The sequence below is a fragment of the Xanthomonas vasicola genome, assembly GCF_000772705.2.
GTDB lineage: Bacteria > Pseudomonadota > Gammaproteobacteria > Xanthomonadales > Xanthomonadaceae > Xanthomonas > Xanthomonas vasicola.
In genome coordinates, this window is sequence record NZ_JSBW02000041.1 from 1 (window position 1) to 57,257 (window position 57,257).

Below are 57,257 nucleotides of genomic sequence, written 5' to 3' on the forward strand. Positions count from 1 at the left end.
CGGCGCTCAAACAGCGTCTGCATGCCCGCGGCAAGCACGGCAAGCAGATCGTCTGCGCCGCCATGCGCAAGCTGCTGCATCTGGCCTACGGCGTGCTCAAATCCGGCACTGCATTTGACCCGCACAACGCTCTTGCCAGATAAGGGGCAAGACGGTATCTACGGCATCTGGTGGGTGGGTGGAGGCTCCAGCGCAAGCTGCAGCCGCACCCACACGCCGTAGTGATCCGATGCCCAGCGGCCTTCGGCGTAAGGCGTATCGAACAGGATGCGGGCTTCGCGGGCCAGTAGGCGGTTCTGCTGAAAGAACACGTGGTCGATGCGTGCGGGTTTGTCGAAGACGTGCATGTTCAAGGTGCTAACCGTGTCTTCACTATTGCGATGCACGCTGCCGTAGCTGTCGCCGTAACCCTTGCGTAGCGCTTCCAAATCGAGCGTGTCGGCGGCGGTGTTGAAATCGCCAGCGATCACCACCGGCGCTTGCTCGCTGTTGGAGGCAATGAAGTCGAGTAGATCGGTTACCTGGCGCTTGCGCGTGGCGGTGCCGCGCGCATCGGTGCGTTCGTTGAGATGGGTGACGTAGACGTTGACCGGCTGGCCATCGACGTCCACCTGCAGATGCGCGGCGACGCGGTAATCGTCCAAGGGCTGCAACAAGCGCTGGTGCGTTGCCAACACATTGCGGCGACTCAGCAACGCATTGCCGTAGCGTTTGGGCGCGCCGACCGGATCGACCGAAGCGGAGGTGTAGTCGTAGCCGAGTTTGCGCGCCAGCCAGGCAGCCTGATTTTCCACGCTGCCGCGGCGTTCGATCACTTCCTGCAGCGCAATCACATCCGGCGCCAGTTGCTTGAGCTCTTTGGCGATGTAAGCGCGTCGTGCCGGCCAGTTTTCGCGGTCGTGATGCAGGTTGAGCGTGACCAGGGTCATCTCGCGCGGCGCTGTGCTCGATGGCTTCGCGGCTTGCGCGGCCGGATCGATGGTGCCTCGCTGCACAGCTTCCGAAGGCTGCATGCTCTGAGTGCCCTGCCCGGCCTGCACGCCGGTGGAGCAAAGCAGCAGTGCGAGCAAGGCGACCGGCCATCCCGCACCTCGCCGTGCTGGCGCTGCCCGGGAAAGCCGCCACGCCTGACTCATTGCGTGGCGCGCTCGGCCCGCCGCACCGCGCCAGGCACATCGATTTGCACGTTGGCCGGCAGTTGTTGGATGCGCAGTTCGCCGTTCTGCCACTCGGCCGACTCACCATTGACCGTTGCCTTGCCTGGTGTGCCTTGATACGGCCACGGCAACACCACGCCACCCGGCGGCAGGATCAGCCCAGGCTGCAGCTGCAGCACCAATTGCTTGTCGGTACGTTGCAAGGTGTAGTTGAGGCGCCCGTACGGTGTCCGCAGTTCGGCAATGCCAATCCCCTTGCCCTCGAACCAACGGGTCGGCGTGCCGGCGGCGATGACCAGGCTGGCATCGGATTCGCGGCCGTAGGCGAACATGTCCAGTACCGAGCGCACGAAGTCCGAGGCGACCCAGGCGTGCGGCAGGTCGCCGACGAAAAACGGCGTGCGCGGCGTGCGCGAGACCACTTCGGCCCACTGATTCCACGGCTGCGGTGCGCGGTCCTTGAAGAAGAACGCGGTGGCATCCCAGGCGCGATCGCGCCAGCCCAGGCGCACGAATGCGGCCACGTTGCGCCATTCGTAAGGCGTGTAGTCCTTCCATTCGCGCTTGCCGTCGCGGCGGTCGGTGAACTCTTTCCAGTAGCGCTCGAAGGTGTTGGTCAGCAGATCCTGCGGCAGACGTTGCTGCTCACCGCCCGGGGTCAAGCCAATGGTGGTCGAGGTCGCATCAAAGTCGCCGAGTTCCGCAGAACCCGGCAGGAAATCCAGGTTGTGCTGACGCACGGCCGCACCCAGCGAGGCAATCAGGTCGCCACTGAATTCATCGCGCGCGGTGCTGAACCGTGCGGCGTCTTCTGACTTGTCCAATGCACCGGCCAGCATCACCGCGTCCTTGTAGCCGCGCAGCGCCCAGAAGTTGTCCCAGTACGAATGCACCGGCTTGGCCGAATAGCCTTCGTGGCTGATCGACACCGGCATCATTCCGTAGAAGGCCGGGTTACGCATGAAGTTCTCTTCCGTGCGTTCGCTTGCGCGCAGCTTTTCCATGTAGTCGTAAGCGCCGGTGACATGCGGCCACATCTTTTCCAGGAAGGCCTTGTCGCCGGTGTAGCGGTAGTACTCGGCGATGTTGTAGATCAACTCACCGTGGCTGTCGTTCTCCGGCACCGGGTCACTGCCGCGGTCGTCCACGCAGCACGGCACCATGCCGTCGGCGAATTGATACGGAGCGAACCAGTCCACGTAATCGCGCACCACGTCTTCGCGGCCGAGCCGCAGCAGGCCTTCGGAAATCATGGCGCCGTCGCGGATCCAGCTGCGCGAGTACGAGCGGGTGCCCGGCTGCAAGCGCGGGCCGATACGCGAAATCAACATGTGCGCCAGCGCCGTGCGCAAGGTGTCGACTACCGGCTTGCCTTCGGCCGGCACGCTGATGCGCACGCGATCGAGCTTGCTGCGCCATTGCTGGGCAACCTGCTGCTGCGCTTTGTCGGCATCGAAGCCAGCCGGCAACTGCGCGGTGCCGGTCTGCGGAATGACCAGCGCCACTTCGCGGCGTTGGCCGGGCTCCAGCTTCCAGCGATACAGCAGCACGCCCGAGGCCAGGCCGGTTTCGTCCTTCACCTGTGTCACCGTCGGCGGCGTGGCCGCACTCAGATGGCTGACATCCATGCCGCTGTCGAAGGCACTGGCGAAGCTGGCATCCGGGCGCTGCGCGGCGAACACGCGCGGCTTGCCGTTGACGCTGACCTGGCCGCCATCCATGGCCAGTTGGTCGATGCGGCTGACGCCACCCAGGGTATTGAGGAACTGCGCCGGCGGGTTGACCTGGAACGGACGCACGGCCAACGCCAGGGTGAAATCGCGCGCTTCCTTGCCGGTGTTATGCAGCTGGTAACGCGCGACCAGTTGCGCTTGATCGGGGGTGCCCTGCACGAAGGCAGTGACACGCAGATTCATCAGGTCGTGGTGCCAATCCACGCTGGGAATCGGCAGGTAGTCGTCCTGCAAACTTTGTTCGCTGCTGACATCGGACCAGTGCAGCACCTTGCGGCCGGTGACCACGAACGGTTCGATGCTGAAGCCGCCCTTGCCCACTTCCACCGCGCCATCTTCGCCAATCAGGCCCTGCTCGGTGCCGCCATCCAGACCCAGGATGGTCCAATACGGCTGCTCGCCGGAGAAGCCGCGCGGATAACTGCCACGCGGCAGCTGCGCAGCCAACGACTTGATGAAGTCATTCGGCGTTGCGGCGAATGCCAGCGGCTGCAACTGCACTTCCTTGATGCCGTAGCGCCAGTTGGGGCCGTCCTTGAGATCGAAACGCAGATAGCGCGCTTCGGTATCGGGAAGCGCCAGCCAATCGGTGCCACCGGCGCCGGCAGTGACGGTGCGCAGATCGCGCCAACTGCGTCCGTCGCCGGAAGAGCGCACCACATAGTGCGAAGCCTGCAGACCCGGCACCCACTGCACTATGGCGCCGCCGAATTCGCGCACCTTGCCCAGATCCAGCGTGACCGTCTGTTGCTTGACCGCGCCGCTGAGCCAAAAGGTGTCCGGCTTGCCGTCGGCCAGGCGTTGCTCCAGCGCAGGCGCAGTGTCGGTAATGGCCTTGGCCTGCAGCGGTGAGGTGTCTTCTGGCGGCAGCGGCGTCAGCGTCAGGCGGTCGAAGCACACCGTGCCCTTGCCGCCGACCTTGTTGTAGATGGTGAATTCCACATCCGCGCTGCTGCGCAGCTGCTTGTCCTGGCCCGGTCCCCAGGCTTTTTCGATGTTGCGCTTGCGGTAGCTGAAAGTGGTCCAGTTCTTGGGGAAGGCAAAGCCGGGGCGGTTGACCCACCAAACATTGTCGCCGCTGGCATCGATCAACTTGAGCTGCAGATCGTTGGACGGCGAGTCGCCGCGTAGCGTGAAGCCAAGCCGGTAATTGTCCGGGTACTCGACGGGCAAATTGCGGCGGATGCCCACGTAGCCGGACACGCCGTTGAAGTTGTAATCCAGACACAGCGCATGCCCACCGGAGGGCGTTGCCACCGGGCGCAGCGAACCGCTGACCTGATTGGACACCACCAGGCGCCAGGCGCCGACGTCGTTGAAGCCGTCGAGCACGCGCTCCTGCGCCTGCGCCGCGCCCGCGGCGGCAATGGCGGTCATGGCAAACAGTCGCAGGAACACTCGCCTCACCCCTTCACACTCCCCAGCAGAAGACCTTGGATGTAGTAGCGCTGCAGCGCCAGGAACAATAGCAGCACCGGAATCACCGTCACCACGGCGCCGGCCATCATCAATTCCACGTCCATGATGTGCTCGCGCGACAGCGCCGCCAGCGCCACCGGCAAGGTGTATTGCTCCTGGTCGGTCAGCACGATCAGCGGCCACATGAAGTCGTTCCACGAGCCCATGAAGGTAAAGATGGTCAAGGTAACCAGCACCGGCTTGAGCATCGGCAGCACAATCTGGAAGAAGATGCGCATCTCGCTGGCGCCGTCGATGCGCGCGGCTTCGATCAGTTCATCCGGAATGCTGCGCGCGTACTGACGCACCAGAAAGATGCCGAACACCGTGGCCAACGCCGGCACCACCACCCCGCCGATGTTGTTGACCAGATGCAACTGCTTCATCAGCAGGAACAGCGGCAGCATCGCCACCTGCGCCGGGATCACCAGCGCCGCCATCAGGATCTTGAAGATGCGCTCGCGGCCGACGAACTGCAGTTTGGCAAACGCATAACCGGCCATGGTGTTGATCAGCAACGAACCGAGCGTGATCAACCCGGACACCAGCAGGCTGTTGGCGAAGTTGCGCGCCATGCCGATGCGTGCAAACAACTCGTGGTAGTTGGCCATGGTGAATGCCGAAGGCAGCATCGGCGGCGGGAAGCGACTGGCTTCGCCGGTGGGCATGAACGACACCGACAGCATCCATAGCAGCGGCGCCAGGCTGATCAACGCCAGCACCAGCAGGCCGCCGTTGATCAGCACGGCATTCCAGCGCGATTCGCCAACATCACGGCTCATATCAGGTCCTTCTTGCGGCCAAAGCGCAGCATCACGGTGGTCACCGCCAGAATGATCAGGAACAACAGGAACGCCACTGCCGATGCGCGGCCGAGGTTCCACCACTTGAAGCCTTCTTCGAACATGAAATACAGCACGCTGACGGTGCTTTGCAGCGGGTCGCCGCGGGTCATCACATAGGGCTCGGCGAACAGCTGGAAATAGCCGGAAATGGTGATGACACCGACCACCATCAGCACCGGGCCAAGCATCGGCAGGGTGATATGCAGGAACTGCTTCCAACGCGAAGCGCCGTCGATGCGCGCGGCCTCATACAAATCTTGCGGGATCGCCTGCAGCCCGGCCAGGAAGATCACCATGTTGTAGCCGAAGTTCTTCCATACCGCGAACAGCATGATGGTGGGCATCGCCCAGCGCGGATCGCCCAGCCAGTCGATCGGGGCGATCCCCAAGTGGCTCAGGCCGAAGTTCACCAGGCCGTATTTGATATGGAACAGGTAGCGCCAGATCACCGCCACTGCCACTAGCGTGGTCACCACCGGTGCGAACAAGGCGGTGCGGAACAGCGCCTTGAAGCGTGAGGCCTTGGCGTTGAGCAGCAGGGCCGCGCCCAGCGACACGCCGATCGACATCGGCACGCCCAGCAACACGAAGTAGGTGGTATTCCACAGCGACTTCCAGAACAGCGGCGTCTGCAGCAGGTCGATGTAGTTGCCCAGGCCGACAAAGCGCAGATGGCTGCTGTCGGCCAGTGCGTAGAGGTCGAAGTCGGTGACGCTGAGCACCAGCGCGGCGAACACCGGCACGCCGAAGAACATGCCCAGCACCATGATCGACGGCGCGGCGAACACCCAGCCGGCGACGGAATTACGCTTCATCATCGTGCGGCTCCCTGGTCCGCGGCAGCGGCAGGCGCGGCGGTGTTTGCAGCAGCCGGCTTGGTTGCCGGCGTGGCCGTCTCAGCGGCCGGGCCAACATGCCCGCCCTCCTGCTCGAAGATCCAGCGGCGCTTGGCCAAAATTTCGTCCACACGTTTATCCAGTTCCTGCACGGCGGCTTCGTGCGATTGGCCACCACGCACCACGCGCTCGGTCACCAGACGCATTTCCTGCACGATGCGCTCCCACTCCAACACCTTGGGCGTGGCCTTGACCCGCTCCAGCTGGTCGCCGAAGGCATGCGCCAATTCGTCGTTGGCCAGCGAAGGCAACTTCCAGGTACTGCGACGCGGCGGCAGGTCGCCGATGATGGCGTGGAAACGCGCCTGCACCTGCGGCTGCGAGAGATATTCGATCAGCTTCCAGCTGGCGTCCTTCTGCTGCGACGACTTGAAGATCACCAGGCTGGAGCCACCGGCAATGCCGGCACCCAGGCCATTGGGGCCCGGCAACGGCGCGGTGCCCCACTTGCCTTCCATGCCCGGCGGCTGGCGCAGCTTGAACTCGCGCACGTTCCAGGGGCCGGACAGATAGAACGCGTAATAGCCGTTGAAGAATTCGTACCAGACATTGGACACCTGGGTTTCGGAGACCTTCGGCGCCCAGCCCTTTTGATACATGTTGTCGTAGAAGCCCAGTGCCTTGCGGAAGCCAGCGCCACGGAAGTTGCCGTAGTTGTCGTGGTCGCGCAGCAGGCGGTCGTCCTGCTGCAGCGCGAACGACAGTTGCTGCTCGAATTCGTTGAGCGGCATCAAGATAGCGAATCGGTCCGGGCCGACCTTGCGCTTGATCGCGGCCATCACCCGTTCCATCTCGGCCCAGGTTTTGGGCATTTCGCTGTAGCCGGCCTCGCGCAGTAAGTCCTTGCGATAGAACAGCAGGCGCGTGTCCACATACCACGGCACGCCGTACAGCGTGCCATCGACTAGATTGGTGTCCCACACGCCGGGGAAATAATCGGCCTGGTCGACGATCCTGGAGCGCGCCACATATGGCTGCATCGGCTCCAGCGTGTCCAACAACGCGAATTCCGGCAGCCAGGTGTTACCGAGCTGGCACACATCCGGCAGGCCATCGGCGGCGAAGGCGGTGAGCAGTTTTTCGTGCGCGGCGGTCATCGGGATGTTTTGCACATCCACGTGGATGGTGGGGTTCTGCTTTTCGAAGTCGGCCACCAGCTCGGAGACCACTTCGGCCTCCTTGCCCATCGCCCAGAAACGCACGGTGGTCTTGCCCGGATCGGAGCGTTCGCATCCCGCCACACCTGCACACAGGGCGGCGGCCAATATCAACAGTTTCAAAAGGCGCACGGATTACTCGGGTTTTTGGCGTTGCGAGGGGTCTTGTTGGGCCTGGGCGGCGGCGGCACGCGACTCGGCCATGCCCAGCGAGCGCGCAGCGGCCTTCTGCTCATCCTTCTGCGGCGCCGGCTGCGGCTCGCCTTCCGGGGTGAGCCAGCCGCCGGTGAAGCCGGCGCGTTCCAGACCGGCGCGGATGTAGGGGTTCTTCTTCATGACGTTCCAGACGAATTCGTTCTGGTAGTTAGCAATCATCGCCAGGATCGGGCCCTGGTCGATGGCGATGTAGTCGCTGGCCACCCAGCCACGGTCCGGCACCATGCGCCCGGTCTTGAGCGGGATGTCGTAGTTGAAGCTGGGGTTGAACGAATCCAGGAAGCCATAGCTGGAATACAGGAAATCGCCGTAGCGCTTGTGCATTTCCTCGGTGGCCGGGATGACTACTTCCGGGGCGAACACGATCGAGGAGATGGCCGCCGACGGCACGATGGTGCCGTCGTCGAAGTTCTCGCGCAGGCCGGCGCCGCGTGAGGAGTAATGGCGGAACTGGCGCTGCTCGCCCCGGTATTCCTGGCTGGTGTTCTGCGGACCGTCGCCGGCGGTGAGTCCCCAGACGTTTTCGCCGTAGTCCTTCCACTTCATCGGGTTGTCGATGGCGTAGTCGCGCTGCGCCAACGTAGCGCGGCGGCTGTTGAGGAAGTAGTCGATGCCGCGTTCGCGCATGTACTGGTCCTGGATGTCGCGAAAATCGATCCAGACATGGCTGTATTGGTGGCCGAACAACGGGCCGAACGATAGGTATTCCTGGCCTTGGTAAACGCCCCAGTCGTTGTTGTAGGTGCGGGTCCAGCTGGTCCAGGCGTCCGGGTCGACGCCATGGGTGGGCGAGCCCAGCGCGAGGAGGTACAGCATCATCGCCTCGTTGTAGCCCATCCAGTCGTGGTTGATGAAGCCGCTTTCGGGGAACCAGCCCATCGAGATCAGCGGCGCACGCTGTTGCAGCCAGCGCCAGTCCACGCGCTTGTACAGCGTGTCGGCGATCTGGCGGATCTCCTTTTCGCGCGGGTCATCGCCGTCGTAATACGACTGGGTGAACAGCACGCCCATCATCAGCAGTGCGGTGTCCACGCTCGACAGCTCAACCCAGCTGTCGTAACGGTTGCCCTTCTGCATGTCCAGAAAATGGTAGTAGAAGCCTTTGTAGCCGGCTCGACCGGTCTTCTGCGGGCCCATCGGCGCATCGCGGAAGAATTTCAGTGTGGTCAAGGTGCGGTCGATCGCCTGATTGCGACTGACCCACCCGTTTTCGATGCCGATCGGATACGCGGTGAGCGCAAATCCAACCGACGCAATGCTGGCGAACGGGCGCGACGGAAACCGATCCGGCGCCAGTCCGTTGAGTTCGTTGGTGGTGTCCCAGAAAAACTGGAACGTGCGGCGTTCAATATCCGAAAACAGCGGCGGCAGCGGCGGTTTGACCGGCTTGGGGGGCAGCTGCGCCTCGACCAGGATGACTTTTACCGGCGCCTTCTTTTCGGCCACCTTGGGTTCCTCGGCTTGCTTGCACGACGCCAACACCAGCGCGCCCAGCAAGAGTGGAATCGTCAACCATCGCGACGTGTTACCCCTGTCCATCCGCCCCCCACTTGTGTAATCGATTACATCTCGCACGCAAACCTACCCTATCCAGGCGCCGAGTACGACCGCCCGGGCATGGCAGCCAGGGCGGTCGTGCACCTCACCAGTTCAGGCCAAAGGCCAGACGGAAGGTGCGCATCGGCGACGCCAGCACACCGGTCGGTGTGCCGTAAGCCGTATTCAAGTCCTGCAACGTTCCGGTATCGCCATTGAAGGTGGCGTAATTCACCCAATTGAACACGTTGAGGATATCCGCACGCACATTGAATTTGACACCACCGCCGGTGTCCCATTCTTTATTCGCGGCAATGCTGAATTCCTTGTAGCCAAGCGTGCCATCCGGCTTGAACTGGATGATCTCGCACTGGTCGTTGCCGGCAAGGCAATTCTGGCCGTAGCGTGCGGTCTGGCTGGCCAGCGACAGCTTGCCGGACAGCTTGATCTCGTACGGCAGCTCGTAGATGCCGGTGACCACCAGGCGGTTCTTCGGAATGCCGCCAGCCTCACGCCAGCCGTAGTCCTGGATGCGTTCGCGGTCCAGGGCGTAGTGCTCGCCGAACTGGCGGTTTTCCTTTGCATCGGAATAGGTATAGGCCACGGTCAGGCCCCAGCCGGATTCTTCGTCGAAGGGTTTTTCCACCTGCAACGCGAGCTGGTTGTTGCGGGTCTCTACACCGTTGGTGCCCAGCACGATGGCGCTGTAGCCGTCCGGGCCGTCGGTCGGCGCGCCGGAGGTGGTGCCCGGCTGGAAGAACGACCCGTCCGGCAAGCGGTTGCCGCGCACGAAGGCAAAACCGTCATGGCTCTCGATGCGGCTCAGGGTCACATCGGTAAACCAGTCCTGGCCCCACAACGGCACCATGTTGCGCATGCCGATGCTGAATTGATCGGAGTACGGGGTCTTGAGGTTGTTATCGATCAGGTAGACCTCACGTCCGCCACCGCCCGTGCTGTTGGCGGTAAGCGTGTTCAGGCCCTCCTGGCTGTTGTAAGCCGGATTCCAGGCCGTGCATGGGTCGCCGAGGCAGGCACCGTTGTTGGCGCTGGTGAAGTAGTAGCTATACGACTTGAAGGAGTTGTTGAGCTGCTCCAGTGCCAGGTAATCGAAGATGTTGCGGTCGTACGCACGGCCGGCGCCACCATAGATCACGTGCGCCTGATCGCCGAACAGGTCGTACGAAGCGCCCAGACGCGGCTGCCAGGCATTCTTGAACGCCTTGCGGTTGTTGCCGGTGCTGATGAAGTCGTTGATGTTGTAGTTGGCGTTGCGCAGGTTGGGCCAGTTCTGCAGCGCGCTGGCGACATCCGAGGGGGTGACGAAATCCAGGAAAGCCGGGGTTTCTTCGTAGTCGTAGCGCACGCCCAGGTTCAAGGTCCAGTGCTCGTTGACCTCCCAATCGTCCTGCAGGTAGATGCCGTACTGCTTGTTCTTGGACACAACCGAGCCGCCACCTTCCACCAGCGGCGCACCGAAGCGCACGCGGTACGGCGTTTCGACGTCGGTGAGGATGTTGTAGTAGTACTGCGGGTTGGCCGGGTTGAACTGGGTCGAATCCAGGTCGATGCTCTTGAACTTCACGCCCATCTTGACGGTGTGCGCGCCATGCCATTCCAGGCTGTTCAAGGTGAGGTCGTCCTGGAACGTCCAGCCCTTCTGCCCCTTGCGCTGAAAGCTGCTGCCGGCGCCCGCCGCCAGGATGTCGGTTTCGTTGCCGCGCACCGGTGCGTAGCTGAGGATGTAGCCATTGCCGTTGTTGATCGGCGCCTGGTTCCAGAACGCGCTTTCGTAGCTCAGGTTGGCTTCGTTGAGGAAGCTGGCGCCGCTGTACTGCCAACGCAGGTTGGCGCGCTTTTCTTCCTGGCCGTTGATGCTGCCGTGCTCGTAGGTCGAGGTCTGGCCGACGTCGTTGAGCTCGTCTTCCTTGCGGTACTTGCCGGTCAGCTCGAACAGGCTGTTCTCGCCAATGGTCCAGTCGATCTTGCCGAAATACAGGTCTTCCTTGAATGGCGTGCTGGAGGTCACCACCAGCGGCTGCAACTGCGCCGGCAGTTGGTCGACGCGGTCGGAGTAGATTGAGCCGGGAATCACCACGTTCGGGGTGGTGTATTCCTTTGCTTCATAGGCAATGAAGAAGTGTGCCTTGTCCTTGAGGATCGGGCCGCTGAAGGTGGCGCCGTACTGGGTTTCTTCGAAGTCGTCGCGCACGCCGGCCTTCTTCTCCAGCGGGCTTTCTTCGCGCCAGCTGTCGTTGCTGGTGTCCCAGAAGAAGCTGCCGTGGAAGTCGTTGGTGCCGGACTTGGACGAGGCCACGATGGCCGCGCCGCTGACCTGGTCGAACTCGGCCTTGTAGTTGGAGGTGATGACCTTGTATTCGCCGATCGCCGACTGCGGGAACGGGTTGCCGCGGCTGGAATCCTGGCCGCTCACGCCGCCGGTCAGCACGTAGTTCTTCTGGCTCACGCCGTCGATGTAGACGTTGGTGCCTTCGGCCGAGGTGGCGCCGGTGCGCACCTTGGTGGTGCCGTTGGCCTCGCGGGTGAACTGCACGTTCGGCACGGTGTCGGCCAGTTCCAGGAAGTTGCGCGTGGCACGCGGCAGGTTCTGGATCTGCACGTTGGAAATGTAGGTGGCGTTCTCGGAGGTGCGCGTCTCGACCAGCACCGGCGGCGCCTTCACCTGCACCGCGTCCAGCGTGGTGGCGTTACCACCCGCGGCCGTGGCCGGCTCGCCGCCGACGCCCAGGTTCAAGGTCGCCGTCTGGCCGACCTGCACGGTGACGTTCTGCGAGCTGGTCTGGCCATTAGCGGTGACATCGATACGGTAGGAACCCGGCGGCAGACCGCCCACCGAATAGCCGCCGTTGCTGACCTGCACGGTGCGGGTCAGGCCGGTGGCCAGATTGGTGGCGGTGACCTGCGCCTGGGCGGCAGGTGCGGCATCGACGGTGACCTGGCCGCGGATGGTCGCAGCGGTGCTCTGTGCGAAAGCAGGTGCGGCGCCGAGCAGCAGGCAGCTGGCAAGCGCACAGCTGAGCAGCTTGCGCGCCGGACGGGCGGAATGGGGGTGGTGGTGGCGCATGGTCGTCCCTCCAGGGATCGGTACAGATTGTTGTTGTGTTAGTGCAGTGGTGCGGGAACAGCCGCTGCGGGGGCAGCGGGAGCGGACAGAACGTCCGCGAAAGGGTCGGCAGCCTGAAAACGTAGGGCCGGAGAAGTTATTGACCAGCTTCGCCAGCAGCGCAGGAGGCGCGGATCACCAGCTCGGGCGTAAGCAATTGACGGACGCCGTCGTCGCGGTCGGGCGTTTCAACCAGGCGCATCAGCCGGGTCATCGCCTGCTCGCCCAGCCGCGCGATGCTCACGCGCATGGTGGTCAGCGCCGGGTGGACGAACCGGGCCAGCGGAATGTCGTCGAACCCGGCCAGCGCCACGTCGCCGGGCACCGAGACATCGGCCTGGGCGAACGCGTACAGGCAACCCAGCGCGGCCATGTCGTTGGCGGCGAAGACCGCATCCGGCAATGCACCGTCAGCCAGCATCGCCAGCCCGGCGCGGTGGCCGGAGGCTTCATCGAAGTCGCCCGGGTACTCCACGCCCTGCGCCTGCGCGCCAAACGCAGCGAGCGCATCGCGGAAGCCGCGCAGGCGTTCGCGCGCATCGAAGTTCAACGCCGGGCCACCGATAAAGGCGATGCGGCGGTGCCCGGCCCGCAGCAGATGCTCGGTCATGGCCATGGCACCGGCGTGGTCGTCGATGCTCAGTACCGGGTAGTCGGCACCGGGCAGGTGTGCATTGATCAGCACCGTTGGCAGCGACTGCGGCAGGTTGTCGGTGAGAAATCCCGGCTGCTCGGCATACGGCGACAGCACCAGCAGGCCATCGACGCGCCCGCGCATTGAGCGCAGCGCCCTGCCCTGAGCTTCCGGATCGCCGTGATAGCTGGAAACCAGCAAGTGCTGGCCGGCCGCACGCGCTGCGCCATCGATGCCCCGAATCAATTCGGAAAAGAACTCGCCGTACAGATCCGGCAGCACCACGCCAAGGGTCTGGGAGCGCCGGCTGCTCAGGCTGCGCGCGGCCGCATGCGGGCTGTAACGCAAACGCTCGGCCACTTCCAGCACCTGCTGGCGTACCGGCGCGGCGACGTTGTCGTGCCCATTGAGCGCACGCGACACCGTTGCCACGGAGACCTGTGCTTCCCGAGCGACATCTTTGATGGTGACCGCACCCTTGGCCATTCGTGTCGCCCTCCGCGACCGACTTCCCAAAACTGGCGCGGACTGTAAGCGTTTTCATACAGAGGCGTAAACCCCTATCTTCACACCCATGAAAACGCTTACAGATCAAGCAACTACAAGTGATCAACTTGTGAAAGAATGTGTTGCGACGCAACAAATATACCCCAACGAGTCCACAAATGAAGAAAGACGCGGGTCACGGTTGTGTACGGCGCGCTTGGCACGCTGCTGGATGCGCCACCTGATGTGCTTGGTCAAGAGGCTCAACTGACGGTCCTCGGCCGAACTACGGCGCGTGCTCAGACGACACCGCTGCATTACCCCTATTCAGAAAGCTTGCTCGATGCCCGCGTGCTTTGGCTGCGACGAGGCTTGTCAGCGCGAGCACATCCAACTTGATCGAGTCAGCGTGTGATCCTCTTGACCCTGCCCACTTCAGAGCGGCCGCCAGCCTGACGACGCAAAACATGCTCCATGGACGTCGGGCCTTGTCGCTCAACGCAGTGTTCGCGTGCAAGAGCGGCCACGGGCGCGAAAGGCCTAATCGTGCATCCCGCCGCGCGCAGGAGCGCTCTTGGCAACAGCAGGCGATAAAGCGAAAGCGCCTGCTCCGCGCCTGCCTACCCAGCCTCGCCCGGCGCCAAAGCCTCGATCGACAACGCATGGATATCGGTCTGCATCATCTCGCCCACCGCTGCGTAGACCGCGCGGTGCCGAGCCAATGGCGGCTTGCCGGCAAAGGCGGTGCTGACCACGCGCACATTGAAATGCCCACGCCCGTCGCGCGCGCCGGCATGGCCGGCATGCCGGGCGCTGTCGTCCACCACATCGAGTTCGGTCGGTGCCAGCGCGGCCTGCAATGCCGCACGGATCTGCTCGACCCGGCTCATGGCAGCACCCGGCGGAACGGCCGGACCTCGGTGCGCGTATACACGCCAGCTTCCACATACGGATCGGCATCGGCCCAGGCACGCGCGTCTTCCAGTGCGTCGAATTCGGCAATCACCACGCTGCCGCTGAAACCGGCCGGGCCCGGATCTTCGGCATCGATGGCCGGGCATGGGCCAGCCACCAGCAACCGCCCCGCGGCCGTGAGCGCCTGCAAACGGGCCAGATGGGCCGGCCGCGCCTGCTGCCGTGCGGCCAATGCGTCCGCCCGGTCATACCCTTCGATTATGTACCACACACGCCACCTCGCCTCAGACTGGAAGATCAACCCGCAGATTCTAGCCGCGTCGGCGCTGGACACCGCCCCCGCGCACGCATTACCCTTGGCAGCACTGCACACGCAACCGGACGCAGCGGCCCGTCGGCCCAGGCTCAACGCTCTTCTCGACGGCCGATTCGCTGCCCACCGCCGGCTCGCGTAGACGACCTCCTCAGCTGTTCCGTCGCCGCATGCCACGCGGCGCCCCTGCTTGCATGTCGATTGGCGTATGTAAATTTGTGGGATCGTGCCTGCACAAGCACGATATTGATCGCAATAACTCAAGGCAAAGCCCTGCAGGCGCGGCTCAGACCGCGGCCGGCGACCGTAAGACCCGATGTCGACCTGATGAATTCCGAACTCGCGCACGTCGCGACTCCGCCAGCCACGAGCGCGCCGCCACAGCAGCAGGAAATGCCGCTGGCGGTGGTGCATGGGCAACCGGTGCTGCAGATCCCGCAGGATCTGTATATCCCGCCGGACGCTCTGGAAGTCATCCTGGATGCCTTCGAAGGTCCGCTGGACTTGCTGCTGTACCTGATACGCCGTCAGAACCTGGACATCCTGGATATTCCCGTCGCCGAGATCACCCGGCAGTACGTGGACTACATTAATGTGATGCAGGAGCTGCGCTTCGAACTGGCCGCCGAATACCTGGTGATGGCCGCGATCCTGGCCGAGATCAAATCGCGCATGCTGTTACCGCGCCCGCCGAGCCAGGATGGCGAAGAAGACGATCCGCGTGCCGAACTGGTCCGCCGGCTGCAGGAATACGAACGCTTCAAGCAGGCCGCCGAGGATCTGGACACCCTGCCCCGCATGGGCCGCGACAGCGCGCCGGTGCAGGCGCATCTGCCCGAGCGCGCGGCGGTCAAGCTGCCGCCGCCGGTGGAATTGAAAGAAATGCTGATGGCACTGTACGACGTGCTCAAGCGCGCCGAGCTGTTTACCGGCCATGCGATCAAGCGCGAGGCACTGAGTGTGCGTCAGCGCATGGGCGATGTGCTGAGCCGCCTGGACGATGGCAAGTTCTACCGTTTCGAATCGCTGTTCACTGCCGAAGAAGGCAAGCTCGGCGTACTGGTCACCTTCCTGGCGCTGCTTGAATTGGCCAAGGAGCAGCTGCTGGATATTGTGCAGGAAGCGCCGCTGGCGCCGATCTACGTGAAGTCGCTGGCGTTGGGCAATACCAATGCGCCGTTGCAATTCTCCAGCGAATTCGACGACAGCGATGCCGCCAACGAACCCCTCTGAAGCCGATCACCGAATGGATCAAGCGCTGATCACCCGCATTATCGAAGCAGCCCTGCTGGCGAGCAGCCAGCCGTTGACGCTGGCGCAGCTGCAGGGCTTGTTTCCGGAAGAAGAACCGGCGCCGCCCGGCAGCGTGGAGCGCGCACTGGAATTGCTGCGCGAGGCCTGCGCCGAGCGTGGCGTGGAACTGGTCGAGGTGGCCTCCGGTTTCCGCTTTCAGGTCAAGGCCGACGTGCATGGCTGGGTCGCCCGGCTGTGGACCGAGCGCCGCACCAAGTACACCCGCGCCACGCTGGAGACCCTGGCGCTGATCGCTTACCGCCAGCCGATCACCCGCGGCGAGATCGAGCAGGTGCGCGGCGTGGCGGTCAGCAGCAACATCATCCAGGCGCTGGAAGAACGCGAGTGGATCCGCGTGGTGGGCCACCGCGACGTGCCCGGCAAGCCGGCCCTGTTCGGTACCACCAAAGGCTTTCTGGATTACTTCGGGCTCAAGCGATTGGATGAGCTGCCGCCATTGTCTGAATTGAAGGACATCGCCGAGCTGGAACCGCAGCTGCCGCTAGACCGCGATGGGCAGCTGGATTGCGCAGTGCCGGCCTCGGCGGCGATGGATGCGGCGCAGGGTCAAGCCGATGCGGCTGATGCTGAAGGCGCTGGTACGGCTGCAGCGGCTGACGAAGCAGGTGCTGATACTGCGAGCGCCGATGCAGACGCCAACGCTGGCGCCAAGGCCGAGCCCGACGACAGCAACAGCGGCAGCAGCGATTCGCAAGATGGTTCGGAAGCGGACGAGGCCGATGCCTCGGCGACTCCGGCCGGCAACATCGACCCAGCGAGCGGTCACCAGAACAACGCCGAACCCGATCCTGAAAGTGAAACCGACATCGACACCGATGCCGACCAGCACACGCAGGAACCCGCCAGCGATGCCGGGTTAGACCAGCAAGACCACGATCTGGACAATGCAATCGACACTGAAGCGGCCGACGCAGTGAGCGAGCAGACACCGCAGCACCCCGAGCATGGCTCGGCGCACGACCAGAACACGCAATACCCAGATGACGCCCGTGAGGGCGACCCCGACACCGCGCCGGGAACGCGCGCGGATGCAGTGAACGAAGACGAAGACAACGCCGTCGCGACGACGACCGTGGCTGTTGACGAAGCCGATTCCGACCCAGAGGCCGACCCAAAACGCGTCGGCCGGAGCCAGACACATGAGTGACACCCCCCGCAAGCTGTCGTTGAACAAGCTTTCCCTCAAGCGCGACAGCGCGACAGAAGCCCCCAAGCTGGAAGAGCGCCTGCACAAGGTGCTGGCTCAGGCCGGCCTGGGTTCGCGCCGCGCGCTGGAACAGCGCATTGCCGATGGCCTGATCAAGGTCAATGGCGCTGTTGCGCAGACCGGCATGTCGGTGCGCAGCGGCGACAAGATCGAGCTGGACGGCCGCAGCTTCGTGGCCAGCGCACTGACCGAACCCTCGCGCGTGCTGATCTATAACAAGCCCGAAGGCGAAGTGACCACACGCGAAGATCCCGAAGGCCGCCCGACCGTGTTCGAGTCGCTGCCGGCATTGAAGGGCTCGCGCTGGATCGCGATCGGCCGCCTGGACATCAACACCACCGGCCTGTTGCTGTTAACCACCGACGGTGAGTTGGCCAACGCGATGATGCACCCCTCCTACGAGGTCGAACGCGAATACGTGGTGCGCGTGCGCGCCCCGGAAGGCGAAGAAAAGGTCTCAGACGCCATCATCGAGCGCCTGTCGCGCGGCGTGCTGCTGGAAGACGGCGGCGCCAAGTTCGACGAGATCGAACGCATCGGCGGCACCGATTCGCACGACTGGTTCCGCGTGGTGGTCAAGGAAGGCCGCAACCGCGAAGTACGCCGCCTGTGGGAATCGCAGGGTTGCCAGGTCAGCCGCCTCAAGCGCAGCCGCTACGGCAAGATTTCGCTGCCGCGCGAACTACTGCGTGGGCAGTCGGTGGAAGTGGCGCAGGAAAAGGTCGACGCCTTGCGCGCCGAACTCAAGCTGGAAGAAGGCGCACCTTCGGCGCTGACGCTGCAGCCGGTGATCGGCCAGCGCCGCGCCGCCAAGTCCACCGTGCACGTCTCGCGCGATGGCCGCAGCAATGCCTACGTCAACGGCCACACCTCCGGCGCCGATGAAGGCCGCGAGCTGCGTCGTTTCGACAACCTGCGCGAAGATCGCGGCCGCGGCGGTCGCGGCAAGCCGGGCGGTTTCAAGGGTGGCCTGACGGTCAGCGGCGAAGCAGCGGCCCGGCAGTCGCAGCAGCGCCCGTTCAAGCAGCGTGGCCCGGCCAAGGGCGACCGCGGCGCCTTGCCGGACGGCAACCCCGCCGCGTTCCGCAGCTGGTATGTGCCCGATGGCGTGAGCACCGGCCCGAGCGGTCACCGCAATGCCGGGCCGAGCGGCCCGGGCACCGGCCAGGCACGCCCGTATGCGAAGAAAGGTCCGGGCGGCGCGCGTCCGGGGACTGGCGGTCCTGGTGGCGCCCGCTCGGGTGGTGCGGGGCGCAGCGGTGCCGGTGGTGGCGGGCAAGGTCAGTCGCAGGGTCAAGGCCAGGGGCAGCGCAAGCACCCGTATGGTCACCCGGGCAATGCACCGAGCTTCCCCTCGGATCACGCCAACCCGGGTTTCAGCCCGTACGGCGCGGTCCCTCCTGCTGGCCGCCCAAGCGGCGGCCGTCCGGGTCCGGGTGGTAACCGCGGTCCGGCATCTGCCAACCGTGGCCCCGGTGGTCCGGGTGGTGGCGCACGCGGCCCAGGTGGCGCACCGCGCGGCCCGGGCGGTCGCCCGCCGGGCGGCGGCAATCGTCGTCCCCCCGGTGGCGGTAATCGCGGTCGCTGAGTTGCGACGCGCGCATTTAAAAAAACGGCCCTGCGAAGGGCCGTTTTTGTGGTGCTGGGGGCGGATTGCAGATCTAGGAGATGGCCCAGCATCGCCATTGCGTCTTGCGAGGCCGACGTGCACCAACTTCAAATACCTCTTCAGCCAGCCGCTCATCCCGTCCTGCAGTGCTCGATCACTGAGCGCTGCTGCCGGATCACACGCTTACTTACGACGTTCGATCACGAAATTGCCGACCGCAACGCCCAGATCCACGCCCTCGCCCGTGCCTGCCAGCGCCAACGAGATATCGCCCTTGGTCACGACCTGGGCGGTGCTGGATTTGACCACGCCGGCATGCGCTTCGGCCGCGGCGTAGGTACCGAACAGATCGTTGAGGCTGTAGGCGCCGGAGAACGTGCCACGGCCGCCGACGATCTTGGACTTGCCGACGGTCAGGCCGCCGCCCTTGCTGGAAATCTTGACCGGGATGACCGCACCGTTATCGCACTTGATGGTGCCGGTGCCGCTGGCGGTCTTGTAGAACACCGACCAGCCGGACAAGTTGAATGACAGCTGGCAATCGATGTTGCCGGCGGCCTGCGCCTGCGGAGCCAGCGTGGCGGCGCCAAGCAGCGCCAACAGCGAAAGTGACTTGATCATATGAGCAGTGCCAGTGGTGGACATGGCGCGAGACTAGCAGCGCCGATGTGGCAGCCGCGACAAGGTCCAAGCGCGGCGCACGCGTTTGTTCAGCGAAGCCTTACCTGGCTTTGACATGGCGGCAGCGCTGCCACCTGCAGCCACGACGTGGGATGATCGCGACATGCCACTCACCAATTACATCCTGCTCTTCAGCGCCCTGCTGCTGCCCTCGCTCGCCCACTGCGGCGAGACGATTCCCACCCAGGGCTATACCGTCGTCAGGAGCTATCCACACGACACCGCCGCCTTTACCGAAGGCCTGTTCTATCTCGACGGGCATCTATACGAGAGCACCGGCGAGTTGGGCCAGTCCAGTGTGCGCAAGGTCGACCTGGACACCGGCAAGGTCCTGCAGCAGGCCAACACGCCGCCGCCGTTCTATGGCGAAGGCATCGTTGCCTGGAAGGACCGCCTGATCCAACTGACCTGGCGCAATCAGCGCGGCTTCGTTTACGACCTGGCCACGCTGGCACCGCGCACGCAGTTCAGCTATTCCGGCGAGGGCTGGGCGCTCACCAGCGACAACCGCCAGCTCTACATGAGCGATGGCACCGCCAGCATCCGCCGGCTGGATCCACAAAGCCTGAAACAAATCGGCAGCATCAAGGTCACCGCCCGCGGCAAGCCGCTGGACAACCTCAACGAGCTGGAATGGGTGAAGGGCGAGCTGCTGGCGAACGTCTGGCTGACCACGCGCATCGCACGGATCGACCCGGCCAGCGGCAAAGTTATCGCCTGGATCGACCTCAAGGCACTGGTGCCAGATCCCGACACGTTGACCGACCCCACCAACGACGTGCTCAACGGCATCGCCTACGACGCCGAGCACGATCGCTTGTTCGTTACAGGCAAGCGCTGGCCGAAGATCTACCAGATCAAGTTGGCTCAGTAGCCGGGATTGGGGATTGGGGATGAGTAACAGCGGATGGGCTGGCGTTTGCGCGGCAGTGGCGTGTACCAATCCCGAATCACTACTCCCTAATCTCGAACTGATCGGCATCCAGCATTGCCGGGAAGCGGGCGCGGTGTTCGGCCAGTGCAGTGGCGCTGATAGTGGTGGTGACAACCTGCTCGCGTTCGCGGATTTCCACCTGCGGCTGGCCAAGGAAATCGATCACTGCGCTGTCGCCGGCGTAATGCAGCTGATTGCCGTCCACGCCAATCCGGTTGACTGCGGCCACGAAGCACAGGTTTTCGATCGCGCGTGCGCGCAGCAGCGTCTTCCACGCATAGGCGCGTGCGGACGGCCAGTTGGCCACGAAGAGTTGCAGATCGAAATCCAGCTGCCCCGGGCGTTCCACATCGAAGCGGTTGCGGCAGAACACCGGAAAACGCAGGTCGTAGCAAACCTGCGGATTGATCCACCAGCCCTTCCATTCCACCGTCAGCCGCTCGCGCCCGGCCGCGTAGCGCAGATGCTCGTTGCCGAAGCGGAACAGGTGGCGCTTGTCGTAATACTGCAGTGCCCCGTCGGGCGTGGCCCAGAGCAGCCGATTGAACACACCTTCCTCAGCGCGCAACTGCACGCTACCGGTGACCGCCGCACCCAGGCGTGCGGCTTGCGCGCGCACCCACTCCACGGTCGGCCCGTCCATGCCTTCGGCCTTGTCGATGGCGTCGTTGGAGAACCCGCTGGTAAAGGTCTCCGGCAGGATCACCAGATCGGTCTGCCCGGCCAATGGCTCCAGCAGCGCACCGTAATACGCGCGGTTAGCGGCCGGGTCGTGCCAGCGGGTATTGCCTTGGATCAGCGAAACTCTCAAATCCTGCGTGACGTGTGTCATGCCCAACGTACTCCGATGCAAAGCGTGCCAACCAGGCACAGCAACCATAATGTGGGTGTCACTCAGGGCAGATGGCGAACCAAGCGATTGGCGGTGGTAAGCCGCTCCTCGGATACAGCCAGATAGCGTGCCACATAGCGATCTCTTCGGAACGGCACCACGCCGAAATCCATCCCCACGCGCTGACCTCGGTCAACGAGTCCAGTCATGTCATGACATGGCAATAAAAAAGCGCGCTGTCGACGACACCGCTGGCGAACGCCAATCCGAACGTAATCCCAAAGTAGGTTGCGGTGATTGACATCAACGTGATCCTTTGTGCGCGACGGCTGCAGCTTGCGAACCGTCATTTATCGATTCAATCGCATTACAACCGCTGCAACCGCTCGATCGCGGCATCCAATGTCGCATCGTTCTTGGCAAAGCACAGCCGCGCCAGACGCTGACCAGCCGGTGCATTTTCATAGAACGGCGACAACGGGATCGCCGCTACGCCCTTCTCCACCGTCAGCCATTTCACGAATTCGGTATCCGGCAGATCGCTGATGGCTGAGTAGTCCACTAGCTGGAAGTACCCGCCGGGCACGGGTAGCGGCTTCAACCGGGTGGTCAGCAACTGTTCGCGGAAACGGTCGCGCTTGGCCTGGTAGAACGTGCAGAGTTGCTCGTCGTGCTGGGGTTCGTCGCGGATCATCGCGGCGAAGGCGTGCTGAGCCGGGCCGAAGCTGGTGAAGGTGTTGTACTGATGTACTTTGCGGAATTCGGCCGTGAGCGCGGGCGGCGCGATGGCGTAGCCAATCTTCCAGCCGGTGCAGTGGTAGGTCTTGCCGAAGCTGGAAATCACGAACGCGCGTTCGCGCAGTTCTGGCCAGCGCAATACCGATTCGTGCCGGCGACCGTCGAATACGATGTGCTCGTACACCTCATCCGACAGCAGAAAGATCTCGGTGCCGCGTAGCAGTTCGGTCAGCATCTGCATGTCGTCGGCCGAGAGCATCGCGCCGGACGGGTTATGCGGCGAGTTGATCATCAACAGCCGCGTTTCCGGCGTGATCGCGGCGCGCAGCGCATCCCAGTCGACTGCGAAGGTCTGAGGGTGCAGCGCCACGTGCACCGCACGTGCGCCGGCCAGATCGATCGCCGGCTCGTAGCAGTCGTAGGCCGGGTCCAGCACGATGACCTCTTCGCCGGCGCGCACGACCGCGTGGATGGCGTTGAAGATCGCCTCGGTGGCACCGCTGGTGACGGTGATTTCGGTGTCGACATCGACCTGCGCGCCATAGCAGCGCTGCGCCTTGCCGCCGATGGCCTGGCGCAATGTCGCCACGCCGGTCATCGGTGGGTACTGGTTGTGACCGGCCGCCATGGCCTTGGTCAGTTCGTCGACCAGCCGCTGCGGCACCGCGAAATCGGGAAAGCCCTGGCCCAGATTGACCGCGCCGTGCTCGGCCGCCAGCTGCGACATGACGGTGAAGATGGTGGTGCCCACCTTGGGCAGCTTGGTCGTGAGGGGCATGGCGCCTGTCCGGACAAGAAACGAGGGACCGCGAGTGTACGCAAAGCCGCCAGGCGGTTGCGCCGGGACACTGCAAAACAGCGTTCCCGACCCATCACGGTGCCCGCCACGCTGCCGCGCACGTCCCCGACATGCCACCATCGTCGCTACAATGCGCGCCCGGTCCGGTGCGTCCCCCTGCCCCGGTTCTTCCCCATGCCGTCCTGTGACGTGAGCCTGCTGCACCGATGATCGAACCGCTGCACACCGCGCCGCCGCTGCTGGCAGCGCACGCCCTGGCTTTCAGCCGCAACGAGGAGCCGGTGTTCGGCCCGCTGGATTTCCACGTCGATGCCGGCGAAGCGTTGTTGGTGCAAGGCGACAACGGCGCCGGCAAGACCACGCTGCTGCGCGTATTGGCCGGCTTGTTACATGTGGAGCGCGGGCAGATCCAGATCGACGGCAAGACCGCCAAGCGCAGCGACCGCAGCCGCTTCATGGCCTACCTGGGCCACCTGCCCGGCCTGAAGGCCGACCTCAGCACGCTGGAGAACCTGCATTTTCTGTGCGGTCTGCATGGCCGCCGCGCCAAGCAGATGCCCGGCAGTGCGCTGGCCATCGTCGGCCTGGCCGGTTACGAGGATGCGTTGGTGCGGCAGTTGTCGGCCGGCCAACGCAAGCGGCTGGCGCTGGCACGGCTGTGGCTGTCGCCAGCGCCGCTGTGGTTGCTGGACGAGCCCTACGCCAATCTGGATCTGGACGGCATCACCCTGGTCAACCGGATGATCTCCGCGCATCTGCGCGGCGGTGGTGCGGCGCTGGTCACCACTCACGGCGCCTATGCGGCGCCACCGGTGCGCACCCGCATGCTGACGCTGGAGGCTGCCGCATGAGCGCGCATTCGCCCCAACCGTCGCTATGGCAGGCAGCCCGCGCGTTGCTGGCGCGCGACCTGCAACTGCTGTGGCGTCGCCGCAGCGATGCCTTGCAGCCGGCGCTGTTTGCGCTGCTGATCGTCGTGCTATTTGCGTTGGGCCTGGGCGGACGCCCGGACCTGCTGGCACAGGCCGCGCCAGCGGTGTTGTGGCTGTCGGTGTTGCTTGCCGGCCTGCTGTCGCTGGACGCCCTGTTCCGCAGCGATGTCGAAGACGGCTCGATGGAGCAATGGCTGCTCGCGCCGGTGCCGTTGGCCTGGTTGATCGCAGTGCGCGTGCTGCTGCATTGGGCAACCAGTGCGTTGCCACTGATTGCAGTCACGCCGCTGCTGGGCGAATTGCTGCACCTGCCGCATGACCAATTGCCGGTGCTGCTGGCATCGTTGGCACTGGGAACACCGCTTCTGAGTCTGCTCGGCGCCGTGGTCGCGGCACTGACGGTGACGATGAAACGCTCTGGTATTCTCGTGGCGTTGCTGGCGTTGCCGCTGTACGTGCCGGTGCTGGTGTTCGGTGCCGGCAGTGTGGCGGCCAGCGGGCAAGGACAGGATGCAGTGGGTGCGTTGTTGTTGTTGGGCGCCGGACTGGTGATCGGCGTGGTCCTGGCACCGCTGGCTGCAGCGGCCGCGATCCGCATTTCGTTGAGTTGAGCGCTGCAGTCGATGCATTGTCGATAGCACGCCCCGCACAACGCGTTGTTGCTGTTTCGAGAGCCAATGCCATTCCAAAGGCTACTGCCATCGCATGAACGTCGTCGTCCGCTGGTTCCACCAACTCGCATCGCCCCCGATCTTCGACCGTTTTACTGCGCGCTGGGCGCCTTGGTGCTATGCGCTGGCCGCGTTGTTGCTGGGTGTGGGCATCTGGCAAGCCTTGTTTGCGGTACCGGCGGATTACCAGCAAGGCGACAGCTTCCGCATTCTCTACATCCATGTGCCGAGTGCGTGGATGAGCCTGTTCGTGTTCGGGCTGATGGCGCTGTATGCGGCCATCGCGCTGATCTGGCGCATTAAAATCTGCGAAATACTGGCGATGGCATGCGCGCCGATCGGTGCGGCATTCACCGTGATCACCCTGCTGACCGGAAGCATCTGGGGCAAGCCAATGTGGGGCGCCTGGTGGGATTGGGACCCGCGCCTGACCACCGAATTGATTCTGCTGTTTCTGTATCTGGGCGTGATCGGCCTGTATCACGCCATCGACGATCGTCGTCAGGCCGCACGCGCGGCGTCATTGCTGGCCATCGTCGGGGTGGCGCTGCTGCCGGTGATCCGCTATTCGGTGGTGTGGTGGAATTCGCTGCATCAGGGCCAGAGCATTCGCTTGCTCGGCCCGTCGACGATCGATGCCAGCATGCTGCTGCCGCTTTGGTTGATGGTGATCGGCACCAAGTTCTGGTTTGCCGGTTCGCTGCTGACGCGCGCACGCGCCGACAACCTGCGTCGCGAAGCCGGCAAGGCCTGGATCGTGCGCGACGCGCCGGAGGGAGCGACATGAGCTACCTGCCCTACGTCATCGCCGCCTATGCGGTGTTCGTGCTGGTGCTGCTGTGGGACCTGATCGCCGGCCGTTGGCAGGTGCGTCGCGCATTGAAGACCGCCAAGGCGCGCCGCCTACGTGAGCGCAAGCGCGCGGTGCCCAGCAATGCGGAGTTGATCCGGTGAACCCGCAACGTCGCCGCCGCCTGTGGCTGGTGCTGGCGTTGGTGCTGGCCGGCGGGCTGGCAACCACGCTGGTGGCGATGGCCTTGCAGCGCAATGTAGCCTATCTCTACACGCCGTCGGAAGTGCTGCGTGGCGACGCCGGCGAGCATTCCCGTTTCCGGCTCGGCGGCATGGTCGAAAAAGGCTCGTTCAAACGCGCGTCCGGCTCGTTGGAAGCGCACTTCCGCGTCACCGATGGCGATGCCCAGTTGCCCGTGAGTTACGACCGCATCCTGCCGGACCTGTTTCGCGAGGGGCAGGCGGTGGTGGCCACTGGCCGCATGCAGCACGGTGTCTTCGTCGCCGAAGATGTGCTGGCCAAGCACGACGAAACCTACATGCCAAAGGAAGTTGCCGACAAGATGGGCAGCGCGCATCGCAAGCACGATGTCCCGGCCGCAGCGGACCAAGCTGGAGAGCTGCATTGATGGCGTGTGTCAGGACGTCGGCATTCCTTCAGAAGGCTGGCTTGCGCGGTGGCTGCATGACTGACAACGTCATTGTGCCTACGCAAGCCCGTACAAATGCTGCAGGGATGAAGCCTCTGCAGTGCGCCCGCCATCGTGGCGCCCCTGCACGTTCACCAACGCGCCAACCCGATGCTTCCTGAGCTCGGCACGTTCCTGCTGGTACTTGCCCTGCTGGTTGCACTGGTGCAGGCGGTGGTGCCGCTGGCCGGCGCACAGCGCGGACGCAGCAGCTGGATGGCCGTGGCGCGACCGGCTGCGCTGGTGCAGTTGGCGTTGATCGCATCGGCCTTCGCCGTGTTGACGCACGCCTTCCTGGTGCAGGATTTTTCGGTGCACTACGTTGCTGAAAATTCCAACAGCCTGCTGCCGGTGATGTATCGCTATTCGGCGGTGTGGGGCGCACACGAAGGCTCGCTGCTGCTGTGGACGCTGGTGCTGGCGTTGTGGACCGGCGCGGTGGCGATCTGGTCGCGGCAACTGCCGGCGCATGTGATCGCGCGCGTCCTCGGCGTCATGGCGCTGGTGAGTATTGGGTTTCTGGCATTTTTGCTGTTCATCTCCAACCCGTTTGCGCGGCTGTTTCCGGTGCCGCTGGAAGGTGGCGACCTCAATCCGCTGCTGCAAGACCCGGGGCTGATCGTCCATCCGCCGATGCTGTATTGCGGTTACGTCGGCTTTGCGGTGCCGTTCGCGTTCGCCATCGCTGCGCTGCTGGAAGGCCGCATGGATGCGCGCTGGCTGCGCTGGACGCGGCCGTGGACCAACGTCGCCTGGTCGATGCTTACCGTCGGCATCGCGCTGGGTAGCTGGTGGGCGTATTACGAGCTGGGCTGGGGCGGCTGGTGGTTCTGGGACCCGGTGGAAAACGCCAGTTTCATGCCGTGGCTGGTGGGCACCGCGTTGCTGCATTCGCAGGCGGTGACCGAAAAGCGCGGCAGCCTCGCCAGTTGGACCTTGCTGCTAGCAATCGCCGCCTTTGCGCTATCGCTGCTGGGCACCTTCCTGGTGCGCTCGGGCGTGCTGACCAGCGTGCATTCGTTCGCCGCCGACCCGTCGCGCGGGCTGTTCATTCTGGTGTTCCTGTTACTCGTGGTCGGTGGTTCGTTGCTGTTATATGCGCTGCGCGCGCCGCGGTTGTCGCTGGTGGATGATCCGCGCCGCGCATTTGCCGGCAGCTCGCGCGAAACCTTGTTGCTGTTGAACAACCTGCTACTCACCTGCGCCTGCGCAATGGTGTTGCTGGGCACCTTGTATCCGCTGCTGGCCGATGCGTTGGGGCTAGGCAAACTGTCGGTCGGGCCGCCCTACTTCGGCACCTTGTTCGTGGTGTTGATGGCGCCGCTGGTGGCGCTGCTGCCGTTCGGCCCGCTCACGCGCTGGCAGCGCGAACAAGCCTCGCGGCCGTTGGCGATGCTGGCGCCGTGGGCAGGTCTGGCGTTGGCGGCAGGCATGCTGGCCTGGTTCACCGCGCCGCAGGGGCAATTGAAAGCCGCCTTCGGTGTGGTCGGTGCAGCCTGGGTGCTGTTCGGCACCTTGCGTTTTATGTGGACGCGGCGCGCGGCCAAGGGGCGCAAATTCACCGCCGAAATGCTGGGCATGGTGCTGGCGCATCTGGGCGTTGCGGTGTTCCTGTCCGGCGCCTTGCTGGTAGAGGGATTGAGCCTGCAGCGCGAAGTGGCGTTGGCGCCCGGACAACAGGTGCAGATCGGCCGCTACGCGTTGCACTTCGATGGGCTGGAAGAGCTGCGCGGGCCTAATTACGTGTCCGACCGTGCCAACCTGCAGGTCTTCAAGGACGATGCGCCGGTGGGCATGCTGCATGCGGAAAAACGCCGCTACGCCAGCGGCGGGCAGACCTTGACCGAGGCGGCGATCCGTCCTGGCCCGCTTGGCGACCTGTATCTCGCTCTTGGCGAACCGCTGGGCAATCAGGCCTGGGCGGTACGCGTGCACCTCAAACCGTTCGTCCGCTGGATCTGGCTGGGAGCGCTGCTGATGGCGCTCGGCGGCCTGGTCACCGCGGCCGACCGGCGTTTTCGTCGTTCTCCGGAGATCCAAGATGGTTGAGTCACGTTCACCCCGCCTGCCCACTGCGGTCCTGGTGGGCGCCAGCGTGCTGCTGCTCGCCCTGGCAGCACTGTTGGTTTACGCGGTGGTGCGCTCCGGTCAGGACGACCGCGATGCACTGCCCTCTGCCCTGATCGGCAAACCGGCTCCGGAATTCGCGCTGCCGCTGCTGCACGATCCCAACATCGTGGTGCATGCGCGCGAGCTACGCGGCGCGCCTTACATCATCAACGTGTGGGGCAGTTGGTGCCCGGCCTGCCGCGAAGAACATCCGGTGCTGAGCCGCTTCGCGCTGACCAAGCGCGTGCGCGTGATCGGCTACAACTGGAAGGACGAGCGCGCCGATGCGCTGCGCTGGCTGGAACAACTCGGCAATCCGTATCTGCTGGTGGTTGCCGACAAAGACGGCCGCACCGCGATCGATTTCGGCATCGCCGCCGCACCGGAAACCTTTTTGGTCGACGGGCGTGGTGTGGTGCGCTGGAAGTACAGCGGCATGCTCACTCAATCCATCATCGACACCCAACTGATTCCAGCGCTGAGCAAGATCGAACGCTCGCCCACCGCCGCACCGGACCTGCACGCCAAACAATGACGCGCGCCTGGCTGCTCCTGCTGCTGTTGTTGCCCTGGCTGGCCTTCGCCCAGCCGGTCGGCGACCCGGCGCCGCTGCACTACGCATCGGCCGAAGAGGAGGCGCGTTTCCACGCGCTTACCGCCGAGTTGCGCTGCGTGCAGTGCCAGAACCAGTCGCTGGCCGACTCCAACGCGCAGATTGCCCAGGATCTGCGCAGCGAAGTGTTGGCGCTGATGCACGAAGGCCGCAGCGATGCGCAGATCCGCCAGTTCCTTGTCGCACGTTACGGCGAATTCGTGCTGTACCGTCCACGCGTGGAATCGCGCACCTGGCTGCTGTGGTTCGGCCCGCTGCTGGTGTTGCTGCTGGGCCTGGGCGCAGTGGTGCTGGTGGTGCGCAAACGCAGCATGGCGGCGCCTGCCTTGCCCGCCGATGAGCAGGAGTGGTGATGGCCGGCTTTGTCATCGCGGTACTTGTGATTGCGCTGCTGGCCTTCGGCCTGGTGTTGCGCCCGCTGTGGCGCGAGGCACGCGGCCTGGCCGCAAGCGTGGCGATATTGCTGCTGGCCGCAAGTGCGGCGTTGTATTGGTTGGTCGGCACGCCAGGCGCGATCGAGCAGCCAGCCAATCGCCCGGCCGCGCCACGCTCGCTGGATGAAGCAATCATGCAACTGCGCGCGGCGCTGGCGAGCAATCCCGAACAGGCCGAAGGCTGGGTGTTGCTAGGGCGCTCACTCTCCAGCCAGCAAAAATTTGCCGAAGCGCGCGATGCATTCGCACGCGCGGTTGCGCTCCGCCCGGACGAGCCGGACGTGCTGGTCGCCGCGGCGCAATCGCGCATGCTTGCCGATGACAGCGGCCGCCCGGATCCGGAAGCCACGCGCATGCTCGAACACGCGCTGGCGGCGCAGCCAGACCATCAACGCGCACGCTGGTTTCTGGGGGTGGTACAGCGCCAATCCGGTGAGCCGGCCAAAGCCAGCGCTACCTGGGAGCCGCTGCTAAGTGTGGTCGATGCGAAGACCCGCCCCGGCCTGCTTGAACAGATCAACGCCGCACGACAGGAAGCCAAGCTCGCGCCGATCCAGGCAACGGCTGCGTCTGCCGCCGAGGCAGCGAAGGGCAAACAGATCCAGGTGCGGGTGACACTGGATGCCGAATTCGCCAAGCGCGCCGGCTTGCCCGGCGACACCAGCGTCTTCGTGATTGCGCGCGCCGCCGACACGCCGATGCCGGTGGCGGTGGAAAAACACGCGTTGGGCGAGCTGCCATTGACCATCACACTGGATGATGGCGACAGCCCGATGCCGACGCGCACGCTGTCGTCGCTCGACAAGGTGCAAGTGTTGGCACGGCTGTCGCGCAGCGGCAATGCCATGCGCCAGGCCGATGACGTTGAGAGCGCACCGGTGATGGTCGAGCTGCCTGCCGCCGCGCCGGTGGAGCTGGTGATCGGGCGCTGATTGCTTGCTGCGTCGCATTGCTGCGTTTCGGACCAGTGGTAGACGAGAATTCCGGGCACCATGCGCGCCCGCCTGGCGGCTGCGCAGTCGTTTGGTTAGCTGCTCTTAGTCAGATGCGTTGTTGAAAACCATGTACACCGACCATCTCGACTGGCCCTTGCCCGCTCAACGTCGCGGGACCTTATGCGGCATGGATGCCGCGTAAGACGTACTTGCGGCGTGTCCCGCAATGGTGGGCGGGCAAGGGCCCTGCAGCCAAGCCGTAGATCCACCGCTCTGCAGAGTGGCATCACACAGCGCATGGCCTCAAATGGCCCCAAACCGATTTTCCATTTCCCATTCCCATACTGCACACCGGCGCATGCCGTGGCAGATAGAATTGCGACATGACTGAATTCATCCCTGCCGGCACGCTGTACCACGCACTGCCTTCGCCTTTTCCGATGAAACGCGGTGGTGTGCTGCATCAGGCACGCGTGGCATACGAAACCTGGGGCACGCTCGCCGCAGATCGCAGCAACGCGATCCTGATCGTCACCGGCCTGTCACCGAATGCGCACGCGGCGGCCAACCAGGCCAACCCCGAGCCTGGCTGGTGGGAAGCGATGCTCGGGCCGGGTAAGCCGATCGATACCGCGCGCTGGTTTGTGGTTTGCGTCAACTCCCTGGGCAGTTGCAAGGGCTCGACCGGGCCGGCCTCGGTGAACCCGGCCACCGGCGCGCTGTATCGCCTCAGCTTTCCGGACCTGTCGATCGAAGATGTGGCCGATGCCGCAGCCGATGTGGTGCGTGCGCTGGGCATCCAGCAATTGGCCTGCTTGATCGGCAATTCGATGGGCGGCATGACCGCACTGGCGCTGTTACTGCGTCATCCCGGCATCGCGCGCAGCCACATCAATATCTCCGGCAGCGCGCAGGCATTGCCGTTTTCCATCGCCATTCGCTCGCTGCAGCGCGAGGCGATCCGGCTGGATCCGCACTGGAATGGCGGCCACTACGACGATACGCACTACCCGGAATCAGGCATGCGTATGGCGCGCAAACTCGGCGTAATCACGTATCGCTCGGCGCTGGAATGGGACGGCCGTTTCGGCCGTGTGCGGCTGGATTCCGAGCAGGCGGCCGATGATCCGTTTGGCCTGGAATTTCAGGTCGAAAGCTATCTGGAAGGCCATGCGCGCCGCTTCGTGCGCTTCTTCGACCCCAACTGCTATCTGTATCTGAGCCGTTCGATGGACTGGTTCGATCTTGCCGACTATGTCGATGACAAACCGGCCGACGACACTGGTATCGATAGTCCCAATGCCGATGCCCTGCTCGCCTCCAACAAGGCGGAGGCCGGCATTTCGACCGCCGACACGGTGCTTGCTGGTCTAGCGCGAATTCGCATCGCACGTGCGCTGGCCATCGGCGCCAACACCGACATCCTGTTCCCGGTGCAGCAGCAGGAACAGATTGCAGACGGCCTGCGTGCCGGCGGTGCCAACGCACAGTTCATTGGCCTGGATTCGCCGCAAGGCCACGACGCGTTCCTGGTCGACTTTGCCCGGTTCGGCCCAGCGGTGCGCGATTTTCTGCAAGGTTGTTGAGTTCGTTCGGCGACTAGCGTTTGGCCCCTGCTATCGGCCAATTCCGCCGGAACATGCGGGTAATCACCGCGATCTTGCGCACTGATGCAATCGATGTGCACGCCTCAAGACCGCACCAGCAATCCGCACCACCTAACAGAAGACTGCGAATGCGCTATCAAGGACGCCTCAGCGACTGGAATGATCACAAGGGTTTTGGCTTCGTCACGCCCAACGGAGGCGGCGACCGCGCGTTCGTGCATATCAGCGCGTTTGCACAGCAGTCGCGCCGCCCGCGCGATGGCGAGATCATCACTTACGCGATCGAGCGCGATGCGCAAAAACGCTTGAACGCCACGCAGGTGCGGTGGGCAGACCGTACCACCGCTGCCAGGACCGAGCAGCGTCGCAGTGGGTTGCCACGCAAGACGCTGGCCGCGTTGTCGATGTTGGCGTTGGCGGCTGCCACGTGGATGCACGTGGTGCCGGTGATCGTGCCGCTCTGGTACGCAGCAGCTAGCCTGATCACGCTGCTGATCTATGCGATGGACAAATCTGCCGCGCAACGCAACCAACGGCGCACACCCGAAGCCAGCTTGCATCTGTTGGCTCTGATCGGTGGCTGGCCGGGTGCGTTGCTGGCGCAGGAAATCTTCCGCCACAAATGCAGCAAAGCGGCGTTTCAGATGAAATTCTGGGTCACAGTCGCATTGAATGTCAGCGCATTGGTGCTGGCGGTAACCGAGACCGATATGATGGCCTCGCTTCCGGTGTTGTTCGATTAAGAGCGCTGATCAAACCGCTGCGCAGCCGCCAACGGGCGCAGTCCGTTCCCGGTGTGGCATGTACCAACTCGCACACTGCAGTTGCTGCGCGCCGGCCACACCTAACTGACAGGTGCTCGCTACGTTGTGTTAGCCCGCTCCAAGCGCGCTAACAACGCATCGACGCGCTAACGTCGCATGCCCGCTTTCGATAAACGCAGCGGCTCGCTACGCACTCTGGTCCAACAACTCCAACCTTCCCTCACGCATCCGGTAATGCCGCTGCACCACGCCCGGCGGGAGTACGTCGTGGGTGATCATCACCAGGCTGCGCTCGCCAAGCGCTGTGGCTAAGTCGAGTAGCAGCGCGTGTGCAGTGTCCACATCCAGGCCATCGGTGGGCTCGTCAAGCAGCAGAATCGGCGCATCGCGCAGCAGTGCACGTGCAAGTGCGAGGCGGCGCGCCTGGCCGGCAGACAGCGTGCCGCCGTTTTCGCCGATCCAGGTGTCCAAGCCATCTTGGGCGCTGGCCCATGCGCGCAAGCGTACCTGGTCGAGCACCTGCCACAGTGCGGCATCGTCGGCAGTGGCGTCGCCGATGAGGAGATTTTCGCGCACGCTCCCGGCAAATACCGGCGCGTTCTGCGGCAGCCAGGCAATCCGGTGATGCCATTGCGTTTGTGCGATGTGGCGCAGGTCGATGCCGGCGTAGCTTAGCTGCCCGGCCTGCGGATCCCACAGCCGAAGCAGCAGCGCCGACAACGTACTTTTGCCGCTGCCGCTGTCGCCGCTGATGGCGATGCGCTCGCCTGGCGCCAGTGTGAGATCGAGCGTCTGCAGTATTGGGCGCACGCTACCGGGCCACTCGAACGACACCTGCTGCAATTGCAACTTGCCCGTGCGTGGCACATCGATTGCCTGCACTGGATCGCTCACCGATGGCGCCTGATCAACAATGGCTTGCAAGCGCTTCGCTGCAACACGCGCGCTTTGTAGCGCCTGCACTGCCAGCCCGGCACCGGCCCAGACTTCCAGCAGGGCCATGGTCAAGAACACCAGACCTGCGGCCAGCTCGGCGGCGATCAGCCCGCGTTCGGCGGCGCTGAGTGCGAGCCACAGCATGCCGGCCAGACCCACACCCCCACAGAGCGCATGCAGCAGGTTGCCGGTGATCAGCCGGCGCCGCTGGATGCGGTCGCCGTCGACCGCCGCCGCCGCCGCGGCGTCGATCTGTTGCAGCCAGGCGCCTTGTGCATCGACCGCAGCAAGATCGGCCGCGCCTTCCAAGCCTTCGAACGCCTGCGTGCGCAAGGCGGTACGTTGCTGTGCACGTAACTGCTCGCGCTGTGCGCCGCCGCGCGCCACCTGCCACGGCACCAGCCCGCCGATCAACACGCCGAGCACCAGCAGCAACCCCGCAGCGGGCAGATAGATCAGTGCAGCGGCGGCAATACCGGCCAGCCAGATGCCGAGCAACGCGGCCAGCGGCGCCAATGCGCGTACGCTGAGGCCATCGACCTCACCGATGTCGGACATCAGCCGCGCCAGCAGATCGCCGGTGCGCGTGGCCGACAAGCGCCCTGGCGCCAGCGGCAACGCGCGGCGGAAGAACCACACCCGCAGATCGCGGGCGATACGCAAGGTGGCATCGTGCCCGATCAATTTCTCGCCGTAGCGCGAGGCGATGCGCGCGAAGGTCAAGGCGCGAATGCCCGCCGACGGCGAGAAGAAATTGAAGCCGGTGCCCATGCCGGCAACGCCTGCCAGCGCGGCTGCGGTCAGGAAGCTGCCCGACAAGCCGAGCAAGCCGACACCCGCAAGCATGGTGACTAGCACCAATAACGCGGACAGCAATAGACGCCAGGCATGCCGACGAAACACATCGCGCAGACGATCAGGCCGGACGCGGCTCATGGCAACTCCGCCTTCATCACTGTGGCGCCGCGCAGATCGATCACCGTGTCGGCCCAACCCATCACTGCAGCACTGTGCGTGGCCAGAACGACTGCGCGGCCGCGTGCCAACACGCCCAGCGTGCGCAGCAATTCGGCTTCGGTCTCCGGATCGAGAAAGGCGGTGGGCTCGTCCAGCAGCAGCACATCCGGCTCGCGCAACAACAACCGCGCCAATGCGACACGGCGTGCTTCGCCACCAGACAGGCCAAAGCCGCGCTCGCCGATCACCGTGTCCAGGCCAGCCGGCAGGTGCGCGGCAAAACGCAGCACTTGCGCTGCCTCCGCCACCGCGTGCAGGCGCGCGTCGCTGGCGTGCGGGTCGGCCAGGCGCAGGTTGTCGGCAATGCTGCCGTGAAACAGATACGGCCGCTGCGTGGCATAGCCGATGCGCGCCCCGGGGCGCAGCGCCACACTGCCCGCCTCGGGTGCGAGCCAACCGGCAAGCCCTTCCAACAGCGTGCTCTTGCCGCTGCCGCTGGCGCCGATCACGGCGACGCGCTGCCCGGGCTCTAGCGTCAACGCAAAATCCTCGACCACCACCTGCGGTGCGCCAACAGGACGCAGCATCAGCCCACGCGCTTGCAACAGGGGCGCATGCACTTGCGCTGGTTCCAACGCGCGCGCGGGTGCACCGGTGTGCGCAGCGGCAGGCGGCTCGAAACCGTGTAGCAAGCGCTCGGCCTCGGCCACTGCCGCCAAGGCATTTGCACGGTCGTGGTAATGCGCGGCCAGGCGCCGCAGCGGCGCGAAGAATTCCGGGGCCAACAGCAGGCAGAACATCCCCACCGCCAGCGACGGCACGCCGTGCAGCGTAAGCATGCCCAGATAACTCAGGCCGAAGTACAGCGCCACGATCGCCACACTCACCGAGGCAAAGAATTCCAGCACGGTGGAAGACAGGAACGCGATGCGCAGCACTTTCAGCGAACGTTCGCGCACGCCCTCGGCCGCGGCGGCAATGCCGTGCAATTCGGCCTCACCGCGTCCATACACGCGCAACAATCCAAGGCCCTTGAGACGATCGGCAAAGTGCCCGCCCATGCGCGCCAGCTCGCCGAGCTGTTCGCGGCCTGCGGCCTCCGCGCCCCACCCCACCAGCATCATGAAAAATGGAATCAACGGCGCGGTGAGCAACAACACCAGCCCAACCACCCAATCGACCGAAAACACGGCGATCAAGATCTGTGGCGGCACCAGCAGCATTTCGGTACGTGCGAGCTGGTAGCCGACGAAATTGCCTTCCAGCGCGTCGGTATGCGCCAGGCTCAGTTCGCCCAGTTCGCCGCTGCGTTGCCGGCGCAACCACAACGGTCCGTGCTGCACCAGGCGTCGCGCAATGCGCGCGCGCAGTTCGCGTTTGGCCACATCGGCCACTGTACCGGTTAGCGATTGCGCCCAGGCGTTGAGCAGCGCGCGCCCGATCAGCGCAACCAGTAACCCCACACCCACGTTGCGCACTTGCGCCAATGGCAGGTGCTGCACCAGCAGCGCCTTCAGCAGCCAGGCAATCGCAGCCGATTGCACCAGCAACAACACGCCCGACAACGCCACCGCCACGCCGGCAAGCCGCCGCGCACGCGTGGCCGGTGCGGCGAGCGCATCCAGCCATTGGCCGCGTTGACGGCGCTGGGCGGGCGTTTCGCTGGTTTGCACGCTGGGCTGGCTCACGTTGGTCTTTGGAGGCTGCGCATTGCAGACGATTGTAAATCGCTGCCCTCCGGTCGGGGATGGACAGTCTGCCGCACCCATACAGCGCCGCATTGATTTGGATCAACGCGCCCGGCGCGCTAGCGGCAGATGATCGCCACGTTCCTTGCCGACACTCAAACCAGGCCCACCCGCCATGATCGACTCGACAGTTGTCGAACTGTCGCGGCTGCAATTCGCAGTCACCGCGATGTATCACTTCATCTTTCCACCGCTCACCATGGGCTTGTCGTTCCTGCTCGGCATCATGGAAAGCGTCTATGTCATACCGGCAAGCAGATCTGGCGGCGCATGACCATGTTCTGGGGCGTGCTGTTCGGCATCAACTTCGCCATGGGTGTCGGCACCGGCATCGTGATGGAGTTCGAGTTCGGCATGAACTGGTCGTACTACAGCCATTACGTGGGCGATATCTTCGGCGCGCCGCTGGCGATCGAAGGGCTGATGGCGTTTTTTCTGGAAGCCACCTTTCTGGGTCTGTTCTTTCTGGGTTGGAATCGCCTGAGCAAGGTGCAGCACCTGATCATCACCTGGCTGGTGGCGCTGGGTAGCAACTTCTCCGCGTTGTGGATCTTGATCGCCAACGGCTGGATGCAGAACCAGGCCGGCGCGGTGTTCAACCCGGACACCATGCGCATGGAAGTGGAAGATTTTGTGGCGGTGCTGTTCAACCCGGTGGCACAGGCCAAGTTCGTGCACACCGTCAGCGCGGGCTACGTGCTCGGCGCGGTGTTCGTGATGTCGATCAGTGCGTTTTACTTGTTGCGCGGCAAGCACATTGAAATGGCGCAGCGCTCGTTTGCGGTAGCTGCGGCGTTCGGTCTGTTGTCGTCGTTGTCGGTGGTGGTGCTGGGCGACGAGAGCTGTTATGCCGCCAGCGAACACCAGAAGATGAAACTGGCAGCGATCGAAGCAATGTGGGAGACCGAAGCCGCACCGGCCGACTTCACCGCGTTCGGCATCCCCAACCAGACCACCCATCGCAACGATTACGCCATCAAGATTCCGTACCTGATGGGCTTGATCGCCACGCGTTCGCTGGATGAGCCGATCCCGGGGATTCTCGAATTGGTCGGCCGCGCCGAACACCGCATCCGCGGTGGCCAGATCGCCTACGGCGCACTGCAACGCATCCGGGCCGACAAGAACGATGCCGAAGCGCGCAAGGTCTTCGATGCGCATTGGCAGGATCTGGGCCACGGTCTGCTGCTCAAACGCTACCGCGACGATATCGGCAATGCCACGCCGGAACAGATTTCCCAAGCGGCGATGGACACCGTACCGCGCGTACTGCCGCTGTTCTGGACCTTCCGCATCATGGCGGCAATCGGCATCTATCTCATCGCCTTGTTCGCTCTCGCATTCTGGTTTGCATGCAAGCACAACTTTCAGGATAAACGCTGGTTCCTGACGTTGGCACTATGGACGTTGCCGCTGCCGTGGATCGCGATCGAATGCGGCTGGTTTGTGGCCGAATACGGCCGCCAGCCGTGGGCGGTGGAAAGCGTGTTGCAAACGTTCTACGCCGCTTCGGGTCTGGAGTTGTATGAGATCGTGATGACGCTGGTGGGCTTCACCGCGCTGTACACGACGCTGCTGGTGATTGCGATCAGGTTGTCGCTGAAGACCATCCACAAAGGTCCGGACCTGTTGTTTCCACCGGCGCGCCCCAACGAACCGCATGCCTCACCACACCATGCCCCGCGAGGTTATGCCCGGTCGCGTCACGCATCGTTGAGTCCCGGCGCCGCGGCCGGCAGCGCACCGTAAGCGAAGGAGAGACATCATGAATTTCGTATTGCTCGATTACACAACCTTGCGCGTGATCTGGTGGCTGCTGCTGGGTGTGCTGCTGTCCGGTGACGCGGTGATGGGCGGCTTCGACTTGGGCGTGGGAGCATTACTGCCGTTCGTCGCCAACAACGATGCCGAGCGCCGGCTGGTGATCAATACCTTCGGCCCGGTCTGGGAAGGCAACCAGGTGTGGTTGATCCTGGGCGGCGGCGCGATCTTTGCCGCGTTCCCACCGTTGTATGCAGTGAGCTTCTCCGGGTTTTATTTGGCGATGTTTCTGATTCTGTTCGCGCTGATCCTGCGCCCGGTCGGTTTCAAGTTCCGCGGCAAGCTGGTGAGTCCGCGCTGGCGCCGCAATTGGGATTGGGCGCTGTTCGTCGGTGGTTTCATTCCGGCGCTGATCATGGGCGTGGCGGTCGGCAATGTGTTGCTGGGGGTGCCGTTCCACTTCAACGACAGCATGCGCACGTTCTATACCGGCAACCTGCTCGGCCTGCTGACGCCGTTCGCGTTGCTCGCCGGCATGCTCAGCGTGGCGATGTTGGTCGCGCACGGTGCTGCGATGTTGGTGCTCAAGACCGATGGTCCGGTGGCCGCGCGCGCAGCACGTTTTGGCAGCATCGCCGCGCTGTGTGCGCTGGCATTGTTGCAGCGGGCGGCGCATGGGTGGCGCTGGGTCTGCCTGGTTATGCGGTGACCTCGGTGCTGGCGACCGATGCGCCGACCAACCCGCTTGGCAAAACCGCTGCACTCACCGCTGCTGGCGGCTGGCTGCATAACTACAGCAGCATGCCGGCCACGCTGATGGCGCCGCTGGCAGGCCTGGTCGGGCTTGCGATGAGCGCGGTGTTGTTACGCGTGCGGCGTGGCGGCCTGGCCTTCATCGCCTCCGGCAGCGCCATCGTCGGCATCGTGATCACCGTGGGCTTTGCGTTTTTCCCGTTCCTGCTGCCCTCCTCCACGGCACCGAGCGTGAGCCTGACGCTACGGGATGCGTCCAGCAGCCGTATCACATTGTGGATCATGTTGCTGGCCACCGCCGTATTCATGCCGATCGTGCTCGCGTACACCGGGTGGGTGTATCGCGTGCTCAAGGGCAAGGTCACCGACGATGCGGTCACAGCCAATCCCAATGCTTACTGAGCGCAGCGGCAGCAACAGCAGTGCATGCGCCTGTGGTGCCGCATCGCTTCACCATTACTTTTCGACGATTCGAGGAACACACCAATGTGGTATTTCGCATGGAGCCTGGGCACCGGCCTGGCGGCATTGGCCGCCGTGCTCAACGGCATGTGGTTCGAAGCACGCGAGCCCGAGCGTGGCGAACTGCCTCACTGAAATAATTTCATCGGATGCTTGCCGATTCCCCATTCCCTATGTAACATACGCGGCTCCTTCGGGGTGTAGCTCAGTCTGGTAGAGCGCTACGTTCGGGACGTAGAGGTCGCAGGTTCGAATCCTGTCTCCCCGACCAGTTTCAAAACACAAAACCGGCCTCGTGCCGGTTTTGTGTTTTCAGGCGTCGATGCACACACGTGTACGGCGCGGATGGGTTGTCATGTCTGTTGTCACTAGTGCGTCTTCTTCGTCCGCCCAGTTGCGTGGTCGCGGTTTGGTGCTGGCCGCAATTCTGCTCTCCGCATTCAACTTGCGCACCGCGGTGACGTCGCTGACGCCGCTGCTGGAACGCATTGCCGACGAGTACGCCTTCGGCGCGCCCACCATGGGGGCGCTCGGCATGTTGCCGACCGCAGCGTTCGCACTCACCGGCGTGGCAACACCGGCCTTGCTGCGCCGTTTCGGCTTGCTGCGCGTGGCGCTGTTGTCGATGGCATTGGCCACGCTTGGATTGGTGTTGCGCCCGCTGCTGCCGGGCACCGCCGGGCTGCTGGTCGGCTCGCTGGTGGCGTTGGCCGGCATGGGCATGGGCAACGTGGTGTTGCCGCCGCTGGTGAAGCGTTACTTCGGCGATCGTGTGGGCCGCGTCAGCACCCTGTACATAACCGTACTGCAGGTAGGCACGCTGTTGCCCGCGCTGCTGGCAGTGCCGGTGGCCGATGCGCTGGGTTGGCGCAGTTCGATGGTGGTGTGGGTGCTGCCGGCCCTGCTGGCATCGGCGGCCTGGGCATTGGTGCACGCCAACCACCGCCGCATCCGCGCTACCGGCCCGGCACCGGTTACACCGACGCCCGAAGCCGAAGGTCGCGTTGCACGTACTGCGCTGGGCTGGAGCATGGCGATCACCTTCGGCATGACCTCGCTGGTGACCTATTCGATGTTCACCTGGCTGCCGACGCTGCTGCGCGAAGCCGGTGCATCGCCGGCGTTCGGCGGCACCATGGTGGCGTTGTTCGCGGCCTTGGGCATGGTCGGCGCGCTCACCATGCCGGCGTTGGCGGTGCGCATGCGTAACCCGTTCCCGATCGTGCTGCTGTGCGCAGCCTGCCATCTGGTGGCATTCGCCGGGCTGTGGTGGGCGCCGCTGGCCGCACCGGTGCTGTGGGTCACCCTGCTCGGCCTGGGGCCGAGCACGTTTCCGTTGGCATTGGTGCTGGTGAACCAGCGCAGCCGCACGGCGGCCGGTTCGGCGGCACTGTCCGGTTTCTCGCAAGGCGTGGGCTATGCGGTGAGCTGCCTGGGGCCATTCCTGTTCGGCTGGCTGCACGCGCACAGCGGCGGCTGGACTTCCCCGTTCGTGTTCCTGGTCATCTGCCTGCTGGTGCAGCTGGCCGCCGCCTGGGTGGTCTGCCGCCCACAGCTGCTGGAAGACGTGTGGGCGCCACCGGCACGCGGCGCCCGCGCGGTCAACGTACCGGCAGACTGATGTAGCTGGGCTGCTCGGGGGACACGTACACCCGCTGAGTGGCTTTTTGATAATCGCCAGGCTTGGCGAAGAAGATATTGGGCACGTAGGTCTGCGGGTTGCGGTCGTAGAGCGGGAACAGGCTGGACTGCACCTGCACCATCACCCGATGGCCCGGCTGGAAGGTGTGGTTGGCGGTCGGCAGGCCGAACTGGAATGCCAGCGGCTGATTGGACGCCAATGGCTTGGGCGTGCTGAAACTCTCGCGGTAGCGGCCGCGGAAGATCGCCAGCGACACCGGCAACTCATAGCCGCCCATCTTCGGGTTCGACGCCATCTCGTCCGGATACACATCGATCAGCTTCACTACCCAATCGCTGTCGCTACCGCTAGTAGAGGCTTGAAGGTGCACTTGGGGTGCGCCGGCGATCTGCAGCGGCGCGGTCAGCGGCTCGGTGACGAAGGTCAGCACATCCGGGCGGCCATCGACAAAGCGCTGGTCGTGCACTAGCCAGGTGGTCCACATCGCGCGGTCGGCAAAATCCACCGGGCGCGGCACGAACGGCACCGGCTTGGCCGGGTCGGACACGTATTCTTCAAACCCCGCCTGCCCGGCCGCCGGCTGCTGGAACGACAGCTTGCCGCCGGCCTGCAGATACAGCGGCCTGCTGGACGAGGCGCAGCCCTTGTCGCAACTGCGCGGCCACGCCTTGAGGCGGTCCCAGTGGTTCTCGCCGGTGTTGTAGATGAACACCGGCGGCGTGTCTGCCTTGGGCGCGCCATCGACCAGGTACTGGTCGAAGAACGGGCGCAGCACGTCATGGCGGAACTGGCGCGCAGTGTCGCCTTCGAAATTCAGCGCACCCAAGGCGCTGCCGTCGTAGTTCACCTGACTGTGCCGCCACGGGCCCATCACCAGGTAATTGAGCGTGTTGCTCTTGTCGCGCTGCTCCATCGCCGCGTAACTGTGGATCGCACCCCACATATCTTCCTGGTCCCATAGGCCTTGCAGCCACATCGTGGGCACCTTCAGCGGCGTGCGCGCCATCACCTTGTCCAGCGCCTGCTCCTGCCAGAACGCATCGTAGGCAGCGTGTTCGGTCAGCTTGTGCCACCACGGCAACTGCTCCAGACCCGCAGCCTTGGCGAAGTCGCCAGCGGAGCCGGCCTGCAGGAAATTGCTGTAATCGTCGTGCCCCTGACGCGGGATGCCGCTGCCCTTGCCGCGCTTGCTGAGCTGGCCGGTGAAGTAGTCGAAATTGACCTGGCGGAACGCACCGTAATTGAACCAGTCGTCGCCCATCCAGCCGTCGGTCATCGGGCTTTCCGGCACTGCGACCTTCAACGCAGGATGTGGATTGGTCAGCGCCATCACCACGGTGAATCCTTCGTAGGACGAGCCGATCATGCCGACCTTGCCATTGGATTCCTTGACGTTCTTCACCAGCCAATCGATGGTGTCCCAGGCATCGGTAGCATGGTCGACTTCGCTGGCATTGAGCGGCCCGCGCAGCGGGCGCGTCATCACGTAATCGCCTTCGGACCCGTACTTGCCGCGCACGTCCTGAAACACGCGGATGTAGCCGCCTTCGACGAACACGTCGTCGCCCGCCGACAGCAGGTCTTTCATATGTGGCGAGGCCATCCGCTCGGTGCGGCCACTGGCATCGTAAGGCGTGCGTGTCAGCACAATCGGCGCATTTTTCGCACCCTTGGGCAGCACGATCACCGTGTGCAGCTTGACCCCATCGCGCATTGGGATCATCACCTCGCGCTTGATGTAGTCGTTGCTAGCATCGGCAGCCACGAACGGTTTGCCGGTGATGTCCGGCGTCATCGGCGAGGTTTGCGCCCAGGCGCTGCCGGTGGCGGCGGCAATGGCGGTGGCGAGCAGGCAGGTGGCAAGGCGGCGCATCGACGACTCCGAAAGTGCGGGGGGGGGCAGTCGTCGACTGTAGGCAGATGGCAGGCTGCCGGGGGAGTGTCAAAGGTCGTGGTTGCTGCAGGTTCCAGGCGCAGTGGCTGCGGGATGGCGTGCAACCACGTGCGCGTGCCTGATGTCCGGTGTCAGCCTGCGGCGTGCATGCGCAGCGGCTCCTGGCTGAGAGCCGCCTGTGCTCAACGGCACGCGACACCGCATTGCGCGGCTACAGGCCAGGAGATCAGCCGCGCCTGGCAGGCCAAATCACCGCGAGGCAACCGCGACCTTGGTGCCGGTCCAGGCGTGGAAGCTGCGTAGGGCGCTCAACCGGCATGCGTAACGGTGCGTCGTTGCCGATCAATGCCGCACCTGCCCCTCACCGCGCACCACGAAGCGCTCCACAGTGAGCGCTTCGAGGCCCATCGGGCCATAGGAATGCAGGCGCGTTGTGGAGATGCCGATCTCAGCGCCCAGGCCAAGTTCGCCGCCGTCGGAAAAACGCGAAGACGCATTTACCATCACCACTGCCGAGCGCAGCGACTGCACGAACCGCTCCGCATTGCCGGCGTCCTGCGTGGCGATGACTTCGGTGTGGTCCGAGCCGTACTGGCGGATATGCGCCAGCGCCGTATCCAGATCCGGTACCACGCGCATGGCAAGGATCAGATCGAGAAATTCCGCGGCATAGTCGTCGTCGCTGGCGGGCGCGATATCGGGCAGCACCGTGCGCGTTACCGCATCGCCGCGCAGTTCCACCTTGCGTTCACGCAATGCCTGCGCGGCAAGCGGCAGAAAGCGCTCGGCGATGTCTGCATGCACCAGCAAGGTCTCCAGCGAATTACAGGCCGCCGGCCGCGTCGCCTTGCCATCGATCAACAAACGCAGCGCAAGCTCCAGGTCGGCCGACGCATCTACAAACAGATGGCACACCCCCTTGTAGTGCTTGATCACCGGCACACGCGCGTGCTCGGCAACAAATCGGATCAAGCCTTCGCCACCGCGCGGAATTGCCAGATCGACGATGTCGTTGAGCTGCAGCAATTCCAGCATGGTCTCGCGGCGCAGATCCTCGACCAGGATCAACGCGGCTTCTGGGACATTGGTCTCGCGCATGGCGCGCTGCAGTGCGCGTGCGATGGCGGTATTGGAATGGATTGCCTCCGAGCCGCCGCGCAGAATTACGCCATTGCCGGCCTTGATGCACAGCGCTGCGGCATCGGCCGTCACATTCGGGCGCGCCTCGTAAATCATTGCGATCACACCCAGCGGCACGCGCACTTTCTGCACGCGAATGCCATTGGGGCGCACATCTTCGCGGGTGATTTGGCCTACCGGGTCAGGCAACAACGCCACCTCGCGCAACGCGGCAGCGATGCCGGCCAGACGCTTGTCGTCCAGCGCAAGCCGATCGAGCATCGCGCTACCGGTGCCCTTGGCACGTGCCGCCTCCAGGTCGCGCGCGTTTGCCGCCAGGATCGCCGCAGCATCAGCTTCCAGTGCGACAGCCATCGCTTCCAACAAGGCGCGCTTGGCCTGTGCAGACAGTTGCGACACCACCTGAGCGGCATCACGGCATTGGAGAGCGAGCGTTTTGATGGTCATTTGGGGGCCGGGATTGGGGAGTCGGGATGAGGGATTTGCAAAGGCGAGCGAGATCGTTTTATCACCACAAGGGATCAGTCGTTGAGACGGAGAGGCAACGTTTGAGAAACGCAGTGCACATGCTGTTGCGAATCCCCAATCCCAAATCTTAAATCCCCGCTACAACAGCACCAAATCATCGCGATGCACCACATTCTCGCCATAGCTGTAACCGAGCACGCTCTCGATGTCGCGCGAGTGGCGGCGTGCGATGCGACGGATATCCAGGGCCGAATACTGGCTGACGCCGCGCGCCAGACACCGTTCGCCCTCGTCATTGCGCAGGCGAATCTCCACCATGTCGCCACGACGGAAATCTCCTTCAGCACCGGCAACACCGCCCGGCAACAGCGAGGCGCCCTTGTCGCTTAGCGCGGCTGCAGCGCCGGCATCGACCAGGATCGCGCCCGCTTCCACCGGTGCGTGGCGAAGCCAGTACTTGCGTGCGGCAATGCGCGTATGCGCAGCATGGATGCGCGTGCCGCGCAGCCTATCCTGCGCCAGAGCGCGCACCACATCGCCGCTGCGGCCGTTGAACAGATAGGTTTCGATACCGGCCGCACCGGCCTTTGCAGCGGCTTCCAGCTTGGTGCGCATGCCGCCGGTACCCACACTGCTGCCGCTACCACCCGCCATCGCCAATACCTCGGGGGTGAGTTCGGGCACGTCGTCGAGCGGCCGCGCCGATGGGTTGCTGCGTGGGTCGGCGCTATACAAGCCATCGATATCTGTGGCGATGAATAAGGCATCGGCATCGACCAGGGCGGCCACGATGGCAGCCAGGTTGTCGTTGTCGCCCAACTTCAACTCGTCTACCGAGACGGTGTCATTTTCGTTGATCACCGGCAACGCGCCCAGCCGCAGCAGCTCGCCCAAGGTGGCGCGCGCATTGAGATAGCGGCGACGGTTGCGCAGATCATCATGGGTGAGCAGCACCTGCGCCACTGGGCGCTCGAAAAAGCGCTGCCACAGCGCGATCAACTGCGCCTGGCCAAGCGCCGCCAGCGCCTGACGTGCGGCGATCGGCGCACCGACATCCACCGCTTTGGGCAGGATGGCGCGGCCGGCCGCCACCGCACCCGACGACACGATCACCAGCTCGCGCCCCGCAGCCAGGTTGGCCGAAACGAACTGCGCCAGCCCCAGCGCGAAGCGCGGCGACAGGCCACCGCCATCGGCGGCGAGCAGGCTGCTGCCGACCTTGAGGACAGCGCGCCGCCACGGCGGCAGTGCTTGCTCGGTAAACGGCGACAATGTGCTGGCAGGTGTGCTCATGGCGGCGGCGTACTCAGTGCGTGTTCCACTCATACACGGTCAGTGCAGAAGCATCGCGTAGCACCAATGGATCGTGTGCAACGATCTGCTGCGCCTCTTCGAGCGTGGCAACATTGACCAGCACATACGCGCCACCGCTGCGATCGCTGAAACCACCGGTCAATTCGAGCTGCCCGGCGGCGCGCAGCGCATCCAGAAACTCAAGGTGCGGCTGCACAACATCGGCAGGAAAATGCGACTTGCGCAGCGCAAGCACCAGGTAACGGGTCGTCATCAGCCTGCATCCTTGTTGCGCACCGCCGCAGGTGTGCGTTCGGCACGACCGTGTGGTGCGGAAATCACCAGAAAGCGCGCTTCCACGTCAGCGAGATTGTGCACCTGGTGCGTAGAGCCCGGTGGCACGTGCAAGCTCTGCCCGACCCGCAGCATGTGTTGTGCGCCCTCCAGCTTCAGCATCACCTCGCTGGCCAGCACATAGAAGAAGTGCCGGGCGCGGCTATGCCGATGGCGCAATTCCGACGCGCCCGGTGGCATGTGCTCTTCGAGCACACTGAGGTTGGGATCGCGCAACAGGGGCCAGCCATTGCAAGCCTCGCCCCAGGGAGAATGCTCTGCGGTGTCGGTGCTGATAACGGCCATCAGCGCAAGGCCTCCCAGCGGGCACGCAGTACGTCCAGTTGCAGGTCGGCTGCGGCACCGGGCGAGACGCGCGCAGCCAGGCTGCCTTCCGGTGTACGCCCCTGCCCTGCAGTGTCGGACGCCTCGGCTGCAGCCTTGTAGGCGTCGCGGAACGGCACGCCGGCCACGGCCGCTTCCACCGCCACATCGGTGGCGTACATGCCCGAATCGATGGCTGCGCGTAGTTTGTCCGGGCGCCATTCCAGATTGGCAAGCAAAGCCGGCAGCAGTTCCAGCGCGGCAAGTCCGCGGCCGAATCCGTGCACAATTGCGCCCTTGCTGCTCTGCAGATCGCGGTGATAACCGGACGGCAGCGACAGCAACTGTTCGATCTCGGTGCGCGCCGCCGCTACACTAGCATGCGTTGCGCGCATCAGTTCGATCACGTCCGGGTTGCGCTTGTTCGGCATGATCGAGCTGCCGGTGGTGTACTGCGCCGGCAGCGCCACAAAAGCGAATTCGCCGCTGGTGAACAGCGATAAATCCCAGGCGATGCGGCGCAGATCCAGCGTGGCGCTGCCCAGCGCTTCGAGCGCGGCCAGTTCGTATTTGCCGCGCGAGAGCTGGGCATAGATCGGCGAAACCTGCAGGCGTGCAAAACCCAGTTCGGCAGTGGTGTGCGCACGATCCAGCGGCAGGTTCACCCCGTAACCGGCGGCGGTGCCGAGCGGATTGCTGTCCACCAGCTGCAAGGTGTCGGTGGCGCGCACGGCATTGTCGATGAAGGCTTCCGCCCACCCCGCCCACCACATGCCGGCCGACGATACGACCGCACGTTGGATATGCGTGTAACCCGGTACCGGCAGCTCAGCCTCGGCATGCGCGCGGTCCAGGGCCACCTTGGCAATCTCTGCGCTGAGCGTTGCCACACGCTGCAGTTTGTCCTTCAACCACAAACGCGTGGCAACCAGGATCTGATCGTTGCGGCTGCGGCCGGTGTGGATCTTGCGGCCCGCATCGCCCAGACGCTCGGTCAATCGCGCCTCGATGGCCGAGTGGCAGTCTTCGTACTGCTCATCGAGCACGAACACGCCGCTACGAAAATCTTCCGCCAGCAGATCCAGTTGTTCGCTCAAGCCGCCCAGTTCCTGCATGGACAGAATGCCGATGTGCTGCAGCCCCTGCGCATGCGCCTTGCTGGCAGCAATGTCGTACAGGAAGAATTCGCGATCCAGAATCACGTCGTCGCCGGCCAGAAAACTCTGGATCTTGGCGTCCACGGCAACGCCGGGTTTTTGCCACAACAGGTTGGTCATCGGAAAGCGTCTCGAATAAGTCGTCTAGTTTCAATCTCTGCACACAACTGTGCGGGCGCTTGCGAGAGATTCGCATCAACCAATCGCAGTCAATTCGCCCCAGCCCAACGCCATGTTGAGGTTCTGCATTGCCTGCGTCGCCGCGCCCTTGAGCAAGTTATCCAGCGTTGCCACCACCACCACGCGCTTGTTGCCGGGCGCCAGCGTCACCCCGCCGATCTGCACGCCGTGCTTGCCGGCAATGCGGCTCACCCAAGGCGCTTCGTCGACGATCTCGATCAACGGCTCGTCGGCATACCGCTGCGCATAGCGCACCTGGATCTGCTCACGCGTCAGCGGCTGCTGTAACCACATGTTGACAGTCATGGTGATGCCGCGGAAATGCGGCGCCACATGCGGCATGAACTCCACCGGCACGCCCAGCTGCGCAGATACCTCGCGCTCGTGCATGTGGTTGGTCAGCGCATACGGCATCACGTTATCGGCAAGCAGCTCGGGGTTGTTCTTGTCCGAGGGGGAGGTGCCCGCGCCCGAATACCCAGACACTCCGAAGCACTGCGGGGGGCCAGCCAACTGGTCGAGCAAGGGCGCGATGGTCAGCTGCATGGCAGTGGCATAGCACCCCGGGTTGCTGATGCGCTTTTGCCCGGCGTAGTTACCACGCGTCAGCTCCGGCAGGCCGTAATACCAGGCCGGATCGAAGCGATAATCCGCGGAAAGGTCGATCAGCAGTGTCTGCGGCTTTGCAGCGTCGATCGCCGCCACGAACGGTTCTGCCTTGCCATTCGGCAGCGCCAGGATCACCACGTCGGCAGCCTTGGCGGCGACTGCGTCGGCATCCAGGCTTTCATAGCGCAACTCGTCCCGGTAGGCATCGTTATGCTCGGCCACGCGCTGCCCGGCCAGCTCGCGCGAGGACACGAAGCTCAATTGCAGCTGCGGGTGCGCCGCCACCAGTTTGATCAATTCCGAGCCGGTATGCCCGCGGGCGCCGACAATGCCGATGGTCTTTGGTTGAACAGTCATGCGTTTGCTTCCAGACGGAACTGCAAGTGCCGCTTCACATCGGCCCATTCCGTATCGATGATGGAGAACACCACGGTATCGCGTGGCGTACCGTCGGCGTGGCGGGTGTGGTTGCGCAGCACGCCGTCCTGTTTTGCGCCCAGCCGCGCGATCGCCGCGCGCGAGGTGTGGTTGAACCAGCTGGTCTCGAACACCACGCTCAGGCAGCCCAGCGTTTCGAAGGCGTGCTGCAGCAGCATCAGCTTGGCTTCGGTATTGACGCCGCTGCGCTGCGCACGCGGTGCGTACCAGGTGTAGCCGATCGACAGCCGGGGCACCGCTGCATCCAGCGCGTAATAGCGCGTGCAACCGACGATGTCGCCGGCCGCATCGCGCACCACAAATGGCAACGCCGCACCATCGGCGCAAGCGGCCAAGGCTGTAGCAATGTAGGCGTCAACCTGCTCCGGTGCAGGCACGCTGGTGTACCACAGCCGCGACAGCGCGCCGTCGGCTACTGCCTCACGCAACCCATCGGCATGCGCCGCCTGCAACGGCTCCAGCGTCGCATGCTGTCCGCGCAGGCTGGGCTGTTCGCGCCAAAGGGGTGGCAAGCCGACGGCGGTCATCGCGCTCAGCCCAGCAAGGTCGGCTGACGCGTCGCGCAGTGTGCGACGCAATGCTGGATCTGCTCGAAATTTTCCAGCCCGTACCAGAACACCTTCCACTTCTCCTGCTTGATGCAACCGTCGGATTCGGCGTAATAGAAGATATTGACCTGATTGTTGTGACGCGAGCGCCAGAACAGTTGTGGGGTCTCTTCGCGCATCACATTCCACACCGCCCGGCCAAGACCTTCGCCCTGCGCATCGTCGAGCACGGCGAACTTGTCCAGATAGGTCAGCCTGCCCGCGCCAAACTCGCCTTCGTCGGTCAGGATCACTGCTGCGCGATAGTTTTCGCTGACATACGCGCGCAGCAGTTTGGTGTTGGCGAAATAATCCGGCACCAGCGTGCGGCCGAAGCTGGATTCGATCAGCGACTTCAGGCGAGGCAGATCCAGTTCGTCCCAGGAGGCCGCACGCAACACGCGCTCGCCACGCCGCACCAGCGTGCCCGAGCCCTTGTGGGTGAACAGTTCCTTGGCCAGATCCGCCGGGCGGGTGATCGATACTGACGATTCCAGCGGCAGACGGTCGAGCAAATCCTTGATCTGCTCGATCTTCACCCGCATGCCGCCGTTGATCCACGGCTGCTGCATCAGGTGATCGAATTCGGTGGACAGGTTGATCGAATCAATCAGCTTGCCATCGGCATCCAGCAGGCCGCCGGTGCCGGTGAGGAAAATGATCTTGTACGGCTGCAGCTCCTGCACCAGCTCGTTGGCAGCAAAATCCGCATTGACGTTGAGGATCTGCCCGCTGGGCGTTTCGCCCAGGCTGGTGATCACCGGGATGGAGCCTGCCTGCAGGCTGGCTTCGATCGGTGCCAGATTCACCGCCTTGACCTCACCAACCAGGCCGTAGGTGTCGCGATCCAGGTACTCGGCCTCGAACACGCCGCCGGTGATCGACGTCGCACGCGCGCCGTTTTGCTGCAGCGCTTCGACCAGCTTGAGATTGGAGGCTTGGAATACCTTGCGCACGATCGCTAATGCTTCCGGCGAGGTCACGCGCAGTCCGTTGACGGTGTGCTTTTCGATGCCGGCTGCCGACAGTTCTGCATCCAACTGCGGGCCGGCGCCATGCAGCACGATCGGGGTCAGGCCCACTTCCTGCAGGAACGACAGCGACGAGGTCAGCGCTTCCAGATCGTCGCGCAACACGGCGCCCCCCACTTTGACCACCGCAAAGCGCTTGGCATCCACCTGCGAAAAACGCTTGAGGTACTGGCTGATTTCCTTCGCGCTGGCCATGCTCGAAAGCAGGCGCACGATGGTTTGACGGGTCTGTTTGTGTGGCTGTGCTGGGAGGGACATTGCCGTGATCGAAAGAGGAAGAAAGGCGCCAGGGGCGGTTTAGTGGGAACCGTTGATGATGCGATGCACCGATTCGGCGTAACGCTGCAGTTGGTCCAACGTGACGAATTCGTCGGCGGTGTGCGCCTGGGCGATATTGCCCGGGCCATACACCAATGCGGTGTAGCCGCCGGCCGAAAACAGCGAGGCCTCGGTCCAGAAGTCCACCGCGTTGCCGATCGGCAGGTCCAGCGCATCGGCGACATCGCGTGCAGCCAGGCGACGCTCTTCTGCACGCGCGATATCACCCGACGGCAAGCTCGGCCCGCGAAAGGTTTCTTCGAAATGCGCTGACGCCGGATTGGCAAACCCGGCGAAGGTGGCCAGCAATCCATCCACGTCCATCGACGGCAGCGGACGAAACCCGAAACGCACCTCAGCCGCCGGCGCGATCATATTGGCCTTGATGCCGCCTTCGACGCGACCGATATTGAAGCGCAAGCCGGTCAAACCACCGAAGCGCGCATGCGCCAGCGATTGGACATGGTCCAGTGCCTTGCCACCCCAGCGCATTGCCTGATGCAAGGCACTTGCTGAGGGGTCCTGCTTGCCCGAGGCATGCCCGGCGCGCCCTGCAAACCGCATCAGTACCGAACTGATGCCGCGATGCGCCAGCACCGCTTCGCTCATGGTCGGCTCGGCGACCAATACAGCTTCGTAGGGCACACCGCGCGCCAAAAACGCCGCGATACAGCGCGGATCATTGGCTTCTTCGTCAGAAGAAAACAGAAACGCCGAGTCGCCATCGCCGGCGTTGGCCGCTGCCACCAGCGCCGCTACCGCACCCTTGATGTCGCAGACGCCCAGGCCGATCACACGGTCTTCGGTGCGTCGCATCACGTGCGGATTCGCACTCCAGTGCGGCGAATCCGGCACGGTGTCCAGATGCACATTGAATAGATACTTCGGCGTACCACGCACCGCGTACAAGCTCACCGCCCCGGCACCGTGATCGACCACCTCGACCTGGAATCCCGGCAGCTGCGAGCGCAGATAATCGAAAATGCCGCCTTCCGCGGCAATCGCACGCGGCGGATTACGGGTATCGAAGGACACCAGCGCCTGCAGGTGGTCGAGCGTGGAGGTGAGCAGGTCAGTCATGTGTGTGAGGCAGCCGTGGTGGTGGTGCGGTAGAGATCGGGATAGGCGATTTCCATCAATGCCTGCGGTCGCGCGGGCGTGGCAAAGCCGTGCGGTGCGTACAGCGCATGCGCATCGGAGGTGGCGAGCATGAAGCGGCGAAGGCCTTGCAGATGCGGATGGGCCATCACTGCCGCCACCAGTTGCTTGCCGTAGCCGCGCCCACGGTGTGCATCAAGCACGAACACATCGGCGAGATAACCGAAGGTGGCACCGTCGGTGATCACTCTGGCGAACGCCACCTGCCCTACGCCCTCGCAATAACCGCCGAAACACAAGGAGCCGGCAATCGCCCGCTGCACCGTGTCCAGCGGGATGCCCAGGCACCAATACGCCTGCTCGCTGAGGAAGCGATGGATCAACGGCAGATCGAGTTGCTGCTTGTCGGTACTGATGCGTAATGCGGGCATGGGTTCCATCGCGGTGGCCCTTGTCTCCCACCGGGAGAAGGTGCCCCAAAAGGGCGGATGAGGGGCGCATCACGAAACGTCGAGAAGCAACCCGGTCGAACGCGTCGCCACGCGCCCAGATGGAGAACGATGCAAGCAAATACTGCAGTAGTTCACCCTGACTGGCGCGTGGCGACGCGTTCGTCATGATCGATCCTGAAGGTTTCCTGCGGCACCCCAACCCCTCCCCCGAGGGGAGAGGAGCTTTGCCGTCAGACCTCAGCGATTCACCTGCGCATACAGCGTCGAGCTCATTCCGAACAACTTGATGAAGCCCTCGGCCTCTTCCACGCCCCAATCAGCCGACTGCGCGTAAGTTGCGCCCTTGGTGTTGAGCAGATGCGGCGAACGCACCGCCACCGCATCGACGCGGCCGCCGCGGGTTTCCAGCGTGACTTCGCCGTTGACCTTGGACTGCGAGGATTTCAAAAACGCCTCGATATCGGTCTTGAGTGGGTCGTGATAGAAGCCTTCGTACACCAGCTCCACCCACTTGCGCGCCACGTCCGGCTTGAAGCGGTTCTGCTGCTTGGTCAGCACCGCATCTTCCAGCGCACGGTGCGCGGTGAGCAGCGAAATCAGGCCCGGCGCTTCGAACACGATGCGCCCCTTCAAACCGATGACGGTGTCGCCGGTGTACACCCCGCGGCCCACGCCGTACTGCGCGAACAAGGTGTTGAGCTTGGCCAGGATCTTTGCGCCCGGCAACGGCTTGCTATCCAGTTCCACGGCTTCGCCTTCGACGAATTTCAGCGTCACCGTCAATGCTTCGGTCGGCCAGGCATTACGCGGCGCGCACCAGCCACGTGCACCCTCGCCCGGCGCTTCCCAACGATCGATTTCGCCGCCGGACATCGTCAGCCCCAGCAAATTCTCGTTGATGGTGTAGGCCTGCTGCTTGGCGCGCACGCCGAAGCCGCGCGCTTCCAGATACTTCTGTTCGTAGGCGCGGGTCTGGTTATGTTCTTTCTGGATCTCGCGGATCGGCGCAACGATCTGGTAATCGCCCAGCGCCTTCACTGCCAGGTCGAAACGCACCTGGTCGTTGCCCATGCCAGTGCAGCCGTGCGCAATGATGCGCGTGCCCAATTCTGCGGCGCGCTTGAGCGCGGCATCCACGATCAGATAACGGTCGGACACCAGCAGCGGATACTGGCCCTGATAGCCCTCGCCTGCCCACACGAACGGCTTGACGAAGCCTTCCCAGATCGCCGGGCCACCATCCACGGTGACGTGGCTGGCCGCACCGAGTTCGGCGGCACGCTTCTCGATGAACTCACGCTCTTCGGCATCCACGCCACCGGTGTCGGCGAACACGGTGTGCACCGCATAGCCGCGCTCCTGCAAATACGGAATGCAGAAGCTCGTGTCCAGGCCACCGGAGAATGCCAGGACGATGTCCTTGGTGCCGGGAGTCGTGATCGGGGATTCGGGAGTGGTGGAAGCAGCGCTCATCATTGTTCCTTAGTACGTAAATGTGGGGCCAAGGGTGTTGCTGTTGCGATTCTCTAATCCCGATTCCCGATTCCCCCTTGCGAAGCAAGCGCCGCCATGATGGCCTTCTGCACATGCAGGCGATTTTCGGCTTCATCGATGGCAATGCAGTTGGGCGAATCCATCACTGCGTCGGTGGCCTTGACGTTGCGACGCAGCGGCAGGCAATGCGAAAACACGCCGTTGTTGGTCAGCGCCATCTTGCGTTCGTCGACGATGAAATGCTGGTACTGGTCGCGGATCGGCTTTTCCGGTTCCCAGTTGCCGAAGAACGGCAACGCGCCCCAGCTCTTGGCATACACGACATCGGCGCCGGCGTAGGCGCTGTCGATATCGTGGCTCACCTGCAGCGAGCCGCCGCTTTCGGCCACGTTCTGCGCGGCCCAGTCCATGTAGCGCTGATCCAGGACGTAGTCCGGCGTCGGGCACAACAGGGTCACGTCCATGCCCATGCGGGTGGCGATCGTCAACGCGGAATTAGCGACCGCGGTGTTGAGCGGCTTGGGGTGATAGGTCCAGGTCAGCACATACTTCTTGCCGCGCAGATCTGGCGTACCGAAGTGTTCCTGCAGCGCCAGCACATGCGCCAACTCCTGGCACGGGTGGGTAATGGTTTCCATGTTGATCACCGGCACCGGCGAGTACTTGGCGAAGCTCTTGAGCACCTGGTCTTCGCGGTCCTTCGACCAGTCGACGAACTTCGGGAACGCGCGCACGCCGATCAGGTCGACATAGCGCCCCAGCACGCGCGCCACTTCGGCGATGTGCTCTTCGGTGTCGCCATCCATCACCGTGCCCAGATTGAATTCAATCGGCCACGCATCCTTGCCTGGTTGCAGTACCACCGCATGCCCACCCAACTGAAACGCGCCCAGCTCAAAACTGGTGCGGGTACGCATGGACGGATTGAAGAACACCAGCGCGATCGACTTGCCCTTCAGCTCGCTTCCCAGCTTGTTGCGTTTGAACAACGCGGCCTGGGTCAACAGCGCGTCCAGTTCGGCGCGGCTCCAGTCCTGGGTGTTCAAGAAGTGCTTCAGTGACATCGATCGATCCTTTGCTGCCTGCTACTGCTGCGTTGGTCCGCCAGAAGCGACGGGATGCGCGACATGCGCGTTTCTTGCGGTTGAAACTTTTGTGACGCCAAAACGAAAAAACCCAGCCTGTAGGCTGGGTCTTCAACGTCGGAACAGCAAAACGCTCCGGTTACCCAGCGAAAATGTGGGATTCCGGTCGGCGGGCACGCGAGGTCATACCGGAGGCCATCCGGGCGGCGCTGGTGTCGTGCTGAAAGGCGTTTGCTTGCATAGGGCGCGAATCCTCGCACGCATGCGGACACGGCGCAACCGCTAAGCGTCTCATCGCGGCGGCGCGACGATGGCGTCGGGAATGTATGGGGTGACCGAAACCCGGATGCGCAGCCGATTGCCCGGATCTTCCGGCAACCGCGAGCGGTACTTGGTGCCCTTGTAGACGTAGTCCACGTCGAAGGCGATCGGCCGGCGGAACTCGCGTGGTACTTCCACCACCTTGCAATTGCGCCGTGTGCTGGTTGGCGGGACCGCGGCGGGCGCGGCCGGTTCGGGCCGACGCGAGAACATTTCCTTGACCGAATCCACCATGCGGTTGATGCGGCCCTCGTCTTCGGCCGAAGCGGCGGCAGCCTGTGCGGCCTGCTCGGCTTCGCATTGTTCTTCGATTCGCGTGGCGCGCAGGGTCTGGTAGACCGGCTCGACGTTGAGCACCTGCGCGTAATCCAGTTTCACGTTCTCGATCAACACCATCCGGTTCTTGGGATCGGTTTCTGCCGCATGCGCCGGAATTACCTGCCAGGCAAACGTACACAGCAGCATCAAGAACGGAGAAGGTTGCATCAGTACCAGGGAGGCGCAGCCAGCAGTACGTAAGTGTATGGAGCTTGCGACAGCCTGGGCTGAACGCAGCCCATCCGGTCGCTATTGTCCGCTGGCGATTCGTCATCGCGCCGCAACCAGCTAGAATCGCGCGATTGCCCTTTTTCGGATGCCGATGAGCCTGCGCCTGTACAACACTCTGACGCGGCGGGTCGAACCGTTTGCGCCGCTCGATCCATCCAGCCCCACCCTGTATGTCTGCGGGCCTACCGTTTACAACTACGCACACATCGGGAATGCCCGTGGTCCGGTTGTGTTCGATGTGCTGAGCGCGCTGCTGCGTCGACGCTACGGCGCCTTGCGCTACGCGCGCAACATCACCGACGTGGACGACAAGATCAACGCCGCCGCGCAGGCGCAAAACGTGCCGATCTCGACGATCACCGACCGCTTCGCCGCCATCTATCGCCAGGACATGGCGGCGCTCGGTGTGGTGCCGCCGGATATCGAACCGGAAGCCACCGCGCATATCCCGCAGATCGTGGCGATGATCGAACAACTGATCGCCAACGGGCATGCCTACGCCGCGGAAGGCCACGTGCTGTTTTCGGTGTCCAGCTTCGAGGACTACGGCAAGCTCTCGCGGCGCGACCCGGACGAAATGCTGGCTGGCGCGCGCGTGGACGTGGCGCCGTACAAGCGTGATCCCGGCGATTTTGTGCTGTGGAAGCCCTCCAGCAACGACCTGCCCGGCTGGGAATCGCCCTGGGGCCGCGGCCGCCCGGGTTGGCATATCGAATGCTCGGCGATGGCTGCGGCGCATCTGGGCCCCACCATCGACATCCATGCCGGTGGCGTGGACCTGCAGTTTCCGCATCACGAAAACGAGATCGCGCAGAGTGAGTGCGCGCACGGCGGCGCCACTTTCGCGCGGTTTTGGCTGCACAACGGCATGCTCAATTTCAGCGGCGCGAAGATGAGCAAATCGCTGGGCAACATCGAAACCGTGCACGACCTGATCGCCAAGCATCCGCCTGAAGCGCTGCGCTATGCGCTGTTGAGCGCGCATTACCGCCAGCCGCTGGATTGGTCGGATGGTTTGATCGAGCAGGCCAAGAACACGCTGGACCGCTTGTATGGCACTTTGCGCGATCTGGCTGCGCTGGACGCCGATGGCGGCAGCGATGTCGGGAGCTCGAAGACGATTCCTGCCGAGGTGGAGGCCGCTCTGGATGACGACCTCAATACACCGCTGGCCTTGTCGGTTATCGCCAGCATCGCGGCGGAAGCACGCGCGTTGCGCAACGAGCTAGTTCATGGCGGCGAACCTTCGGGGCGCATGAACGAACTGCATGCGGTGCGCGCAAAGTTGCTGGGTGCCGGCATGGCATTGGGGTTGCTGCAACAGGACCCGGCGGCATGGTTCTCGCGCGGCACCGACGCTGGCGACGATGCACGCATCACCGCATTGGTGGAAGAACGCAACGCGGCGAAAAAAGCAAAGGATTTCGCTCGCGCTGACGCCATCCGCAAGCAACTTGCCGACCAAGGTATCGTGCTGGAAGACACGCCGCAGGGCGTGCGCTGGAAGCGTGCTTGACTCTTTTCCCTTCTCCCACCAGGAGAAGGTGCCCCGCAGGGGCGGATGAGGGTGCGGGCGAAGCCAAGTGCACTTGCCTGAGGTAAAAGCGAAGCTACCCGCATCGACTTTCACCGAAGCTGCGCCCGTACCCTCACCCCACCCCCTCCCGGAGGGCGAGGGGCTTGACCGAGATCGACCCTGGATTTTTCGCGAACTGATTCTGGATGTTAGATGACCACCTCCCCCTTCCCGCTCGAACCCACTGCCAGCGACGCGCAGGCCGCCATTGCCGAGGAATTTTCCTTCTTCGGAGACTGGTCCGAGCGCTACCAGTACCTGATCGATCTCGGCCGCAAGTTGCCCGCCTTCCCGGAACAGTGGAAGACCGAAGAACACCGCTTGCATGGCTGCCAGTCGATGGTCTGGATCGTGCCGGAAGGCAATGCCGAGCGGCTCGACTTCCATGCCGTCAGCGATTCGGCCATTGTCTCCGGCCTGATCTATCTCGCATTGCGCGTGTACTCCGGGCGTAGCGCGCAAGAGATCCTGGCGACCGAGCCGGACTACATTGCCGGGATCGGCCTGGCCAAGCATCTGTC

General features: G+C 64.0%; 49 protein-coding genes, 1 tRNA gene, 1 other RNA gene and 2 pseudogenes (1 of these 53 running past the window's edge). 23 read left to right on the top strand and 30 right to left on the bottom strand.

Annotated features, from left to right (window positions below; genetic code table 11):
• Positions 1–158: 158 nt before the first annotated feature.
• The 10 genes from NX05_RS11060 to NX05_RS11105 all read right to left on the bottom strand — a co-directional run bounded on the left by NX05_RS11060 (position 159) and on the right by NX05_RS11105 (position 14,428).
• A complete protein-coding gene (locus tag NX05_RS11060) occupies positions 159–1,070 on the bottom strand; it encodes an endonuclease/exonuclease/phosphatase family protein (RefSeq protein ID WP_039434780.1) in 912 nt (303 codons plus the stop codon).
• Between the two features lie 62 nt (positions 1,071–1,132).
• A complete protein-coding gene (locus NX05_RS11065) occupies positions 1,133–4,267 on the bottom strand; it encodes a discoidin domain-containing protein (protein ID WP_039434777.1) in 3,135 nt (1,044 codons plus the stop codon).
• A 26-nt stretch (positions 4,268–4,293) separates the two neighbouring features.
• Positions 4,294–5,130 (bottom strand): carbohydrate ABC transporter permease, encoded by an 837-nt coding sequence (locus NX05_RS11070; protein ID WP_039434776.1) that lies wholly within the window; start codon positions 5,128–5,130, stop codon positions 4,294–4,296.
• The gene (locus tag NX05_RS11075) at positions 5,127–6,011 is read right to left on the bottom strand and encodes a carbohydrate ABC transporter permease (protein WP_011347672.1); all 885 of its coding nucleotides are present in this window, start codon (positions 6,009–6,011) and stop codon (positions 5,127–5,129) included. Before NX05_RS11075 ends, NX05_RS11070 begins: the two co-directional genes overlap by 4 nt.
• The gene (locus NX05_RS11080) at positions 6,008–7,378 is read right to left on the bottom strand and encodes a sugar ABC transporter substrate-binding protein (protein ID WP_026112471.1); all 1,371 of its coding nucleotides are present in this window, start codon (positions 7,376–7,378) and stop codon (positions 6,008–6,010) included. The genes NX05_RS11075 and NX05_RS11080 overlap by 4 nt, the downstream gene beginning before the upstream one ends.
• A 3-nt stretch (positions 7,379–7,381) precedes the next feature.
• Positions 7,382–9,001 (bottom strand): glucoamylase family protein, encoded by a 1,620-nt coding sequence (locus NX05_RS11085; RefSeq protein ID WP_017112705.1) that lies wholly within the window; start codon positions 8,999–9,001, stop codon positions 7,382–7,384.
• 103 nt (positions 9,002–9,104) lie between these two features.
• Positions 9,105–12,083 (bottom strand): TonB-dependent receptor, encoded by a 2,979-nt coding sequence (locus NX05_RS11090; RefSeq protein ID WP_039434771.1) that lies wholly within the window; start codon positions 12,081–12,083, stop codon positions 9,105–9,107.
• Between the two features lie 136 nt (positions 12,084–12,219).
• Positions 12,220–13,242, bottom strand: a complete 1,023-nt coding sequence (locus NX05_RS11095) for a LacI family DNA-binding transcriptional regulator (protein WP_039434767.1) — start codon at positions 13,240–13,242, stop codon at positions 12,220–12,222.
• A 620-nt stretch (positions 13,243–13,862) separates the two neighbouring features.
• Positions 13,863–14,132, bottom strand: a complete 270-nt coding sequence (locus tag NX05_RS11100) for a BolA family protein (RefSeq protein WP_017122637.1) — start codon at positions 14,130–14,132, stop codon at positions 13,863–13,865.
• The gene (locus NX05_RS11105) at positions 14,129–14,428 is read right to left on the bottom strand and encodes a YciI family protein (RefSeq protein ID WP_039434766.1); all 300 of its coding nucleotides are present in this window, start codon (positions 14,426–14,428) and stop codon (positions 14,129–14,131) included. Before NX05_RS11105 ends, NX05_RS11100 begins: the two co-directional genes overlap by 4 nt.
• Before the next feature lie 369 nt (positions 14,429–14,797).
• Between NX05_RS11105 and NX05_RS11110 the strand changes: the two genes are divergently transcribed.
• The 3 genes from NX05_RS11110 to NX05_RS11120 are packed head-to-tail and all read left to right on the top strand — an operon-like array spanning position 14,798 to position 18,579.
• Positions 14,798–15,703: a segregation and condensation protein A gene (locus tag NX05_RS11110; protein WP_010372932.1), complete on the top strand. Its 906-nt coding sequence runs from the start codon at positions 14,798–14,800 to the stop codon at positions 15,701–15,703.
• A 13-nt stretch (positions 15,704–15,716) separates the two neighbouring features.
• Positions 15,717–16,931: an SMC-Scp complex subunit ScpB gene (gene scpB / locus NX05_RS11115; RefSeq protein WP_039434760.1), complete on the top strand. Its 1,215-nt coding sequence runs from the start codon at positions 15,717–15,719 to the stop codon at positions 16,929–16,931.
• A complete protein-coding gene (locus NX05_RS11120) occupies positions 16,924–18,579 on the top strand; it encodes a pseudouridine synthase (RefSeq protein ID WP_039434757.1) in 1,656 nt (551 codons plus the stop codon). The genes scpB and NX05_RS11120 overlap by 8 nt, the downstream gene beginning before the upstream one ends.
• Before the next feature lie 204 nt (positions 18,580–18,783).
• On the opposite strand, the gene NX05_RS11125 is transcribed toward NX05_RS11120, so the two are convergent.
• On the bottom strand, positions 18,784–19,221 hold the full coding sequence (locus NX05_RS11125) for a hypothetical protein (RefSeq protein ID WP_010372925.1): 438 nt from the start codon (positions 19,219–19,221) through the stop codon (positions 18,784–18,786).
• Between the two features lie 163 nt (positions 19,222–19,384).
• Here NX05_RS11125 and NX05_RS11130 point away from each other — a divergent pair, with 163 nt between their 5' ends.
• Positions 19,385–20,155, top strand: coding sequence for a glutaminyl-peptide cyclotransferase (locus tag NX05_RS11130; RefSeq protein WP_304382030.1), 771 nt, complete (start codon positions 19,385–19,387; stop codon positions 20,153–20,155).
• A 79-nt stretch (positions 20,156–20,234) separates the two neighbouring features.
• Here NX05_RS11130 and NX05_RS11135 read toward each other — a convergent pair whose 3' ends face one another.
• From NX05_RS11135 to NX05_RS11140, 3 genes are all read right to left on the bottom strand, one after another.
• Complete coding sequence (locus NX05_RS11135; protein WP_039434754.1) at positions 20,235–21,047, bottom strand: amidohydrolase; 813 nt, start codon at positions 21,045–21,047, stop codon at positions 20,235–20,237.
• A 62-nt stretch (positions 21,048–21,109) separates the two neighbouring features.
• Entirely contained in the window at positions 21,110–21,397 is a 288-nt protein-coding gene (locus NX05_RS22395) for a hypothetical protein (protein WP_230597738.1), read from the bottom strand.
• A 17-nt stretch (positions 21,398–21,414) separates the two neighbouring features.
• Positions 21,415–22,563: a pyridoxal phosphate-dependent aminotransferase gene (locus NX05_RS11140; protein ID WP_039434752.1), complete on the bottom strand. Its 1,149-nt coding sequence runs from the start codon at positions 22,561–22,563 to the stop codon at positions 21,415–21,417.
• Between the two features lie 227 nt (positions 22,564–22,790).
• Between NX05_RS11140 and ccmA the strand changes: the two genes are divergently transcribed.
• The 12 genes from ccmA (at position 22,791) to NX05_RS22400 (ending at position 32,244) form a co-directional block, all read left to right on the top strand.
• Positions 22,791–23,435, top strand: a complete 645-nt coding sequence (ccmA, locus tag NX05_RS11145) for a heme ABC exporter ATP-binding protein CcmA (protein WP_039434749.1) — start codon at positions 22,791–22,793, stop codon at positions 23,433–23,435.
• Positions 23,432–24,127, top strand: coding sequence for a heme exporter protein CcmB (ccmB, locus tag NX05_RS11150; protein WP_039434747.1), 696 nt, complete (start codon positions 23,432–23,434; stop codon positions 24,125–24,127). Before ccmA ends, ccmB begins: the two co-directional genes overlap by 4 nt.
• A 94-nt stretch (positions 24,128–24,221) precedes the next feature.
• Positions 24,222–24,974 (top strand): heme ABC transporter permease, encoded by a 753-nt coding sequence (locus NX05_RS11155; protein WP_039434744.1) that lies wholly within the window; start codon positions 24,222–24,224, stop codon positions 24,972–24,974.
• A complete protein-coding gene (gene ccmD, locus NX05_RS11160) occupies positions 24,971–25,141 on the top strand; it encodes a heme exporter protein CcmD (RefSeq protein ID WP_039434741.1) in 171 nt (56 codons plus the stop codon). The genes NX05_RS11155 and ccmD overlap by 4 nt, the downstream gene beginning before the upstream one ends.
• Positions 25,138–25,608, top strand: coding sequence for a cytochrome c maturation protein CcmE (gene ccmE / locus NX05_RS11165; RefSeq protein WP_039434738.1), 471 nt, complete (start codon positions 25,138–25,140; stop codon positions 25,606–25,608). The genes ccmD and ccmE overlap by 4 nt, the downstream gene beginning before the upstream one ends.
• Positions 25,609–25,779: 171 nt before the next feature.
• Positions 25,780–27,717: a heme lyase CcmF/NrfE family subunit gene (locus NX05_RS11170; protein WP_039434736.1), complete on the top strand. Its 1,938-nt coding sequence runs from the start codon at positions 25,780–25,782 to the stop codon at positions 27,715–27,717.
• A complete protein-coding gene (locus tag NX05_RS11175) occupies positions 27,710–28,312 on the top strand; it encodes a DsbE family thiol:disulfide interchange protein (protein WP_039434733.1) in 603 nt (200 codons plus the stop codon). Before NX05_RS11170 ends, NX05_RS11175 begins: the two co-directional genes overlap by 8 nt.
• On the top strand, positions 28,309–28,743 hold the full coding sequence (locus tag NX05_RS11180; RefSeq protein ID WP_010372894.1) for a cytochrome c-type biogenesis protein: 435 nt from the start codon (positions 28,309–28,311) through the stop codon (positions 28,741–28,743). Before NX05_RS11175 ends, NX05_RS11180 begins: the two co-directional genes overlap by 4 nt.
• On the top strand, positions 28,743–29,756 hold the full coding sequence (locus NX05_RS11185; RefSeq protein ID WP_039434729.1) for a tetratricopeptide repeat protein: 1,014 nt from the start codon (positions 28,743–28,745) through the stop codon (positions 29,754–29,756). Before NX05_RS11180 ends, NX05_RS11185 begins: the two co-directional genes overlap by 1 nt.
• Positions 29,757–30,142: 386 nt before the next feature.
• Complete coding sequence (gene metX / locus NX05_RS11190) at positions 30,143–31,345, top strand: homoserine O-acetyltransferase MetX (RefSeq protein ID WP_010372890.1); 1,203 nt, start codon at positions 30,143–30,145, stop codon at positions 31,343–31,345.
• A 149-nt stretch (positions 31,346–31,494) separates the two neighbouring features.
• Positions 31,495–32,109 carry a DUF1294 domain-containing protein gene (locus NX05_RS11195; protein WP_010372887.1) on the top strand — a complete coding sequence of 205 codons (615 nt, stop codon included), beginning with the start codon at positions 31,495–31,497 and terminating at the stop codon, positions 32,107–32,109.
• A 58-nt stretch (positions 32,110–32,167) separates the two neighbouring features.
• Positions 32,168–32,244, top strand: a non-coding RNA gene (locus NX05_RS22400) — sX9 sRNA.
• A gap of 72 nt (positions 32,245–32,316) precedes the next feature.
• Here NX05_RS22400 and cydC read toward each other — a convergent pair.
• Both cydC and cydD read right to left on the bottom strand, forming a co-directional pair.
• Positions 32,317–34,002, bottom strand: a complete 1,686-nt coding sequence (gene cydC / locus NX05_RS11200; RefSeq protein ID WP_039434726.1) for a thiol reductant ABC exporter subunit CydC — start codon at positions 34,000–34,002, stop codon at positions 32,317–32,319.
• Positions 33,999–35,711 (bottom strand): thiol reductant ABC exporter subunit CydD, encoded by a 1,713-nt coding sequence (gene cydD, locus NX05_RS11205; protein WP_039434724.1) that lies wholly within the window; start codon positions 35,709–35,711, stop codon positions 33,999–34,001. Before cydD ends, cydC begins: the two co-directional genes overlap by 4 nt.
• A gap of 175 nt (positions 35,712–35,886) precedes the next feature.
• On the opposite strand from cydD, the pseudogene NX05_RS11210 reads away from it, so the two are divergent.
• The 5 genes and pseudogenes from NX05_RS11210 to NX05_RS11230 all read left to right on the top strand — a co-directional run bounded on the left by NX05_RS11210 (position 35,887) and on the right by NX05_RS11230 (position 40,368).
• Positions 35,887–37,520 (top strand): annotated as a pseudogene (locus NX05_RS11210) (cytochrome ubiquinol oxidase subunit I).
• Positions 37,521–37,536: 16 nt separating this feature from the next.
• Positions 37,537–38,687, top strand: a pseudogene (gene cydB, locus NX05_RS11215) (cytochrome d ubiquinol oxidase subunit II).
• 84 nt (positions 38,688–38,771) lie between these two features.
• Complete coding sequence (cydX, locus tag NX05_RS11220) at positions 38,772–38,882, top strand: cytochrome bd-I oxidase subunit CydX (protein ID WP_039434722.1); 111 nt, start codon at positions 38,772–38,774, stop codon at positions 38,880–38,882.
• Between the two features lie 59 nt (positions 38,883–38,941).
• Positions 38,942–39,018 (top strand) — tRNA-Pro (locus NX05_RS11225).
• Positions 39,019–39,141: 123 nt separating this feature from the next.
• Positions 39,142–40,368: a CynX/NimT family MFS transporter gene (locus NX05_RS11230; RefSeq protein ID WP_017118667.1), complete on the top strand. Its 1,227-nt coding sequence runs from the start codon at positions 39,142–39,144 to the stop codon at positions 40,366–40,368.
• On the opposite strand, the gene NX05_RS11235 is transcribed toward NX05_RS11230, so the two are convergent.
• The 14 genes from NX05_RS11235 to NX05_RS11300 form a co-directional block, all read right to left on the bottom strand.
• Entirely contained in the window at positions 40,349–42,262 is a 1,914-nt protein-coding gene (locus NX05_RS11235; RefSeq protein ID WP_039434719.1) for a CocE/NonD family hydrolase, read from the bottom strand. The genes NX05_RS11230 and NX05_RS11235 overlap by 20 nt on opposite strands.
• A 363-nt stretch (positions 42,263–42,625) precedes the next feature.
• Positions 42,626–43,870: a glutamate-5-semialdehyde dehydrogenase gene (locus NX05_RS11240; protein ID WP_039434718.1), complete on the bottom strand. Its 1,245-nt coding sequence runs from the start codon at positions 43,868–43,870 to the stop codon at positions 42,626–42,628.
• 159 nt (positions 43,871–44,029) lie between these two features.
• On the bottom strand, positions 44,030–45,184 hold the full coding sequence (proB, locus tag NX05_RS11245; protein ID WP_039434716.1) for a glutamate 5-kinase: 1,155 nt from the start codon (positions 45,182–45,184) through the stop codon (positions 44,030–44,032).
• Positions 45,185–45,197: 13 nt separating this feature from the next.
• Positions 45,198–45,458, bottom strand: coding sequence for a YciI family protein (locus tag NX05_RS11250; protein WP_010382260.1), 261 nt, complete (start codon positions 45,456–45,458; stop codon positions 45,198–45,200).
• Positions 45,458–45,823 carry a cupin domain-containing protein gene (locus tag NX05_RS11255; RefSeq protein WP_039434713.1) on the bottom strand — a complete coding sequence of 122 codons (366 nt, stop codon included), beginning with the start codon at positions 45,821–45,823 and terminating at the stop codon, positions 45,458–45,460. The genes NX05_RS11250 and NX05_RS11255 overlap by 1 nt, the downstream gene beginning before the upstream one ends.
• Positions 45,823–47,118: an argininosuccinate lyase gene (locus NX05_RS11260; RefSeq protein ID WP_039434710.1), complete on the bottom strand. Its 1,296-nt coding sequence runs from the start codon at positions 47,116–47,118 to the stop codon at positions 45,823–45,825. The genes NX05_RS11255 and NX05_RS11260 overlap by 1 nt, the downstream gene beginning before the upstream one ends.
• Positions 47,119–47,193: 75 nt before the next feature.
• Complete coding sequence (gene argC, locus NX05_RS11265; protein WP_039434707.1) at positions 47,194–48,144, bottom strand: N-acetyl-gamma-glutamyl-phosphate reductase; 951 nt, start codon at positions 48,142–48,144, stop codon at positions 47,194–47,196.
• Positions 48,141–48,752: a GNAT family N-acetyltransferase gene (locus tag NX05_RS11270; RefSeq protein WP_039434705.1), complete on the bottom strand. Its 612-nt coding sequence runs from the start codon at positions 48,750–48,752 to the stop codon at positions 48,141–48,143. The genes argC and NX05_RS11270 overlap by 4 nt, the downstream gene beginning before the upstream one ends.
• Positions 48,753–48,757: 5 nt before the next feature.
• Positions 48,758–50,101 (bottom strand): acetylglutamate kinase, encoded by a 1,344-nt coding sequence (locus NX05_RS11275; protein ID WP_039434702.1) that lies wholly within the window; start codon positions 50,099–50,101, stop codon positions 48,758–48,760.
• Positions 50,102–50,140: 39 nt separating this feature from the next.
• Positions 50,141–51,241, bottom strand: a complete 1,101-nt coding sequence (locus NX05_RS11280; protein WP_039434700.1) for an acetylornithine deacetylase — start codon at positions 51,239–51,241, stop codon at positions 50,141–50,143.
• Entirely contained in the window at positions 51,238–51,699 is a 462-nt protein-coding gene (locus NX05_RS11285; protein WP_039434697.1) for a GNAT family N-acetyltransferase, read from the bottom strand. Before NX05_RS11285 ends, NX05_RS11280 begins: the two co-directional genes overlap by 4 nt.
• A gap of 249 nt (positions 51,700–51,948) precedes the next feature.
• Entirely contained in the window at positions 51,949–53,187 is a 1,239-nt protein-coding gene (locus NX05_RS11290; protein ID WP_172645727.1) for an argininosuccinate synthase, read from the bottom strand.
• A 50-nt stretch (positions 53,188–53,237) separates the two neighbouring features.
• On the bottom strand, positions 53,238–54,269 hold the full coding sequence (locus NX05_RS11295) for an N-acetylornithine carbamoyltransferase (protein ID WP_039434694.1): 1,032 nt from the start codon (positions 54,267–54,269) through the stop codon (positions 53,238–53,240).
• 312 nt (positions 54,270–54,581) lie between these two features.
• Entirely contained in the window at positions 54,582–55,076 is a 495-nt protein-coding gene (locus NX05_RS11300; RefSeq protein WP_017118657.1) for a hypothetical protein, read from the bottom strand.
• Between the two features lie 175 nt (positions 55,077–55,251).
• Between NX05_RS11300 and cysS the strand changes: the two genes are divergently transcribed.
• Both cysS and NX05_RS11310 read left to right on the top strand, forming a co-directional pair.
• On the top strand, positions 55,252–56,676 hold the full coding sequence (gene cysS, locus NX05_RS11305) for a cysteine--tRNA ligase (protein WP_039434691.1): 1,425 nt from the start codon (positions 55,252–55,254) through the stop codon (positions 56,674–56,676).
• Between the two features lie 213 nt (positions 56,677–56,889).
• A protein-coding gene (locus NX05_RS11310; RefSeq protein ID WP_010382278.1) for a SufE family protein crosses the window boundary here: on the top strand, positions 56,890–57,257 show its 5' portion. The gene runs 70 nt beyond the window's last position; the window shows 368 of its 438 coding nt (coding positions 1–368); its start codon is at positions 56,890–56,892; the stop codon falls past the right edge of the window.

What these genes read in the sequence shown, in the direction of transcription:
- NX05_RS11140 (WP_039434752.1), bottom strand. Translation starts at nt 22,563, where the DNA reads ATGCCCCTCACGACCAAGCTGCCCAAGGTGGGCACCACCATCTTCACC.
- NX05_RS11250 (WP_010382260.1), bottom strand. Translation starts at nt 45,458, where the DNA reads ATGACGACCCGTTACCTGGTGCTTGCGCTGCGCAAGTCGCATTTTCCT.
- NX05_RS11135 (WP_039434754.1), bottom strand. Translation starts at nt 21,047, where the DNA reads ATGACACACGTCACGCAGGATTTGAGAGTTTCGCTGATCCAAGGCAAT.
- ccmD (WP_039434741.1), top strand. Translation starts at nt 24,971, where the DNA reads ATGAGCTACCTGCCCTACGTCATCGCCGCCTATGCGGTGTTCGTGCTG.
- NX05_RS11175 (WP_039434733.1), top strand. Translation starts at nt 27,710, where the DNA reads ATGGTTGAGTCACGTTCACCCCGCCTGCCCACTGCGGTCCTGGTGGGC.
- NX05_RS11125 (WP_010372925.1), bottom strand. Translation starts at nt 19,221, where the DNA reads ATGATCAAGTCACTTTCGCTGTTGGCGCTGCTTGGCGCCGCCACGCTG.
- NX05_RS11095 (WP_039434767.1), bottom strand. Translation starts at nt 13,242, where the DNA reads ATGGCCAAGGGTGCGGTCACCATCAAAGATGTCGCTCGGGAAGCACAG.
- cydX (WP_039434722.1), top strand. Translation starts at nt 38,772, where the DNA reads ATGTGGTATTTCGCATGGAGCCTGGGCACCGGCCTGGCGGCATTGGCC.
- NX05_RS11275 (WP_039434702.1), bottom strand. Translation starts at nt 50,101, where the DNA reads ATGTCCCTCCCAGCACAGCCACACAAACAGACCCGTCAAACCATCGTG.
- NX05_RS11155 (WP_039434744.1), top strand. Translation starts at nt 24,222, where the DNA reads ATGAACGTCGTCGTCCGCTGGTTCCACCAACTCGCATCGCCCCCGATC.
- NX05_RS11235 (WP_039434719.1), bottom strand. Translation starts at nt 42,262, where the DNA reads ATGCGCCGCCTTGCCACCTGCCTGCTCGCCACCGCCATTGCCGCCGCC.
- NX05_RS11170 (WP_039434736.1), top strand. Translation starts at nt 25,780, where the DNA reads ATGCTTCCTGAGCTCGGCACGTTCCTGCTGGTACTTGCCCTGCTGGTT.
- proB (WP_039434716.1), bottom strand. Translation starts at nt 45,184, where the DNA reads ATGAGCACACCTGCCAGCACATTGTCGCCGTTTACCGAGCAAGCACTG.
- NX05_RS11290 (WP_172645727.1), bottom strand. Translation starts at nt 53,187, where the DNA reads ATGATGAGCGCTGCTTCCACCACTCCCGAATCCCCGATCACGACTCCC.
- NX05_RS11180 (WP_010372894.1), top strand. Translation starts at nt 28,309, where the DNA reads ATGACGCGCGCCTGGCTGCTCCTGCTGCTGTTGTTGCCCTGGCTGGCC.
- NX05_RS11110 (WP_010372932.1), top strand. Translation starts at nt 14,798, where the DNA reads ATGAATTCCGAACTCGCGCACGTCGCGACTCCGCCAGCCACGAGCGCG.
- ccmA (WP_039434749.1), top strand. Translation starts at nt 22,791, where the DNA reads ATGATCGAACCGCTGCACACCGCGCCGCCGCTGCTGGCAGCGCACGCC.
- NX05_RS11280 (WP_039434700.1), bottom strand. Translation starts at nt 51,241, where the DNA reads ATGACTGACCTGCTCACCTCCACGCTCGACCACCTGCAGGCGCTGGTG.
- NX05_RS11285 (WP_039434697.1), bottom strand. Translation starts at nt 51,699, where the DNA reads ATGGAACCCATGCCCGCATTACGCATCAGTACCGACAAGCAGCAACTC.
- NX05_RS11270 (WP_039434705.1), bottom strand. Translation starts at nt 48,752, where the DNA reads ATGACCGCCGTCGGCTTGCCACCCCTTTGGCGCGAACAGCCCAGCCTG.
- NX05_RS11255 (WP_039434713.1), bottom strand. Translation starts at nt 45,823, where the DNA reads ATGGCCGTTATCAGCACCGACACCGCAGAGCATTCTCCCTGGGGCGAG.
- NX05_RS11075 (WP_011347672.1), bottom strand. Translation starts at nt 6,011, where the DNA reads ATGATGAAGCGTAATTCCGTCGCCGGCTGGGTGTTCGCCGCGCCGTCG.
- NX05_RS11065 (WP_039434777.1), bottom strand. Translation starts at nt 4,267, where the DNA reads ATGACCGCCATTGCCGCCGCGGGCGCGGCGCAGGCGCAGGAGCGCGTG.
- NX05_RS11295 (WP_039434694.1), bottom strand. Translation starts at nt 54,269, where the DNA reads ATGTCACTGAAGCACTTCTTGAACACCCAGGACTGGAGCCGCGCCGAA.
- ccmB (WP_039434747.1), top strand. Translation starts at nt 23,432, where the DNA reads ATGAGCGCGCATTCGCCCCAACCGTCGCTATGGCAGGCAGCCCGCGCG.
- argC (WP_039434707.1), bottom strand. Translation starts at nt 48,144, where the DNA reads ATGACTGTTCAACCAAAGACCATCGGCATTGTCGGCGCCCGCGGGCAT.
- NX05_RS11240 (WP_039434718.1), bottom strand. Translation starts at nt 43,870, where the DNA reads ATGACCATCAAAACGCTCGCTCTCCAATGCCGTGATGCCGCTCAGGTG.
- NX05_RS11100 (WP_017122637.1), bottom strand. Translation starts at nt 14,132, where the DNA reads ATGAGCCGGGTCGAGCAGATCCGTGCGGCATTGCAGGCCGCGCTGGCA.
- NX05_RS11120 (WP_039434757.1), top strand. Translation starts at nt 16,924, where the DNA reads ATGAGTGACACCCCCCGCAAGCTGTCGTTGAACAAGCTTTCCCTCAAG.
- NX05_RS11085 (WP_017112705.1), bottom strand. Translation starts at nt 9,001, where the DNA reads ATGGACAGGGGTAACACGTCGCGATGGTTGACGATTCCACTCTTGCTG.
- NX05_RS11185 (WP_039434729.1), top strand. Translation starts at nt 28,743, where the DNA reads ATGGCCGGCTTTGTCATCGCGGTACTTGTGATTGCGCTGCTGGCCTTC.
- metX (WP_010372890.1), top strand. Translation starts at nt 30,143, where the DNA reads ATGACTGAATTCATCCCTGCCGGCACGCTGTACCACGCACTGCCTTCG.
- NX05_RS22395 (WP_230597738.1), bottom strand. Translation starts at nt 21,397, where the DNA reads ATGACGGTTCGCAAGCTGCAGCCGTCGCGCACAAAGGATCACGTTGAT.
- NX05_RS11195 (WP_010372887.1), top strand. Translation starts at nt 31,495, where the DNA reads ATGCGCTATCAAGGACGCCTCAGCGACTGGAATGATCACAAGGGTTTT.
- cydC (WP_039434726.1), bottom strand. Translation starts at nt 34,002, where the DNA reads ATGAGCCGCGTCCGGCCTGATCGTCTGCGCGATGTGTTTCGTCGGCAT.
- NX05_RS11130 (WP_304382030.1), top strand. Translation starts at nt 19,385, where the DNA reads ATGCCACTCACCAATTACATCCTGCTCTTCAGCGCCCTGCTGCTGCCC.
- NX05_RS11300 (WP_017118657.1), bottom strand. Translation starts at nt 55,076, where the DNA reads ATGCTGCTGTGTACGTTTGCCTGGCAGGTAATTCCGGCGCATGCGGCA.
- cysS (WP_039434691.1), top strand. Translation starts at nt 55,252, where the DNA reads ATGAGCCTGCGCCTGTACAACACTCTGACGCGGCGGGTCGAACCGTTT.
- NX05_RS11070 (WP_039434776.1), bottom strand. Translation starts at nt 5,130, where the DNA reads ATGAGCCGTGATGTTGGCGAATCGCGCTGGAATGCCGTGCTGATCAAC.
- NX05_RS11090 (WP_039434771.1), bottom strand. Translation starts at nt 12,083, where the DNA reads ATGCGCCACCACCACCCCCATTCCGCCCGTCCGGCGCGCAAGCTGCTC.
- NX05_RS11260 (WP_039434710.1), bottom strand. Translation starts at nt 47,118, where the DNA reads ATGACCAACCTGTTGTGGCAAAAACCCGGCGTTGCCGTGGACGCCAAG.
- scpB (WP_039434760.1), top strand. Translation starts at nt 15,717, where the DNA reads ATGGATCAAGCGCTGATCACCCGCATTATCGAAGCAGCCCTGCTGGCG.